Origin of the sequence: Streptomyces sp. NPDC093984, from assembly GCF_044764595.1 — a bacterium.
Taxonomy (GTDB): domain Bacteria; phylum Actinomycetota; class Actinomycetes; order Streptomycetales; family Streptomycetaceae; genus Streptomyces; species Streptomyces cynarae.
This window is the reverse complement of record NZ_JBIWIM010000007.1, coordinates 1-56,058: the sequence shown is the minus strand read 5'-3', so window position 1 is coordinate 56,058 and position 56,058 is coordinate 1. Positions and strand designations below refer to the sequence as shown.

Here is a 56,058-nt window from a genome sequence, read left to right as displayed (position 1 = left end):
GACTGCTCGTTGCCCACGCACTCCAGCACGCGGTCCGCGCCGATGCCGCCGGTCATCTCCTTGATGCGGGCCACGCCCTCCTCGCCGCGCTCCGCGACGATGTCGGTGGCGCCGAACTCGCGGGCCAGCCTCTGCCGGGACATGGCGATGATCCGCCCCGCCCCGAGTTCCTTGGCGGCGATGACCGCGCACAGGCCGACCGCGCCGTCGCCGACCACGGCGACCGTGTCGCCGGGGCCCACTTCGGCGGCCTTGGCCGCGTTGGACGCCGCCGCCACGGCCGGCCGGGTGTCCGGACACCAGAAAGGGCCTGATCTCCCTCTGCCACTCCACGACCCCAGCCTAGGCACCCCGATCCCCAGCGACCGCAGCAACCACCGCCTCGCAAGGATTGCCGGTACCCTCTGCGCAGCTCGAAGCAGTCTCCGCCGAGCCGGCTGCTGCCAAGTCCGCATGGAAATACCCGCCGACTCGCACCAGCCGCGGCTGCTGCTGTGCGATCACGACGAACGTCGCCGCCGTCGCCGACTGATCCCGTCGGTGGAGCCGACCACTGCCGGGGGCAGCCTGGAGGTGACGCTGCGGGTGGGCGGCGCGGACGTGGCGCATCGTGGTCCGCTCAGTGACTGCGACCGGTGCACGTATCTCAGCCGCCTGCTCGAGGTGCTCACACTGGCGGCCCGTGCTGCGGCCCACCCGGGTCGGGTGGCCGCGGTCGAGCCCTCTGGGACGGCGACACCGTCCACGACTGGTTCGTGATCCTGGTCGCAGTCATGGAGGACCCGTCCAGGGAAGGCCACTTGGCGACTGTGTACCACCGCCCTGGCGGGCCTCCACCGGGGACCGCTGCCGATGAGGCAGGACGGGCCCTGGCCCACTACCTGGGAGTGCCACGTCTCCGGAGGGCTTTCGGTAACGGCCAGTTCCTGGTCGTTACCGAGCCGGCCCCTCCTTCCCGGTCCGCTCTCCCGCCTGAACCGCCGTGACCAAGAGCTCTGCTGTGCGCCAGGCCGTTGTCTCCCAGCGCAGGCGGGCTACGTGGTGGGCCGCCTGGGTCCCGAGGCGTCGGCGCAGGTGGTGGTCGAGGAGAAGCCGCTCGATGACGGCGGCGAGTTGTCCGGGGCCGACCAGCAATCCGGTGACGTCATGCATCACCGCGTCACGGTGGCCCGGTATGTCGGTGACGACGGACGGCGTGCCGCAGGCGGCGGCCTCACTGATGGCCAGACCCCAGCCCTCAGCCGAGGAGGCGCTGACCAACAACCAGGCCGAGCGATAACGGCGGATGAGTTCGGCCTGTTCCACACGTCCGAGGAAGGTGACCGTGGCTGAGCGCCCGAAGCAGGACACGCTCAAGCGTTCAAGGCGGGCGCGTTCCGGACCGTCACCGACCACGTAGAGCCGCGCCGACGGGTGACGCTCCACCACCTGGTACATCGCCCGGATCACCAGGTCGATCCGTTTGGACTTCACCATCCGGGCCACCACCAGCACCGAGGGGAAGGGCGACCGGCCGTCGCCCTCGACGCCTGCTCCGGGCGGCGCACCGCTGAATGCGCGGTCGACGCCCGGAGGAATCACGCTGATCGACGACGGGGGCAGTCCCAGCCGCCTGACCAGGTCATCGCGCGTGGAGTTCCCTGGCGTACAGATGCGGGCGCGCCGGTACAGTCGTGGAGCCAGTCGTGATTCGACCAGCCAGCCGAAGCGGCCGACAAGCGGCCCGAAGTGCTCCTGCCACACGTGGCCATGCACGTGATGCACCCAGGTGACGGCCGGGCCGACGGCCCACAGCGGCGCCAACCAGGGAACGCCGTTCCACACCTCCACCACCCCCGTGCCCGGCCGCCGTAAGAGCATCGGCTCTGCGAGGAGAGCCGGGAACACCGTGAGTTTGCCGCCCCTGCGCACCACTTGATATCCGTCCCTGATCGCCCGGCTGGGAAGTCCCGGTGCTTTCGAGGTCCTCAGCAACACCTCGACGCCCGCGTCGGCCCAGACTTTCGCCATGGCACTGGTGTGGTATTCAGAACCACCTGCCGCACCGTCCTGTACGTCACGCCATGCCAGTATGAGAATTCTCCGGATGGCGGCTTTGGCGAGGTTTTTCCTGAGGGTTTCCGGTCCGGTGATCCGAGTCGTTTCATGCTGCCGCAAACTCCGTCTCCTGTCTGCCGCACAGAGCTGTGACGGCCGGGACGAGAGGGACCGGCCGAGCCGTCATTTCCGTCAAGTCCGCAAGTCTCAGGACATCTTGACAGACACTCGGTAGCATGTCACTCTCGGTTGCACTCTCCGGGTCGACGTCGCAATCGGGGTTGCCGAATGAAGTACCGGTGCACGTCGTCCATGACAGAGGAAAGTGTCAGGGAGATCGTTTCCCATGTTGCCGGCTGGCTCACACTGAAGCAGGCAGGAATTCTTTCTGAGCTGGCTTCGCGCATTCCCGACGGGGCGCACATCGTGGAATTCGGATCTTTCCTGGGGCGGTCTACGCTTTCGTTGCTCTCGGGCGCTGCTGAAGGCGTCGTTCTTTACGCCGTCGATCCCTTCGAGGGTGACGAAGTCGGCCCAAGGCCCGGAAGGTCCGCGGGTGCCGGTGCAGATTCCGAGGCGGTGCACCTGGAGTTCCATAGAAACCTCGCGCTCGCCAGTGCGCAAGAACGCGTGAGGCATCTGCGGATGCGGTCGGCGCAGACTCCGGACGAAGTCCTCGGTGGGGCGGGACTGGTCTTCGTCGACGGTTCGCACCGCTTCCGCGATGCGGCACAGGACCTGCGGCGTGTCTGCCGTCAGCTGCGGCCCGGAGGCTGGCTCGCGATCCACGACGCGTTCTACTCCGTCGAGGTCACGCTTGCGATCATGACCGTACTGCTTCCTCGCCGGGACTTCGCATACAAGGGGCGCAGCGGAAGCCTGGCCGTCTACCGACGCATCGCCACGGCCCCCGGCGGCAGTGGCGTGCCGCCGAGCCGTGGCAACCGGCTGCGTCAGGTCGCTGAGTTGATGACCCTCGGCGGTGTCTGTGTCCGGAAGATGGGGCTGCTGATGGCTGCGAAGGCCGGCTCGGTCACCGACATTGATGCACGGTGGCCGCACTGAGCCGAGCGGCGCGACGCCGACGCGGAGGGGGACGCCCGCAGAAGAGATCCGGGGGACAAGGTGCTGAGGAGAAGGCTGACAGGCGCTCTGGCCGAAATCGGTGACCTACGGCCGTTCTGGTGGCCGCCCGTGCGGCGGCAGCGTATCGCGTCCGTGGCCGTCGCCGCCCTTCTGGTCGGCGCTGCGGCCTTCGGGTACGAAGCGCTCGGGGACGGCGACGCAAACGGCGTCTGCACGCGGCAGCCTGTGGCCTGTGGGCTGGTCACCAACCTGATGTCCAGCATCATCGTCGCCTTCCTGGTGTCGCTGCTGTGGATCGGCACAATCTCCCGCTGGATCGTCCTTCGCCGTCATCTGCGCCGGATCCGCGAGAACCCCCGGCGGCTCATGGCAGACATCGGGCCGGGCACCGGAGCGGACGAGTTCGTCGAACCCCCGGGAATTCTCGCCATGCTGGAGACCGAGCTGCGGTTCGGCCCTGCCGGCGTGCCGCTGATCGTCACAGGGGCTGCCGGCTCGGGCAAGACGATGCTCCTCCACCGGCTCGCCATGCGGCTGGCGGAACAAGGGCTCGTACCCGTGATGCTGTCGATGCGGGGCCGACACCCTGACGACAGTGTCACAGCCCTGGCCAGGGCCGGCTTCCTGAACCAGATCGACCGCTTCGTCACCCGGGAGAGCGATGGCGAGAAGATCTGGCGCAAGGCGAGAGAGCAGCGACGCGTCATTGTCCTGGTCGACTCGCTGGACGAGATGGGAAGCGAAGTCGGCTTCGTCGACGTGCGGGAGCTGACCCGCGTCCTGTTGGACCGCATAGCGGACGAGGACGTCGGGCTGGTGCTTGCCGCGCGGCCGGAGTCGCTGCCGGCCGTCCTGCCCGGCTACCGGTTCCCCATTCCCGCGCTGCCGGTCGCCGACACGGTCGCCCGGCTCGCCGAGTGGGGCATCCCCTCGCCCCTCGGCAGCGAACTCACCACCCGGCTCGAGCTGAACCAGGTTCCCTTCTACGCCGTCCTGTGCCGCGAGCTCCCCCTTGCCGAACTGTCCGAGGTCGCCGGCCTCCCCGGCTCGGTTCTGGGGCGCCGCGTCTCCCTTCTGGACCGGGTGATTGCCCGGCGGACCAGCCAGGCGGCGGTGTCCGAGCGCCCTATGCGTGTGCTCAGTTCGATCGCCTGGACGCAGATCCGGCTCGGACACACCGTGTGCGGCGTGGAGGAGTACCTGTCCGCCAGTGATTCGCCCGGTATGGGCAGGCGGCCGCAGAACCGCAGCGAACTGCTGGCGGTACTGCGTGCCGCCCAGAGCATCGGCCTACTGCGTATGGGGTTGGACGGCGGGCAGGTCGCCTTCCGGCATCCGCTGGTCCTCAGCCACGTCGCCTCGCTGAGCGCGGCCGAGAGCCTGGGCAGCGGTCGCGGACGGCGTTTCCTGGCCACAGTGCTGGCCGGGACGGCCATGCGCGAACCCGTCCTGGCGCTGGAGATGGCGTTGTCACGTGAGCCCTCCCCGGCTTGCGCCCGCCGCCTGATGGACATTGCCGAGGAACTGCCGCCGGACGCGCCGGCCCTGAGGAACCTCTCCGTGGCCAACATGCTCGCTTCGGTCGCCGCCGCCCTGTCGGACGCGCGCCTGAAACGGAAGTGTCTGCGGCTGTACAGGCGGCTATGGGCAGGGGCCCGGCCCGTGGACCGCGGCGCGGCGGTGCCGTTCGTCGGCCTGCTCGACGTCCCGGACAGTGGCGCGTTCCTGTGGTCGATCTTGGATCGCGAAGACCAGTACGTGGCACGCTGGGCCTGCGCCCAGCTGCTGGCCGAGCCGGACATCGACCGCTACATGAGTGTGGCCCATTTCGTCGACGGCTTCACCAGCCGGATGCGGACGCCCGATGGCCCGACCGGTGGGAGCGACATCGTGGAACGCGCGTTCTGGTTCATCCCGGCGCTCGCCGACGGTCTGCCCTCGGGCGCCGCGAAGGACCGGGCGGCGGGCCATCTGCTGGAACTGCGGCGCTGCCTGGAGCAGATCACCGTGCGCGACGCGCCCGGCGCGCTCGGCGCCGAGTCGTCGCTGGCCCAGGGATACAAACTTGCCGCCTTCCGGTACCCCGCACTGCCTCCGGACGCGGGCGCCTGCGAACTGCTGCGCACCGGTAGGTTCTGGTACGCCCGCCTTGAGGCTGTCCAGGCAGTGGGCCGCCGCTTGCACCACAACCCCAGCGCCGTGGGGGCACTGGGTGCTCTGCGGGACGCCCGGCGGGACAGCCACCCCTTCGTCCGGGCCATGGCAGCGCTCGCCCTGCGCTGCGCGGACGAACCCTGGGCCCGACTGTTGTGGCATTCGGAGGAGAGCCTGAGCGGATCCGCCGTGTCGTCGCTGGCCCCGGAGGCGTTGCAACTGCTGGGCGAGGTCACCCTCTGGCTCAACCACAACGAGAAGGCCGAACAGAGCAAGCGTGATTCCAACAGTCTCCGAAGCAGTCTGCCACTGTGCATGTCGAGCCGGGCGTACCGTTCGCGTCTCACCGCCGAGGGGCCCTGCGGGGAGGAGTGCGGCTTCGGCTTGTGCCCCTACACCGCAGAGGCGACCGGCCGCCATTCGCGTGACGTGCTCAACGAGGCCATCTGCCGCTCGATTCGGCAGGCAGGGCTGCGGGCCGACACACCATCCTGGTACGACTCCTCGCGAAGGAAGGACTACACGGCCATATGGAGAACCCTGGAGACCTTCTACCAGAACCGGACGCGGTAGTCCCCCGGCCGGAGGGACGGCGTTTCAGGGGAACGCGGGTAGTCGTCACGGGAGCCGGTCACGGGATCGGCCTGGCCGTCGCCCGCTGCTTCCTGCGTGAGGGAGCCACCGTTTGCGCGGTCGACGTCTCGGAAGAGAGCCTGACCGCCCAGTTCGGCGGCACGGAACGGGCACAGCTTGTCTGTGCGGACGTCGGCTCCGACCCGCAGGGGCTGGCAGCGCGCCTGCTCGCAGGGGGTGCCGTCGACGTTCTGGTCAACAATGTCGCCGTCCGGTCCGGGAAGTCCTTCCTCGAGATCGAGCCCGAGGACCTGCGCAGGACGTACGCCACCAACATCGAGGGGCCATGGTTCCTGACACGGGACGTGGCCCGGCGGTGGCTGGCGACCGGTCGGCGCGGATCCATCGTCTTCGTGCTCTCACTGCACTCTGACGCGATCCGCATGAACCCCGACTACAGCACCTCAAAGGCCGCGCTGGCCATGCTCGTCAAGGAGCTGGCGGTGGAACTCGGCCCTCACGGCGTACGCGTGAACGCGGTCGCCCCCGGTGCCATCGATACCTGGTCGAACGGCAGCGAACGGTCCCGCGCACACGCCGAGCGCTCCAGCCGTCCCGTACCACTGGGCCGGCTCGGGGCCGCCGAGGACGTCGCGCACTGGGTGCTGGCCCTCAGCGACGAGCGGATGGCCGCGTACATGACCGGATCGGTGATCACGGTAGACGGTGGGCTCGGCCTGCACAATTGGCTGCTTGACCTGTACGCCGACGCGGCGGACGAGCGCGATGCCACGCGCTTTGACGCGGATGAGACGACTTCGGAGAAGCACAGCGACTGAAGCGACTCACAGAGCCGGTAGCACTGAGGCCGTAAGCTCCGACACGGCGGCCTGGCTGACATCCCTCTGTCCCGTTGGGCCAGGCAGCTGGGACCTGCTTCGTCGACGGGCCGGCATCCTGCCGGAGTGGCGCTGATCTCGGTCGTCCCCCGGCGAGTCGGCGGTGGCAGACGAGGGCTGCGGCGAAGGCGAGGAAGCGCTCGGACTTGTACTCATAGCGCCGGCGCAGGCGGCGGAAGGCTACCTGCTCACGGTGCGCTCGGTGGTCCACCGGTGTCGCCCCAGGCGGGTCGAGGACTCGATTCTCCTGCGTGCGATGCGCGGCGCGAAGCCGCGGGAATGAAGCCATCGACGAGCTGAGACCTACTGGTGCTTCGTGAGGGTGCACTTGGATACTGCTGCGCTGCTTCACGCAGCTGACCAGGGGGATCTTGCTCTGTCTTTCTTTCCCCCCGCTGATCAACGGCAGTCCCGTTCGACTCCCACCGAGCGCCGAGCGCAGTCCCTCGAGCCTGACTTCTCCGTTGGGAAGCCGCTGCGGCCTCGGTTGCTGAATGTCAGGCCGTGCCTGCCGGGCCATGCGGCATGATTGCGACCATGCGTAGAGGGGTGGGCGGGGGACTGCGCCGACTGTGGCCATGGCACGGGCGCGGACGCGATGAGTCGGCGCTCGCTGAGATCGAGGCCGAGATCACCGCTTTCGGTGAGGCTCTGGACGTCCATTCCTTCAGCCCCGGTCAGCCCGGCGCCACCGATGGGATGCGAGCCGAACTGGCGCGTGCCCTCGACGCATACGAGCAGGCGAAGCGGGACTTCATCGGTGACCGGACGCGGGCGGACGCACTCGATGTCCTGCGCGCACTGGACGAGGGCAGGCACGCGCTGGCCTGTCTGGACGCCCTGCTCGCCGGCCGACCGCTGCCGGAGCGCATGCCGCTGTGCTTTTTCGACGCCCGGCACGGCCGGGCCACCCGGCAGGTGAGCTGGGTGCCTCCTGGGGGTGTCGCCCGCAACATCGCCGTGTGCGCGGCGGACGCGGTCCGCCTGGCGGAGAGCGCGCGCCCGGTCACTCCGCGGCCGGGGCCGGGCAGCGGAGCCCGCGCACGGCCGGGCGAGGCCAAGCCTCGCACGACGACGCCGGTGCGCTCCCCCCAGCCGCAGGTCAGCGGGAAGGGAGGCAGCGGCGAGCACACGCATCAGCTGAGAATGCCGTCGTACCGCCCGGCAGTGATGGTCTTCTCGGCCACCGGGCAGGCCGCGTCCACCTGCGCTTCGAGGGCAGGAAGGGGCGTTCCTCGCGCCTGTACCGGCTGTCCGGTGACGGCACCCCCATCACCGCGCGGATACCGCTGCCGGAGGGGAACAAGGCGACCGCGTTCCGCGTGTTTGCCGCTGGCGATCGGGAGGCATGGACGGCGAGTGCGGCACCGCTGCGAGAGGTCCCGCGCTTCCATGACGAGATCAACGGGACCGGATCGGATGTCGTGCACTACCGAGGGGAACCGGGCCCGGGCGTCCTGCACTACGCAGGCCCGGGCCTGATCCAGTTGGAGGCGCTGGACGACCGCCTCGCCTACTGGGTGACGGTGGCCGAGAGCCGCGCCGGAGAGCATACGTTCCAGTGGCCGGGCCGCGGCTACTACCAGGTGCGCTCGTCCGGGGCGTGGAGCCTGTCCGCCACGTGACGGAAGGCGGGCAGCTGCGATTGGGTCGGGAGCCTCTTCGTAGGCGTCTACCCGTCCACGAGTGCCTTGTCGCCCCGGGCGACGGCCCGAGTTCACCGCCGATGACGTGTCCGTCGCGCAGTGCGCTGCCGGCGCCGACGCCCAAGGCCGGACTCGTGGCGTGGACGGCGTCGCCCATGACGGTCCATTGATCTTGTCGCCGAGCGGTACGTGACCTGGTGGCACCTGTGCGTCACCACCGCTCACCGGGTCGTCCGTAGGTTACGGGCGAACGGGATAAAATTACCCAAACCGGTGGCCGGGCTTCCGGGCCTGGGCTGCCGCTCGACCTGTGCGACCTTGGGAGCGGCACGGTGGCGAGGTCTCCTGGGGAACGCGGAGTCGCGCGCAGCGCTGGTGTGCGGAGCAGATTGCTGCCCGTGCTGCCTGCTCTGCTGCTGGTCATCGGCCTGTCCGTCGGCCTCTTCACACCGCGCGACGTCAGGCCGGACGCCTTCCTCGCCACGGCCATGATTTCTGCCGCCGCCCTGCTGCCTCTGTGGGGGACCGTGCTCATCGGAGTGGGTGCGTGCGCCATCTTTGTCGGCCTGATGGTGGACTTCGATTCGCTGCAGGATGCGACCGCCTACTCCGAGCTGGCCACCCTCGCGGCGATTGCGGTATTCGCCGTCTTCTTCAACCGCCTGCTCGGCCGACGCGCCCACCAGCTGGTTCAGGTCCGCTCGGTGGCCGAGACCGCCCAGCTGGCAGTGCTGCATCCGGTGCCGCGACACCTCGGTCCCGTCACGCTCGAGAGCCTGTACCTGGCGGCCGCGGCGGAAGCCCGGATCGGCGGCGACCTGTACGAGGCGATCCGCACCCCGTACGGCGTACGGCTGCTCATCGGCGACGTACGCGGCAAGGGCCTGCTCGCGATCCAGGCGGCCGCGACGCTGCTCAGCGCCTTCCGTGAGGCCGCCCACGACGCGCCCGACCTGCCCCACCTCGCGCGCCGCCTGGAGACGAGCATGAGCCGCCATGCTCGCCAGTACCCGGAGGTCCCGGGCTCGGAGAACGTCGAACGTTTCATCACCGCCCTCCTCGCCGAGATCCCGGACGATGAACCGGTCGTCCGGACCGTCACCTGCGGCCACCCGCCCCCGCTGTTGCTGCACCGCGGCGAGGTCAGGGAGCTGCAGCCCGCCGATCCCTCGCCGCCGCTCAACCTGGGCATGCTGGTGGGCGACGGGTACCACGTTGACCTCGCCCCCTTCCACCCGGGAGACCAGCTCCTGCTGTACACCGACGGGGTCACTGAGACCCGCGACCGCTCCGGCGCCTTCTATCCCCTCGTCGAACGCATCCGCTCATGGAGCAGCGAGGCGCCCCACCAGCTCCTCGACCATCTCCACCGCGACCTGATCGCCTACAGCGGCGGCGAGCTCGACGACGACATCGCTGCCCTCGTCGCCCGGCGGCGCCTGAGCAGCTGAGAGCCGAGGCTCCGACCTGCGCGAGTTTGCCGGAACTCGTTCCAAAAGATCTTTTACCTCCGATTCGATCGCATGGTGCGTCCTCTCCGAAGGGCGGGCGCCCCTGTCCGAAGGGGGCTGCGACAGCGCCCGGCAACACCCACCACCCTCCAGCCCCCGAGAGCCGGCGCAATCCAACGGAGTCCTGTTGCGTCTGCCTGTTGAGAACCGCGTGGCGGACGGGACCTGGAAAAGCATTGCCATACAAGGGGTATTGACGGGTCTCGCCGACACCTTAAGATCCCTGCTGCTCGAAGTAGCGATCAACGTACGGCATATCGAACGAGGACGGCTGACAGCTTCGGCGGGCTGCCCTGCTCCGGCCGGTACGCAACGCAACGGTCCGTCAAAAAGGAATGAGCCGCATGCCTTCAGAAGCCGGAATGCCCCGCAGAACCGTCCTCACCGTCCTGGGCGCCGCCTCCCTCGCCGGGACCTTCGCCGCCGCCGCTCCCGCCGGGGCCGCCGAACTCACCGGCACAACGGCAAGCGCCACTGCCGCGGACCTCCCCGCCGCAGCCGCCCACTGGACGTTCGACGAAGGCTCCGGTACCTCCGCCGCCGATTCCTCCGGCAACGGTCGCACTGCGACGCTCCAGGGCGCGGCAGGCTGGGGCACCGGCAAGGTCGGCACCCACAGCCTGAGCCTCACGGGAGGCGGCAACGCCACGGCGTCCGGACCGGCCCTCGACACCTCCAAGGGATTCTCGGTGGGCGCCTGGGTCAACCTCGCTCAACTCGGCGGCTACCAGACCGCCGTCAGCATCGACGGCAAGGTCGTGAGCGCCTTCTACCTGGGGCTGCGCGACGACACCGGCACCTTCGCCTTCGCCCGGCTCGACTCGGACGCCACGCAGAGTGCCGCGGTGGCGGCCGCCGCTTCAGCGCCCACCACCAACACCTGGACCCACCTGGTCGGCGTCAGCGACCCGACCGCCGGCGTCATTCGCCTCTACGTCAACGGCGTGCTGGAGGGGGAGACCGCCTACACCGCGGGCTGGGCGGGCAGCGGCGACACCGCGATCGGCCGTGCGCTCTACGGTGGTGGGCACGTCGACCAGTGGCACGGCCTGATCGACGACGTGTGGATGTTCCCGTCCGTCCTCACCTCCGACCAGGTGGCGGCGCTGGCCGGGGTCCCTGTGGAGACCACGACGCCGCTGCTGAGCGTGGACGTCGCCAACCCCGCGCACGCCGTGTCCCCCATCCTCCCCGGTTTGATGTTCGAGGACATCAACCACTCCGGCGAGGGCGGCATCTACGCCGAACTGGTCCAGAACCGCTCGATGATGGCCAGCGACACGTCGCCCGTCCACTGGTCGGCGGTCGGCGGAACGACCCTCGCACTCGACACCGCCACCCCGCTCAACGCCGCGCTCAACCGTTCCCTCAAGGTCGTGCTGCCGAGCAGCGCGGGGGCCGGAAACCGGGCCGGCGTCGCCAACGACGGCTTCTGGGGCATACCGGTACGGCCCGGAACCGCCTACACCGCCCGGCTGTTCGCCAAGGCGTCGCGACGCATCGGCCCGCTCACGGTCGCCATCGAGTCGGCGGACGGCGCGACGGTGTACGCGTCCGCCCACGTACCCCACATCGGCACCGCCTTCCCGGACCGCCCGATCGAGCTGACCCTGCGCACCGGTTCACGCACCCCCGTGGTCGGCGACGCAAGGCTGACCGTCACCACCGCCGACCCCGCCGCCGCGGGCGAGACCCTGTGGCTCCAGCACGTGTCCCTCTTCCCGCCCACCTACAACAACCGGCCCAACGGCCTGCGCACCGACCTGATGGACAAACTGCTCGCTCTGAAGCCGAAGTTCCTGCGCCTCCCCGGCGGAAACTTCCTCGAGGGCAACACCATTGCGACACGCTTCAACTGGAAGAACACCATCGGTCCGGTCTGGGAGCGCCCCGGCCACATGGACGACGCCTGGGGCTACTGGTCCACGGACGGCCTCGGACTCCTCGAATACCTGCAATGGACCGAGGACATGCACGCCCAGCCCGTCCTCGCCGTCTACGCCGGCTACTCGCTCAAGGGCGAACACGTCACCGGCGACGCGCTGGAGCCCTTCGTCCAGGACGCACTCGACGAGATCGAGTACGTCACCGGCCCTGCCACCAGCACCTGGGGCGCACGACGTGCCGCCGACGGACATCCGGAACCGTTCCCGCTGGAGTTCGTGGAGATCGGCAACGAGGACTGGTTCGACTCCTCCGGGTCGTACAACGAGCGGTTCGCGGCCTTCTACGACGCGATCAAGGCGAAGTACCCGCATCTCAAGCTGATCGCCACGACGTCCGTGACGAGCCGCACACCGGACCTGATCGACGAGCACTACTACCTCGCGCCATCCGCCGCCCAGGCCTCCACCCACAAGTACGACAACCGGGACCGCAGTTCGACGAAGGTGTTCGTCGGAGAGTGGGCCGCGCAGGAGGGCCGCCCCACACCCGACCTCAACGCGGCGCTCGGCGACGCCGCCTGGCTGGCCGGGCTGATCCGCAACTCGGACCAGGTCCTCATGGAGTGCTACGCGCCGCTCTTCTCGCACGTCAAGAACAACGTCTGGGCCACCAACCTGATCGCCTACGACAACCTCACCAGCTACGTGTCGCCCAGCTACTGGGCACAGCACATGCTGACGAGCAGGCTCGGCAACACGGTGCTGCCGGCCACCGCACGTGCGCTGCCCGGCCTCGCCACCGTGGCCACCCGCTCCGGGAACCGCCTCTACCTCGCGGTCGTCAACTCCGGAACGGAGAAGGTGAACGTGCCGGTCGAACTGAAAGGACTGGCCAAGGGGGTCAAGAGGCAGGCCACCGCGACGGTCCTGACCGGCCCCTCGCGCGCCACCACGAACACCCTTACGGAACCTGACACATTGGTGCCCAGGACGAGGACCGTCACCGGCGCGGCAGCGTCCTTCACCAGCACCGTGCCGCCGCTCTCGGTCACCGTACTGGAGCTCGTCCTGACCTGAGGCGATGGCCCAGGCGGCCGCCGGCGTGGCCGAGCGCACCCACAGCGGCTGAGGCGCACCTCGCAGTCGTGGAACGGCGGGCGGACCAGGTGGCCCTGTGCTTCTATGGCCACCTGTTCGCCACAGCCCGGGAGTGCGGGATGATCCGCGTGCCGTTGAGAAACACCTGGATGCGGGCACTCTCGGCGAGGATCCGGACCGCGTACGTCGTGCCGCGGCGGACCAGGTGCGGGACCCGGGCGAGGGCGGCGCCGTCGTCGAAGTAGCCGTTGGCCTTGGCCACCAGGCGGATCACCCGTAGGTCGGGGTCGATGTCGAGGCAGTAGGCGTCGGCGCCGTCGGCGGAGGCAGCTGATCATCCGGCTTGCGTCCAGGGCCACCTAGGTCGGTGCGGCGCGTTGCCGGGCGGGAGGGAGACCATCACGCGTGGGGCAGCGGGAAACCGATTTGGAGAGGTGCGCGATCCGTTCGCGGTGCGGGTGAGCGACGTCTTTCGTTCTGCAGAGGGGAGCGCGGCGCGGGCCGGTGGAGTCAGATGAGCCGGTCGTGGTGGTGGGCGGCGGCTTCACGCACCAGCTGGGCGAAGCGTTCACGGCTGCGCTTTTGTTGCTGTTCGGCGCGTTCGTCATCTCGTTCCCCAGAGCCGTCGGCGCCGGGTCCCTCGTCATCGCCGTAGTCGGTGTACTCGCTGTGGAGGAGCCAGCAGCCGTAGATGCCCGCGAGGAGGTCTTCGAGGAGATCGCGCGCGGGGCGCTTGGGGTCCAGGGGGGTGAGGCGCAGGGCGACGTCGGCCAGGTCGTACTCGTCTTCGCCGGTGTACTCGGCGACTGTTTCCTCCAGATCGTCGAGTTGCTCGCGCAGGGCAGCAGGGTCGGGGAACAGGCCGTCGGTGATGTGCATGGCATGGCGGACGAGGCTGGTGACGGCGTCGTGTGGGGTGGCGCCGTCGCCGAGGAGCTCGAGGACGAGGGTGGGGGTCTCGTGAGGGAGAGCCTCGATATCGTCGGCTTCGACGACGACCTCGGTGGGGTCCTGTCCAGAGGCCTCGGCGGCGACCTCTGCTGCTGCAGCCAGCCAGTGGGCCGCCGCGACAGCGGCCGCGGTCGGGTCGATGTCACGGAAGAGTTCGGCCGGGCCGAAGGGGTCTTGCTGGAAGAGGTGGTCAGCGGCCGCGACCTGGACGGGGGAGGCGTCCTCGCGGCTGAGGAGAACGGCCTGCTGGGCGCGGCCGCTGAGATCGCCGAGTTCTGCATTCTCCACTGCGGCGAGTTCGATGGCGGCTTCGGCGAGAACGGCCTTCGCGAGCTGCGGGTGGTCGAGGTTGTGCAGGGCGCGTCCTACACGGTGGGCGGACTCCAGGACGGGGCTGTACGAGACGATCAGCGTGCCGCCGCTGGGCAGATGTGGTCTGGTGATCGCGTCAACGACCTTGCTGAAGTGCTTGCGCTCCTCCTCGCGGCGCCAGCCTTCGGTATCGGGTTCCAGGGAGCCGACAGCGCTGGCAGGGTGTGTATAGGTGCGCCATGCGGCGTCGGAGAGCTGGGTGAGGGCGCGGGCCAAGGCCAGGAGCGTGGAAGTGCCGGCGTCGACCGGTAGAGCGGCGACGCGGATGGCGAGGTCACCTTCACCGGTTCCCCAGGTGGCCATCAGCTCGTGCCGGTCGAGGTCGACGCAGTAGCGGGTCATGAAGCTGTTCCTCCGCGGACACGCGATGAATGGTGCTCTGACGAGCCTATTCTGGCGGGCTGCCGCGCACGTGTTGGACGAATGACGGTGTCGCGAGGCCGTATGGGCTTCCAGCAGAAGGTAGTTCGGCGATTGGTGCTCACTGCGCATGAACCGGCTATCCGCGTGGCTGAGGAGGAGCTTTGGACAGTGTCCTATGTGGTGAGGCGGCATCCGGTCACGGACCTCCGTAGAAACCCGTTGGTGGACCACGGCGAGCACTGCTGCTCCTCCGGAGGCCGTGCCAGAGAACGGGGAGGCCGGCGAGCGCGGCGACACGAACGATCCCGAGGGTGGCACTGGGGTCTCAGCCCGCCCCTGCGAGTCAGTGCTGGGACACCGGCAGGCTGCCAGGCGTCGTTGAGCGGGCGCGGGTACGGCCCTGGCGTGCGCAGTCTTCCGTGATGATTGCCGACGCGGTCGCCGAGGGCCGCATCGCCCGTTGTCGCGTGAACGAACTTGTTCGTAGCGAACATGTTCGCTACATTCGACACGCAAGTACGGGTTCTCCACCGTCCCCACGCGCGTCCGGCTTGAGGAGCGACACCATGACCAGCCAGCACTTCCCCATCGCCGTCCTGGGCGCCGGACTCGGCGGCCTCACCCTCGCCCGTGTCCTCCACGTGCACGGCATCGAGGCCGCCCTCTTCGACCTGGAGCCCTCACCCGAGGCCCGCACGCAGGGCGGCATGCTCGACATCCACGACGACTCCGCCCAGGAGGCGCTGCGCATCGCCGGCCTGCACGAAGAGTTCTGCACCCTCATCCACTCCGGCGGCGAAGCCATGCGCCTGGTCGCCCCCGACGGCACCGTGCTCCTGGACGAGGCGGACGACGGAGCGCTCGACCGCCCCGAGGTCGACCGCGGCCAGCTGCGCGACCTGCTGCTGAACTCCCTCCCCGCCGGGACCGTCCGCTGGGGCTACAAGGCCACCGCCGTTCACCCCCTGGGCGACGGCCGACACGAGGTCACGTTCGCCGACGGCACCACCATCACCGCCGACCTGCTGGTCGGCGCCGACGGCGCCTGGTCGCGTACCCGCCCGCTGCTGTCCGACGCGACCCCCACCTACACCGGCATCTCCTTCGTCGAGGCCGACCTCCACGACGCCGCCATCCGCCACCCTGAGATCGCCGCCCTCATCGGCGGCGGCTTCTTCCTCTCTCTTGCCGATGGCAAGGGCTTCCTCGCCCACCTCGAGACCGACGGAAGCGTGCACGTCTACACCGCCTTCCGCGCGGCGGAGGACTGGCTGGACACTCTCGATCTGGAAAGCCTCGATGCCGGCAAGGAGGCCGTCCTGGCCCAATTCGACGGATGGGGCGAGCTGCTGCGTGCCCTCGTCGCCGACGCAGAGGGTCCGCTGGTCGGCCGCCGCATCCACGCCCTGCCGGTCGGCCACCGCTGGCAGCGCGTCCCCGGCGTCACCCTGCTCGGCGACGCCGCCCACCTGATGTCCCCGTTCGCGGGCGAGGGTGCCAACCTCGCCATGCTCGACGGTGCCGAACTGGGCCGGGCCCTGGCCGACCACCCCGGCGACACCGAGGCCGCGCTCGCCGCCTACGAGAGCGCGCTGTTCCCGCGTAGCGAATCCTCCGCCTTCGCCTCCGCCGAGAGCCTGGCCATGATGTTCGGGCCGGACCCGATGCGGGGCCTGCTGGAGCAGTTCACAGCCCGTCCCGCGAACTAGTTCGTGACGAACGCGGACGCTAGGGTGACCGGCATGAGCACGCCTGCCTCCCGCCCTCGCAGCCGCCGCGAGCGACCGGCCAAGCCGGCGCTGACCTACGAGGGCATCGTCGCCGCCGCAGTCCGGCTGATGGAGGCCGAGGGCCTGCAACGGGTCACCATGCGCCGCCTCGCCCAGGAACTCGACACCGGCCCCGCCTCGCTCTACGTCTACGTCGCCAACGCGGCTGAACTGCACGCCGCGATCCTGGAGCACTTCCTCGGCGCCGTGGACCTGTCCCCGGTGCAGGAGCCCGGGGACTGGCGTGAGCGTCTGCGCGCCGTTCTCGACTCCTACACCCGCGTGCTCTTCAGCCACCCCGCTCTCGCCCACTCCGCCCTGGTGGCCCGACCCTCGGGACCCAACTATCTGGCCTTGGTCGAGGCCGTCCTCACGCTGCTGCACGAGGGCGGCGCGCCGGACGCCCAGGCGGCCTGGGGGGTGGACGTCCTGCTGCTGGTGGCCACCGCCACCGCCGCCGAGCAGTCCGCCCGCGACAGCGCGTTGGAAGCAGAGCAGGAGCACACCGCGCTCGTCCAGGCCCTGGGTGCGGCCTCCCCGCTCGCTCATCCCCGGGTCGCCGCGCTCGGTGACGACCTCGTTTCCGGCGCTCCGGAAGAACGCCTTGCCTGGACCTTCCGCACGATCATCAATGGCATCCTCGACACTCCGCGTGAGAGCTGACGTGGACGGCGTGACAGGTCGGAGCTGGGCCCGATGGCCCATGGCTGCCGACGGCGGACGGCGGGGAGGCTTTGATTCGATCTTGCCTCCGGTCGGCGGCGGCGCGCAGATTGCTCCGTGCCGTCGCAGATCGGCGGTTCAGCATCTCCAACAGGACCTCGTTGCGGGACAGCACGATCTTCAGGACGGCGAGTTGCTCGTCGAGCGGAAGGCGACCAATCACCGCTCATACCTGTCAGGCGGCAATCCAACTAGGCCGGCAGACGCCTTCGAGACTCTGGTGACGCATCTGATTCTGAAACGATCAGTTACAAGGTGTCCCACCGGCGGGCCGCCTGCCGGAGTGCGTCGCGCAACACGGTGACGGCGGGGCTTCCCGGAGTACCCCGTCGTACGGCGAGGTAGAGGGTGTTCAACGGCGCGGCTTCCGGCTCGTGCAGCTGCACCACCTTGCCGGATTGCAGCGCGGGCGCGGTGATATAGCGCGGCAGCACGGAAATCCCGGCCCCTGCCACCACCGCCTCCAAAACCGCCCGCAGGTCAGAGACGATGAACACCACCGGATTCGGCGGACGCCGTCCGAACTCGCTGCGCCAGTAGCGACGCACGATCGGCAGATCTTCGGCGTAGGCCACGAGGGGAAGGTGCGCCAGAGCTGCCACCGGTTCGGTCGACAGCCGCTCGGTGTCGACGTTGTGTGCCATGGCGGGCGGCGCGACCAGGAGGAACTCCTCGTCCACGAAGGCCTCGGCGTGGATGGCCGGGTGGGTCGGCCGGACCGACGAGATCACCAGGTCCAACCGGTCGGCTGCCAGTGCCGCAAGCAGTTCGTCGGCGAGACCGAGCACGGCCTGCACCTGTACCCCCTGCTTGGCCAGCTCGGCCAGCACGGGCGCGGCTCGCAGCGTCACGAACTCGGCGGCGGCACCGATGCGCACGGTCCCGCCGAGCGTCGGTTCCTCCGGCGAGCCCAGTGCGCGGCGCAGTCCCTCCACGTGCCCGCTGACGCGTGACGCGAGCGCTGCTGCGCGCTGAGTGGGCGTCACGCCCTTGGAAGTGCGCACGAACAGGCGCTCGCCGACATGCTCCTCCAGGCGCGCGAGTTGGCCGCTCACCGCCGGCTGCGTGACCCCGAGGCGTTGCGAGGCCGCTGACAGAGACCCTGCCCGGTAGACCTCCAGGAACGTCAGCAGCAGATCGAGACTCGGCGTACCACCGCGCTTTTCATGAACCACCCACACAGCAAAGCACGAGGCCGGCGCTTCCCCTGCCGCCGCTGCTCAGGACGGTGTCGCACGGCAAGCAATCGTGGCGGGCAATCGTCGGCGACCGGCGTTGCACCCGCCCCGCGCCGGGCGCAGACAGGACCGCCTCCCCGTCGGCGCGGCATGCACGGAAGCGCGCAGGCCGCGCCCCGCCTCCGACGCCCGGGCAGCACGTTGCCGGTTCCGTGCCACCGGCCGCGCCGGGCCCCGGCACCCTGGCGGGGGAGTGGCTGGCTGCGGCCGGCCGCCTGGCAGCTTTCGTCCGGCGCCCCGAGGGCACGACGGCCTGACCGCCCCGTCGTCGCGCCTGCCGCGTGCACGGCCGGCGCCGCCCTCCCTTCCCGCCGCGGCGGCCGTTGGCGGCATGGCGGCTCTTCTTCCCCGGGCTGACCTCCGCAGCCTTCATTGCTCCGAGGGGACCAAACCCGCGCGGGCCTGTCAGCTCTCCCGGCGGCCGAGCCATAAGAATTCTTATGGATCAGCTTCTAGGGCAGAACTAAATCCCCTGGATGCTGGCGTTGTCTCGGGCACTGCAGCTCCACTGCACGGCCCCTCAAAGCTGCGGTCCGCTCTCACACTGGAGAAAGACACATGCCGAAAATCCTGATGATCATCTCGGGCGCGAACAGCCTGACCCTGGCGGACGGTTCCTCGCACCCCACCGGCTACTGGGCCGAGGAGGTCGCCGCTTCCCACGAGGCGCTCACCGGCGCCGGAGCCGAAGTGGTGATCGCGACGCCGGGCGGCGTCCAGCCGACCGTCGACGTGCTCAGCCTCGACGAGCGCGGAGGCGTCTCCGCGCCCGACGCGCAGCGCTTCCGCACCTACCTGGAAGGCATCCGCGACCAGCTCGACCACCCGCTGTCTCTGGGCCAGGCGCGCCTGGATGACTACGACGCGCTCTACATTCCCGGGGGACACGCGCCGATGGTGGACCTCGTCAGCGACAGCGACCTCGGCCGGCTCCTGAACGAGGCCGACGCCCAGGGCACGTTGGTGGCCGCCCTGTGCCACGGTGTGGCCGGTTTGCTGAGCGCCACCAAGCAGGACGGCTCGTTCGCGTTCGCCGGCCGCGCGCTGACGTCCTTCACCGACGAGGAGGAGCGCCAAGGCGGCCTGGGCGACAACACGCCCTACTTCCTGGAGAGCCGGCTGCGCGAGCGGGGCGCCGTCGTCGAGAACGGCGCACCGTGGAGCGACACGGTGGTCACCGACGGCAACCTCGTGACCGGACAGAACCCGCAGTCCAGCACGTCCACGGCCCAGGCGGTCCTGAAGGCCCTCGCTGACCGCTGACACCAGTCGCCGCCAGGAGTGTCACGCGGCCGCAGGCTCCCCCCACGCGTGGCCTCCAACCGCTTTCACCGCGTTGTTGCTTCGCTTGCCCGCGCTGCGCCCGGCCTTGTCGGGCCGGCCTGTCTGAAACGGAACCACGATGATCCCCAACGCCCTGAATCAGGGTCTGGACCACATCGCGATCCGCGCCTACGACCTCGATGCCTCGGTGGACTTCTACACCACCGGCCTCGGTTTCGAGTTCGTGCAGGAGTGGAGCGCGGGCGGCGTGCACCGTGCCGTCTTCCTCGACGCGGGCGATGACCGGCTGATAGAGCTGTTCGACGCCGTCTCGACTCCTCCGGGCGGTTCGCCGGAGCCCCTCGACCCGAACCACCGGCCCAGTGACGCCGCCCGCGGGCGGGTGGCCGCGCTGGTCCACCTCGCGGTCCGCACCGACGACGTGCCCGCCCTGTTCGAGCAGGCGCTGCGCGCCGGGGCTCGCCCGATGGGCGGCCCGATGACCGTCCGCACCCGCGGCAAGATCCCGATGACGTTCATGGCGGCCTTCGTCTACGGGCCCAACGATGAGGTCATCGAGCTCATCAACCGGCCCAACGCCGCGGTGGGCGGCGATGCGGTCTGAGCCGACCGGCCGGCACCCGGTTCCGGCCGTCGTCACCTCGACGGGTGAGGCCGTCCGCTTCTTCGGCGGCCTCACCTACGAACCGCTGGGCGACCTCCGTGCACCAGCCCAGCCGCACGAGCCGGCCGCCGACACGACGGCGGGCCTGCCATACGTCTCGCACACCTACCGCTCCGGCATCTACACCGAGCCGGGGGAGGAGGCCCACGAGGTCTCCGTCATCGACCCGTTCAGGCGCGAACTCCTCGACGTTCTTACGCTCGCGCCGCAAGAAGCACCCTGCGCTTGAGTTCACCCGTACCGAAATTCAAGGATGATCATGCAGATCGATTTCAAGGGCCGTACTGCCCTCGTGACCGGCTCGACGATGGGCATCGGCCTGGCCACCGCGGAGACCTTTGCCCGTGCCGGGGCCCGCACCGTGCTCAACGGCCGTGACGAGGGCCGGCTGAAGGCGGCGGCCGAAGGCATCCGCGAACGCGTGCCGAATGCCGATGTCGTCACCGTGGCCGCCGACGTCACCACCGCCGAAGGGGCCCAGGTCCTTTTGGAGGCGATCCCCGAGGTCGATGTTCTGGTCAACAACACCGGCATCTTCGCCTCCACCCCGGTCCTGGAGATCCAGGACGAGGAGTGGCGCCGCTTCTTCGAGGTCAACGTCCTCAGCGGCGTGCGGCTGGCCCGCCAGTACATACCCGGGATGATGGAGCGCGGTTTCGGCCGCGTCGTGTTCGTCTCCAGCGAGACGGCCATCGACACCCCGCTGGACATGGTCCACTACGGCGTGACCAAGACCGCCCTGCTGGCGGTGGCCAGCGGCCTGGCCAAGGCGGCGGCCGGCACCGGGGTCACCGTCAACTCCGTGCTTCCCGGCCCCACGCACACCGAAGGCATCGAACAGTACATCACCGCCCTCCTTCCCGAGGCGGAGAACTTCGACGCCGCGCAGCGCGAGTTCATCGCCCGTTTCCGACCCACCTCCCTGATCCAGCGGCTGATCCGGCCCTCCGAGGTCGCCGACCTCATCGTCTTCGCCAGCTCGGAGCAGGCCTCGGCCACCACCGGAGCCGCACTGAAGGTCGAAGGAGGCACCCTCAACTCCCTCACCCCGTGACGCACGACGGGAGACGCGGTAGGGCCGTGCGCTTGCACGCCACCGGGTCTCCCGCCCGCCCCGGGCAGCTGCGCGCCCGTTCCCGCCCATCAGCCCGCCGCGACAACGCCTACTCCCGCGACCGGCGCCGCCGCCCCCGCACCGCCGGACAGGGGCATGGGCCGGGCGGTGTGCCGCCCGGCCCATGCCTGTACACGGCTCATTCTCGCGGGCAGCGCGGTAGATTGGCGTGTGTTGGCGGTCGCGTCCGGCGTCCGCCGGTGCGGCTGACGGGGGGTATGCCGGTGACCGGTGACGGTCGGTCCGGAGACGAGGGGTCCGACGCGCGTGTGGGGCAGCTGTGTGCGCGGCTGGCGGACCGCGCGGGGCCACTGGTCACCGATCCGCAGCTCGCCGCGGTGTCCGAGCGAGTGCTCGACATGGTGCGCTCCGGCCAGGACGCGGCGGCTGAGCTGGACCTTCTGGACGATCTGCTCCTGCGCGCCGGTTACGTCGGCGGGCTGGGAGCCTACCGCAGCGACGGTGGCCCGGTGTTCTCCATGCTGCCGGGAGCCTCTGCGGGCGGGCATCCGGTGCTGGAGGCCCTGGTGTGCCCCGCCGACAGGTGCCCGCGCGTGGAACTGCCCCGCGGTGCCCGGGAGGACCCTCCTGTGTGCGCGGTGTGGGGGCGGGCCCTGCGACGCGACCGGATCGCGTGATCACCGGCGTGCTCGGGTCGCTCGGTGGGAAACTCGCCGAGCGCTGGGCCGCGACACTGGCGCTGCCGGGTCTGCTGTATGTGGCGGTCGCCATGCTCGCCTCCGCGCTGGGACAGCACCCCTGGTACCCCGTCCCGGAGGCACGCCGGCGGCTCGCGGCGATGGCGGCCGGCACCGGCGGACACAGCCCCGTAGCCGTTCTGCTGACGGTCTTCATGGTGCTGGCCTGCGCCGCGGGCGCCGCGGTCACGGCGCGCGGGTTCGGGGGCCTGGTGGAACGCCTGTGGCTGATGGAGGGCGACCCCGACACGATCGGGCCGGTCGCGTGGCTCGCCCGACGCCGACGGGCGAAGTACCGGTCTGCTGCGCGGGCGGCCGACAGCGCACATCTGGCGGCGGCGCGCGCCGCACGTTCGGACACGGCCGGGCGGCAGGCGCTGATCCGCCGGGCGGAACGTGCCTATGGCGTGCGCAACCGGATCTCTCTGCGCGAGCCATGTCATCCGACCTGGATCGGCGACCGTCTGGCTGCCGCCGAAGCCCGCGTTCATGAGACGTACGACCTCGACCTCGTGTCGGCCTGGCCCCGCCTGTGGCTGATCCTGCCGGACGGTGTCCGCTTGGACCTCCACCAGGCGCGGGCCGCCTTCTCCGCTGCGGCCCAGCTGATCGCGTGGGCCGCCGGTTACGCCGTACTGGCCGTGTGGTGGTGGCCCGCGGCGGTGCTCGGATGCGCGGTCGGCGCTGCGGGATGGTGGCGCGGCAGGGCGGCCGCGGAGGTACTCGCCCTGCTGGTCGAGTCCGTGGTGGACGTCCACGGAGCCGAACTGGCGCGGGCCCTGGGCTTGGAGTGCCCGCAGCGGCTGACCCGCGCGGTGGGAGAACAGGTCACGAAGTCGCTGCGGAAAGACACCTGAGGGGGAGCAACATGACGGACGGTGACCAGACCGACTGGACCGAGCAGCGCAATCACCTCGTGGCCCAGGTCAGTGAACGGGTGCGGCGGTGCCAGGCCGACCGTGACTCGGCTGCGGTCCTGGATCCGGAGGCATCGGAGGAAGTCGACCGTTTGGTCTGGCTCCTGCGCGGGCGTCAGGATCCAGAGGCCGCGTACTGGATGGGCATGCTGAGCTTCTGGCGTTTCGCCCACCTGCCGTTCGGTGTCGACGCCATGCGGGAGTTGCGCATCGCCGCCCTGCAACTGCTGCCGCTCACGGTGACTCACCCGGGTGTCGTGCCCGACGTCGTGCGTGAACACGTCGAACAAGTCGGCGCGAGCGCGGCCGAGTGGAACGACTTCGCCGTCGGGCTGCTGGAGCAGTACTTCGAGACCGGCGATCCCGTCTACCTGGACTGCGCCATCGACAACCTGTTCTTCACGGCCGTCGAGCGGAGCGGGATGCCGGACGAGGAAGAGTACCGGCGCAATCTTCTGATGGCGCTCCACACCCGTTACCGGCTCTCACCCGGTCCGGAAGACCTGCGTCTGCTGGTCGTGACGGGCCGCAAGGCGGTGGCTCTGACCCCCCGGGACCAACCGCTGCGCGGCACGGTACTGGCCATCACTGCCGACGCGCTGACGGACACCGCTGAACGGACGCATGACCTCGCCGTCCTCGACGAGGCCGTCGAGCTCTTCGACGAGGCTGTCGCCACCGTCTCCGCCTCGGACCCCAACCGCTGGGCCGCGCTGGCAGGTCTGAGCAAGGCCTGCCACCTGCGCTACGAGATCAGTGGACAGGCTGCGGCCCTGCGGCGGGCGGTCGAGGCCGGGCGCGCCGCCGTAGAGGCCGTACCCGACGACGGCTCGCGGCGCTGCGCCGCGCTCGGCACGCTGAGCCTGGCCCTTCTCGATCTCGCCAAGAACACCGGCCGCCAGGCGGACCTGGACGAGGCCGTCATGGTGCTGCGCCGGGCGCTGCGCGAGGCACCCGGGAACTCCGCCGAGCGGATCGGCCTGCTCACCAACCTCGCGGCCGCGCTCATGACCGACTTCGAACGCCGCGCCGACCCCGCGGCCTTGGAGGAGGTGATCGCCCTGCGCCGGCAGGCGGTGGCGAGCGCGCCGCCCGGTCAGGAGATCTATGCGCTCGTCCGGACCAATCTCGCCGTCGATCTGCTGGCCCAGGACCACTACCGGGGCCCCGCACCGGAACTGGTGGAGGAAGCCGTCGGCCTGGCCCGTGAGGCCGCCGGTCTCCTGGAGCGGGGAACCCCGCCATGGCTGGCCGCCCAGGGCGCCCTCGCACACATCCTGCGCGCGTGGTTCCGCTACACCCCCCGGCCGGAAGTCCTGGAGGAGTCACTGGCGCTGCACCGGGAGGTCCTTGCGGCGCTTCCCCCCGACAGCCCCAAACGCATCAGCGCGTTGATGCAGTTCGGCTACGCGCTCGCGGCCCGCTACCAGAGCACGGGCGACTCCGGGGCACTGATCGAGGCCATGAACGTCACCCGCGAGGCACTGGGCCTCACCCCGCCCGGTCACGCCGACCGGGCTCACCGCATGGCCACGCTCGCCGGGATCCTCGCAGACATCGCCCAGCGCGCCGACACGACGGAACCACTCGTCGAGGCGGTCGGCCTGTACCGCCAGGCCCTCGAAATCACCCCGGAACGGCACGCGGAACGGGCGAGCACGCTCGAGAGTCTGGCGGGCGCGCTGCGCATGCTCTTCCAGCGCACGGGCGACGCCGCCGCACTCGACGAGTCGATCGGCCTGTACCGGCAGGCCGTCGCCCTGGTCCAGGACACCGGTCACACTCAGGACGCCTACCTGGGGAGCTACCGCAACAACCTGGCCGTGGCTCTGAGGCTGCGCTCGGAACGGACGGGCGACCCGGCGGACTTCGACGAGGCGGTGGCCCTGCTGCGGCAGGCGGCGGCCGCGGTACCGGAAGGCCGGCGCGCGCGGGCCTCACGGCTGAGCAACCTGGCGTTCGCGCTCCGCAGAAAGGCCGATGCCCACGGAGACGACGCGGCTCGGGAGGAAGCGCGGGAGGCGTACCGGGAGGCCGCGCTGACCACTGCCGCGCCGCCCCTGGACCGTGTGGAGGACGCCCGGCACTGGGGGACGCTGCTGGCCGCCGACGGCCGGTGGGCCGAGGCGCACAACGCCTTCGCGCTCGCCGTGGGTCTGCTTCCGATGGTCGCCCCGCGTTCTCTGGCCCGGCAGGACCAGGAGTACGGGCTGTCCCGGCAGATGGGCCTGGCCGCCGACGCGGCGGCGTGCGCCCTGACGATGGGGGATCCGCTGGGCGCGTTGCGCATCCTCGAACAGGGACGCGGGGTGCTGTTCGCACAGACGATCGACAGCAGCGGCGATCTGGCGGCACTGCGCGAGCAGTACCCGGACCTCGCTGCGGAGTTCGCCCGGCTGACCGCGGAACTGCAGGACCGCGACGCCTACGAGGACACGGCCGCACGTTCGACCGGAGCGACCGCGGCCGCGCCGGCGTCCCGGGAGGTGACGGGTGCCTGGGACGACCTGCTCGGCCGCATCCGGACGCTGCCAGGCTTCGGGCACTTCCTCGGCTCACCGGACGCCGGGGCGCTGCTCCAGGCCGCCACCGAGGGGCCGATCGTGGTCGTCAACGTCAGCGCGTACCGCTCCGACGCCCTGCTCGTCACCCCGAACGGCGTCGATACGCTCCCCCTGCCCCACCTCACTCCGCAGGCGGTCGACGAGCAGGTAAAACGGCTCGATCAGGCAGTGGCCGACGGGACCGCCGCGGGAGCGGACGAGCGAGCCGCCCAGCGGACCGTCCACAACGTCCTGGGCTGGCTCTGGGACACCGTCACCGAACCGGTGCTGGACCGGCTGGAAGACCTCGGGCTCCTCGGCACGGGAATGGACGGCCCGGACGGCGGCGCGCCGCCCAGGGTCTGGTGGTCGCCGACCGGACAGCTCACGTTCCTCCCGCTGCACGCTGCCGGGCACCACGACGACGCCGGCGAGGACGGCGCCCGCCCCCGTACCGTCCTGGACCGGGTGGCGTCCTCCTACACGCCCACCATCCGCGCGCTGGTCCATGCCCGCGGCCGGACCGCGGCCCCGCCCGCTGAGGACGGTCTCCTTGTCGTCGCCATGCCCCGTACGCCCGGAGCGCGTCCACTGCCGGGTGCGCATCGCGAAGTCGAGTGCCTGCGCGCCCAGCGGCCGACCGTGCTCAGCGGAGCGGCGGCGACCTCGGCGGCCGTGCGTGCGGCGATGGCCCGGCACCGCAGTGTGCACTTCGCCTGCCACGCCGTCAGCGAAGCGGCCGACCCGTCGCTCAGCAGGCTGCTGCTCCACGACCACGCAGACAACCCGATGACCGTTCACGACATCTCCCGGATGGACCTGAGCGGCTCCCGCCTGGCCTTCCTGTCGGCGTGCGACACCGCGCGGAACGCCGTACGGCTGGCCGACGAGGCGATCCACATCACGAGCGCCTTCCAGCTGGCCGGCTTCCCGGAGGTGATCGGCACCCTGTGGCCGGTCAACGACGCCTTCGCGGCCCACCTCGCGGCCGGCTTCTACGGCTCGGCCGAACCGGCGAGCCCCGGTGCGGCGTACCCCTCCCACGCGGCGCTCGCGCTGCACCGGTCGCTCCGCGCCGCCCGCGACGCCTACCGGGCGGCTCCGTCCCTGTGGGCGGCCTACATGCACACCGGTGCCTGAAGCGGGTGGCCGAACCTCGCTCTGCCGATGACCGGTGGCTGGAAGCGCGTTCGCCCTGCTCGAAAGGACGTGTGCACTCACTCTTGGCGACGTCGCGACCCGTGCGACACGAGGTACGCCGCGCCCCCGTGGCGTACGCGGTGGAATTCGGCTTCGACGTCGCGCCGATCGAGGCGCACGCGCGCACGCAGACCGGCCGCAACCTGGACCCCGCGGATCTGACGGACAATCAGTGAGTGGTACTCGTGCCGCTGTTGCCGAAGGGCGGAAGCCCGGCCGGCAAGGACCTGCTGCAGCGAGCCTGCGTCGTCCGGGCTACCGCACGATCCGAAGTTCCCGCTCCGCAACGTCCGCGAATGGGCGGCGGCGGGTCAGCCGGGCGACCAGCACCACATACGAGAAGGGCTTGGGCAGGAAGTCGCCGGCCCCCGTGTCGAGGTGCGCGAGGCGACGTCCACCGTCGAGAGTGTGTGACGGGTAGACGTGGTGCTGTCGGTCATGAGCGCAGCCACAGCCGCATCGCGGCGATGGTGCCGTGGAAGATGTAGGCGCGCTTGTCGTCTCTCGTGGCCACGGCCCGGGAGTTCTTGAGGGCGTTGATCGTCCGTTCGAGTTCGTTCCTCCTCTTGTACATCGTCTTGTCGAAGCCGGTGGGCCGGCCACCCCTGCTGCCCCGGCTCTGGCGGTTGGCGCGCTGGTTCCTCGGTTCGGGGATGGTGTGCTTGATCTGGCGCCGTCGTAGGTAGCGGCGGTTTCGGCGCGAGGAGTACGCCTTGTCCCCGCCGAGATGATCGGGTCGGGTGCGGGGGCGCCCGCCGCCGAGGCGGCCGACCCGGATGCGTTCCATCACAGGTATGAGCTGCGGGGCGTCGCCCCACTGGCCTGGCGTGATCAGCAGGGCCAAGGGGCGTCGTCCGCCTTCACCTGCGAGGTGGATTTTGCAGGTAAGACCGCCCCGGGAGCGTCCGAGTCCCTCGTCGGGGCGGTGCTGGCGGGGCGTTGATCTTTTCCCGGGATCTGCGGGCGTCTCTTGCGGGCCCCGTCGGCGTGCTGGTGGGCCTGGCAGGAGGTGGAGTCCACGCTCACCATTGACCAGTCGATGCGGCCTTCCGCGTCGGCGTCGGTCAGGACGGCCGCTAAGAGTCTGTCCCATGTGCCGTCCGCCGACCAGCGTCTGTGCCGCTCGTACACGGTCTTCCACGTGCCAAAACGCGCAGGTAGATCCCCCCACGGGACCCCGTGCGATTCCGGTACAAGATCAGATCCCGTTGATGATCCTGCGACGGCTTGCCCAGCGACCGCCCCGCTTGCCGGACTTCGGCAGATGCGGCCTCAGCCGGGCCCACTCCGCGTTCGAGAGATCTCCTCGCCCCATGGACAGGCCAACGAGCCAGCCCCGTAGCAGTCACATGATCCGCCGGACAGACCTAGTAGTTCCAGTAGCCGGCCACCACGTGACCGGGATCGGAACGATCCGTACCGGGTCGGACGGTGCGGCCGTCGGCCCGGTCTGGTACGTCGCGGCTCGTCAGCGCTGGAGGTGGACGGTGAAGTGCCGCTCGGTCGCACCCGCCGGAACGGTGCGGATGAATCCGCGTGCCGTGCTGTAGTCGCCCGACCCTCCGGTGATGCCGACGTCGACGGAGGGCGGGGCGGGCAGGTGCAACAGCGATTGCGCGGTGAACTGTCCCTCGGGGAGCGCGAAGGTGCCCAGGCACTGGAGGGCGGCCGGGCTGACCCGGGTGAAGGTGCAGGCCGAGCTGTGATCGCCCACCTTCTCTCCATCGCGGTAGAGGTCCTCGTGCACGATCCGCTGGTCACCCACGCTGATGCCCGGCTCGCCCAGGTCGACTTCCCCGGCCGAGGTCTGTTTGCCGACCAGTTCGAAGATCTTCGCGGGCGGCTTCGCGGCGGGTGCGTCGGCCGACGCCGACTGTGCGAGCGCCGCACCGCCGACGACGGCCACGGCTGCTCCGGCGGCTGCGATCAGGTGGCGTGCTTTGCGTGTCCTGGTGAAGTTCGGCATCTCTGCTTCCTTTCGGTTCATCGGTGTTCTTGTCGTGGGGATGTACACGTGTGGCAGCGTGCCGGCCGTTCGGTCCGTTCCGGCCGACGGATCTGTCGGATGCGTCAGACGGCCGAGCCGCCGTGTCGGTCGACTCCGTCGATCCAGCCGTCGAGCGCATATCCGCGCTCCTCCCAGTAGCCGGGGACGACCTTGCTGGTCGCTGTGATGCCGAACAGCCACTTGGCCGACTTGCGGAAGTACATCGGCGCCACGAAGAGCCGGACGGGCCCCCGTGAGCGTGGGTGGTGTGCTTGTCCTGGATGCCCAGTGTCACCAGGCCGTCGGCGCGGCGCACCTGCTCGAGAGTGAGGCTCTCGGTGTAGGCGCTGTCGAAGCAGGTGAGGCGGAGTGCGGTGCCGTAGGACTGCACTCCGGCGGCTTCCAGGAGATGGGACAGCCGCACTCCGGCGAAAGGCGTGTCGTCGATGCGACGGCCTTTCCCGGAGCGCGGTCGGGCTCGGGGTGCAGCCACGGTGGGGAGGACCTGCCGTCCGTGGGGCCGGTCGGAGGTGACCTGTCTCCTGGTTCAGACTGCGGTGGCGTTGATGGTCACGGGGATGTTGCCGCGGGTGGCCTTGGAGTAGGGGCAGAGCTGATGTGCGGCGTTGGCGAGCTCGACAGCCGTGGGCTCGTCGACGCCCCCCAGTTCGAGATTGAGCACCGCGGCGAGGGAGAACCCGCCGTCCTCGTGCAGCAAGGTGATCTCGGTGTTGATCGCGGTGCTGGTCAACCTGACCTTGCGCTCTGCGGCGGCGCGACGCACGGCGCCCAGGAAACACGCTCCCCACCCCGCGGCGAAGAGCTGCTCGGGATTGGTTGCGGTGCCGGCGCCACCGAGTTCCTTGGGGACGGCGAGGCTGGTCTCCAGCAGACCGTCCTCGGACTGGACCCGGCCGCCGTTACGGCCTTCGCCGACCACGCTGACCGTCGCGGTGTAGCTGTTCATGTCGCAGTTCCTCTTCGGGGTCGATTCAGGGTTCTCGAAAGTCGAGTCGAACGCCCTCTTGTCGGAGACATGAGCGTCACCTTCTCGAGGGGTGACTCGATAGTGACAGCCCCGGTCGTCACCAGTCAAGGAGGTGACTGCATGGAGGAAGCGTGCGAGTCGCGACCGGCCCGGCGGCGGGCAGCAGCCCGGCACCGTCACGGCACAGCCGGCGCATGGCCCACGGTGAGCAGAAGCGCGGCTGTTCCGGCGGCAGGGTGTGTTCAACTGAACTCCCGGCGGTCTTTCTCCATCCCAGCCAGGGCGCGCGGCGCCCGGGAGCGAACGGACAGGAATGGGAACGCACGGCAACGAGGGAGAACGCGTCACGTCACCGTGCCGACGCGGTCCCGGTAGGTCTCGAGAATGCGCAGCCAGACCTCACTGATCGTCGGGAACGCGGGGACGGCGTGCCACAGCCGGTCCACGCGTACCTCACTGGTGATCAGGACGGTCGCCGAGTACAGGAGTTCCTGGGTCCCGGGACCGACGAACGTCACGCCGGCGACAGTGCCGCGATCGGCGTCGATCAGCACGCGCGCCTTGCCGCGGTAGCCATCGGCATACCGGGCCGCGCCGGCGACGCGGCCGATGTCGTAGTCCACCACATCGACCCGGCGCCCAGTGCGCTCCGCGTCCCGGGTCGTGAGTCCCACGCTGGCCACCTCGGGCTGGGTGATGACCACTTGAGGGACTGCGGCGCTGTCGGCCGTCGAGGCATGCGCACCACCGGCCGTCGTCGAGTGGTTCGCCCGGATCGGGGGCGTGCCGGGCGGAGGTCGCGTCACGGTTCGTCCAGGGACGGGCCTTTGGTGACCACCGTTCCACGGTCAGCCGCGTCGGCAACGCCGCCCGGCAGGGAGGCGAGGCCCCGGACTCGTCGGCGCACGGCAGGACGGTACCGACCAGGGCCGCCGTGGCGCGGACCCGCCATGTCTGGACGACCTCGGTGGGCGTCGCCGACTCGCCCGCGGTGACCGAGAGGAAGGGGCCCGCTCTGCCCCACCTCGTCCAGCGACCGGGGGAGAGTGGTACGACGGCCCGAGTCGCTGTGGTGTTCACGTGCCCCAATGGCGTCCGGCCTCGAGGCCTGGACGATCAGCATGCGGTTACCGGCCTCCGTGACCGGGACCGCCTCCGAAGGCGAGGCGACCGTCCGGAGAACGAGCGTGCCGGCGGTGCGCAGCACCGTGATGACAGCCGGGTCCGGGACGGCGAAGGTGAGGCCGACCACCGGAACCGGCAGCGGATGGGACAGCGACGACTTGATCGCGTCGAACCAGTGGCAGGTTCGCCCCGAACGGAACGCCTGTGCAGTGCACCTGCTCGATGTCCTCGGCCAGTGAGTCGACGTCCTTGTATAACCACCGCAAGGCAGCCCAGGCCGCCCGTCCATGCCGCGGCGACGACCCGGGCGGCGGTGCTCGGGCCCAAGGATCAGTGCCCTGCTGTCTGGCCACCGTCGACGGGCAGGATCACACCGGTGACGAACGGAGCGTTCTCCAGGTAGATCACCGCATCGGCGATGTCACTGACCTCCCCCAGACGGCCCATCGGGTGCAACGCGGCGAGCGCTTCGTGGTTCTCCTCAGGGTGCATGGGAGTCTTGATCGTGCCCAGCGCCACCGCGTTGGCGCGAATGCCGCGGGAGGCGTACTCGATGGCCAGCGCCTTGGTGGCAGCCTGCAGCCCGCCCTTGGTCAGGGACGCGAGGACGGACGGCACTGCCGAGTTGGGATGTTCGACCAGACTGGTCGTGATCTGGACGATGTGCCCGCCCCCCTGCTTCAGCATCTGCGCGACCGCGAGCTGGCTGATGCGGAAAAAGCCGTTGACGTTCACTCCCAGCACCGCGTCGTAGTCGTCCTCGGTGAAGTCGGTGAACGGCTTGGAAATGAAGATCCCCGCGTTGTTGACGAGCGTGTCGATACGGCCGAACCGGTCCACGCATGCAGCAATTACGCGCTCGGCGGTGGCACGGTCGGAGATGTCCCCCTGGATGGTGAGGACATCGGCGTCCTGCGACGGGGCGATGCTGCGGGAAGTGGCGACGACGGCATATCCCAGCTTTCGGTAGGCGGTGACGAGTCCGGCTCCGATGCCCTGCGACGCGCCGGTGATGACGGCGACCTTGTGTCCCTGGTTGCTCATGATGACTTTTCCGATCGTGTGAGACGGATCCAGCCGAACTAGCCGACCCTCGAATACATGCAATGTAGACGACCGGTCTATTCGAGTCAATCGTCCAGCGTCGGCGCGGCCCGAGTCGTGCGATGCGCCGCGAAGACCTGGTCGGATGAGTGGCGCCTGGTCAAGGCGCCTGAGCTCGCCCCCTGGGAGGCCATCCAGTCGAACCCGGCGTGGGTTGCCAACCATGCCGCGATCGCCGACATTCGTGCTTCACGTCGTCGGCCACCGCTCACGCGGGCCAGGGCACGACACTTCAGGCGTTCTATCCCTCTGTCCACCACTTCGCAGGCATCGTGGTCGCCCCCGGTTTCACCGACCCGGTCAAGTTCGCGGACGGCAACCCCTACGGCACGTCTCATGTGGACGGGCAGGGCACCCTGCCGGCGCGTGCTGCCGAGCAGAGCGTGGTGGCAGTCTGAAGTCGCGCCCGCGGGGTGATGGCGATCGGCGACTCCTGGACCGAGTTCGCCGTGCATCTGGGCGTTCGTATCACTGACCCCTCGGCCTCCATCGAAGGCCGAGGGTCGGTCATGCGCGGGTGGGATGACCTGTCGGGTGTCGTCAGGCAAACCTGACGTCTTCGATGTCGATGGTGACGAGTTCGATGTCGCGCAAGACCGCCCCGTCTTCCCTGAGCCGGTAGACGCGGCGTCTGGTCGGATTCAGGATGCCCCCGAAGGCCGCGTGGTCGAAGGCGTAGTGTGCGGCCGGTCCGGCGGGCGATAGCGGTCCAGGCCGCCGTGCGCGTTGATGACATGGGTCGTGAGATCGCTCATGACAAGGTCCTTTCTGCTCGTTGCCCCAGTGCCGGGGGATGGCCGGACTAGGGGTCGCCGCTTCCCGATTTCTATAATGACCGGTCGTCTTAAAGCCGGCAAGCTCGTCGCCTGCGTGACAGTCCACATCCCGCTGCTTCCCGGTAACGGACTGCCGCTTTCGCTTCGGCGCAGAGGCGCTGAGTAGGGGTTCGTTTTGCTAGGATCCAAAGTGACCAATCGTCTTATGCTGTAAGCTGACCATCCACTCTTCTACGGAGGAAGGATCCCGGTGCCCAAGGCCAGCCTGCGTGAGAATCTCATCGCTGCGGCGGTTCAGCAGTTCCATGCCCACGGTTACGCGGCGACGGGCGTGAAGGACATCACCGACGCCGCCGGCGCTCCGAAGGGGTCCTTCTACAACCACTTCCCGAGTAAGGAAGCCCTGGCGGTCGTGGCCCTGGAGCGTTATGGGGAAACCATGCGGCTGGAGCACCTCCGCGACTCCTCGGTCGCGCCGCTCACCCGGCTGCGGGAGCACTTCGAGTCCCTGCGTGACGCCAACGTCCGGACGGAATTCAACCGGGGCTGCCTCGTGGGCGACCTTACCGTCGAGGTCGCAGATCACAGCGACTCCGTACGGGCGACAGTGCGCGACAGCTTCCAGGCTTGGAGTGACGCGCTCGCCCTCGCCATCGCCGACGCCCAGGAGGCAGGGGATGTCGCGAAGACCCTCGACGCCTCCACCCTGGCGCGCTTCGTGCTGAGCGCTTGGGAAGGCGCATTGATCTCCGCTCGAGCAGATCGCTCGGCTCGAGCGTTCGAAGCCTTTTTCACTGTCGTCTTCGGTGTGCTGTTGCGGTGAGCTGGGGGCCGGGAACGGCGCCGGTTCACTTGCGGTGCGGCAATCATCCCCGGAGGGCGGCCGTCGGTGAGCTTCGTTGCGGCAGGACAGACCCGATCGCCCGGCTACGGATCTGTTCCAGTGCTGCGGCATCGCGCAATCGTCGGTGATCTTCCGTAGGGGGCCGGCCGGACAGCTGGTCGCGCGCTATGCCCTCCAAACGGGATCCCGCATTGCAGCTGATACTTCATGCCGGGATACCTTGTCGACGGGTGCCGTGTGCCTGCTTGGGCGTCCCGGCAGGCCGCTGTGGCGCACTGCCACAGTGCCTCTCTGTCCTCGTCGATCGGCAGCGCCCCGTGAATCGCCTCCTGCACGCGGAAACGCTCCTCGTTCCCAAGCCGCGTGCCCACGGGCGAGTGCGTCGAGGACGGCCTCGGGCGTCCGTACACACGTTGCCTGCATGACTGAAGTGCAAGAGGGAGCCAGCCGCCGTCGATCCCCATCACCCTGGCATTTATGAGTACGTGCTCGTATCATGGCCTCGGGAACCACGGAGGAGACCATGACCACTACGCCGCCGAACTTCGCCGAGCGGTGCAACAACCTGGCACTGCGCAAGGCGGCCCGGTACCTGGGCGCGACCTACGACAAGGCGCTGGCCCCGGTCGGACTTCGTGCGACGCAGTTCAGCATCCTGCAGAAGCTCAGCGCGCACGGAGAAATGACGATCACCGCCCTCGCCGACATGATCGCCATGGACCGTACGACGCTGGCCTCGAACCTCAAACCGCTGGCACGGGAAGGTCTGGTGACCGTCGAGCCGTCGCCGACCGACCGCCGGGCGCGCATCGCCGCGATCACGCCGGAAGGCCGAACGCGGATGAGTCAGGCGGTCCTCCTGTGGAAGGACGTCCAGGCCCAGTTCGAGCAAGCCTTTGGCCCCGAGGACGCTGCCCGCCTGCGCACATCCCTCGCAGTCGTACTCGACACCGGCTTCACGCCCTGGGCCGAGTAGGCATCACCGCTGGGCTCGGATCCGGCCCCTGGTGGACGGGCCGACCGAGGTCGACGAACACCACGCATCCGGGGCTGTCAGCCCCGCACGATGGGCAGGTCCAGCGAGACTGTCTTGCCCCGGCCGTTGGGGGAGCTGTTCCATGTCGCCCCAGGGCCTCCACGATGAGCAGGCCACGGCCGTGCTCGGCGTCCGCCTTCTCTTCCTCGGACAGAGCCAACGGCGACGGAACGGGCGGGTTGCTGTCGGAGTCTCGCACCTCCAGCCGCAAGTGATCATCGAAGGCTCGCAGGCGGATGTCGACATCACTGCCCGCGTGGATGAGGGCGTTCGTCACAATCTCGATCGCGACGAGCTGGAAAGTGTCCGACATCTCTGCCAGCGACCACGCACGCAACCGGTCGTCCGCGACGTCGCGGGCCGTCTTGACTCCGTGAAGGTCACGACGCTGAATGTGCAGATTCCCTCTTCGCGGTGCACCGTCGCCGTCCGCACCTTCATAGCGCGCCAGGAGCAGCACCGCGTCGTCGCCTCGCTCATGGGGGCCCGACTCGTCGGCGATGAGGCGATCGGCCAGGTGCTCCAGATCGCCGCCATGACCGTTCCCGGCAGAGAGCAGCGCCCTGTCGGACAGAATGGAGCGCAGCTCCCATTTGCGGGACGGCAAGTGCGATCCGCGCGGCTCGTGTCCGGGGCCGGGCCGGCTTCAGGGGCCCGGTGGGACTGAGCTGCGGTTCCAGGCAAGGCGGGTGCACCTGCCGGGCTCGGGGCTGATACTCGGTCGGCTGCCCCACCATTCCCGTGAGCGGCACAAGCGTTTCCCGTAAGCAGCACGGGCCGGCACTCGCCGCAGCAACCCCCGCCGATCAGGTGAGGTGTACCGGCACCCACAGTCGGTTCGGGACGGGGCCCTGAGCAAGGTCGGGCGAAGAGACGTCGCTTCGTCAGGTGGCCGTGCCGGGGCCGCGCCGACGTGCCCGGTAAGCGCGCAGATTCGCGGCGTTGCCGCAGACCTTCACGTTGTGCCAGACCCCGCTGTTGTTCCGGGAGCGATCGTAGAACGCCACCGCACACCGTGGGTTGCGGCAGGCCTTGATCCGGCACCACGAGCCGTCCAGTTGAGCCTTGAACACCTCTACGGTGGCCAGTGAGGCCACTTTCCTCCAGCCGGAACCGCGGGGGACAGCCTGTATACGGCCGGAGTCGTCCCACTGCATGCTCACGGGCACCGCAGGCAGTGTCGCGGCACCGGCACCACCGTTCTCCTGCTCGCCCGCACTGGTGGCTGCGGCGGCGTGACGCAGGTCCTCCCGGAAGTCGCGCAGCCGGTCGAGGTCGTCCTGTTCCAGGGTGACGGCAAGGGGAGCCGCCGCGGTCGCATGCGCCCAGTCGGACAGTGCGCCGTCCAGCCACTCCTGGGCGGTGGACAGGTCGGCGAGGAGATCCTCACGGCGCGGCTTGCCCGCGGCGATCGTGTCCATGAACTCCTGCACGAACGCCAGCCCGTCGGGTGCCGGGTCCACTCCGTACCGGGCAAGGGCTGCCCACGTCACGCTCTCCCTCCCTCCGACAGGAAATAAGCTTCCGCGCTTCGCATCTTACCCCGAGCGCGGTACAGGGTACATAATTGCCCGCGGTGGGGGGAGTGCCGGCAGGACCGACTCGCACCGCCGCAGGTCGCCCCCGCGGTACGGCGAAGCCCGTTGCCGGGGCATCACCGGTTCGGATTGGCGCTGTCCGCCTGCCGCCCCTGTCGCGGCCCCGGAGCTATGAGCATGGGTGAACACGCGCCGGTAGGTTCGACCGCGTCGGGCGGGCGCGAACGTGAGGGAGCAACCGATCACAGTGGCCACCGAGCGAGCCGTACTGGCGGGCGGGTGTCATCGGGGCATGCAGGACCTGCATACGCAAGCAGCCGGGGGTCGTCTCCACGCGTGTCGGATACAGCGGCGGTGACACGCCGAACGCAACCTATCGCAACCACTTAGCGCCTACGGCGCCGGGCGGAGCACCAGTCGGCGACCGTCCACCGGCACGGCGGCCATGGTCAGACAGTGACGGCCGCCGCGATCTTGAAGCCCTGGCACCGCTCATGTCTCACCTCACGGATGCGCACGACATCCACGGCGCCCGCTCGGGTCACGTCGGCTTTGGTCACCGGCCAGGCAGACGTTGCGTGATCTCCTGGAGCACCCAGCCGTTGCCGTCCGGATCGCTGAACGTGACGTAAGAGGCGTAGGAGGTGCGGTCGGGGTGTGGGCCGGAGAGCCGCTCCTGGCCCTCGAGGTTGTGCTGGACGTCTCCGCCCTCGTGGCCATGGTGCAGGAGTCCACCCGCGTCGTGGAACACTTCGCTGACGTCGATGCCGCGGCCGGCGAGCTCGTCGCGTGCCTCTTCGATGTCGGAGACGATGAGGTACAGGCCCTGCAGTGAACCCGGCTCGGCGGACGTGAGTCCCTTGCCGAAGATGATCGAGCACCCCGAGCCGGGCGGCGTGAAGTGCACGGCCCGGAATTGTTCACTGGGAGCCTTGTCCAGATCCAGACGGAACCCCGCCTTCTCGTAGAAGGCCTTCGCGCGGTCCACGTCGGCGACTGGCAGGACGAGCAGTTCGAGTTTCATATCCATTCTTTCATTCAGCTTCACCAATTGGGGTTCCGCAACGCGACGGCTGCCGGTGTGGGCCGGTGCCCAGGGGTGTTCCCCGCTGGGCAATGTCGGTCAAGAGGTCCGCGCGGCGACCGGTCGTGGGGGATGGGGGAGTGGGCTGCGGTGGGAGTCCGGTGGTGGGCGTCTGCGGTGAGCGGATTGGCTCCGGCTCAAGGGCCCCGCTTGCCGTCGGCCAGATACGAGCATATGCTCCTATTGGCGAGGGTGCCCAGCGGCACGCTGGGTCCAGTCGGCCGAAAGGGCCGTGCTTACCCGCCACCTCATGCCCGCACCCGGACGGGGGCGGCACCATCAGCTTGCGTTTGGTGACGCATTGCCATCAGGAGCACATCATGACCGTAGTGAAGGCCGCAGCAGTTCAGATCAGCCCCGTGCTCTACAGCCGTGCCGGCACGGTTGAGCGGGTCGTGGACAAGATCCGTGAACTGGGAGGGAAGGGAGTGCAGTTCGCCGTCTTCCCCGAGACCGTCGTCCCGTACTACCCGTACTTCTCTTTCGTGCAGCCGCCGTACGCCATGGCCAGGGAGCACCTGCGGCTGCTCGAGGAGGCGGTGGTCGTACCGTCCGCCGAGACGAACGCGATCGCCGAGGCCGCCCGGGCGGCTCACATGGTGGTCTCGATCGGGGTGAATGAGCGTGACGGCGGCACCCTCTACAACACGCAGCTGTTGTTCGATGCGGACGGTACGCTGATCCAGCGCCGTCGCAAGATCACCCCGACCTACCACGAGCGCATGATCTGGGGCCAGGGCGACGGTTCGGGCCTGCGCGCGGTGGACAGCGCGGTCGGCCGCATCGGCCAACTCGCATGCTGGGAGCACTACCTGCCGCTGGCGCGCTACTCGCTGATCGCCGAAGGCGAGCAGATCCACGCCGCGATGTATCCGGGCGCTTTCGGCGGGCCGCTGTTCGCCGGGCAGATCGAGGTCAACATCCGCCAGCACGCGCTGGAGTCGGCCTGTTTCGTGGTGAACGCCACCGCCTGGCTCGACGACGACCAGCGGGCGCAGATCGCCCAGGACACCGGCGGCCCCGTCGGCGCGGTTTCCGGGGGCTTCTTCACGGCCATCGTCGATCCCGAGGGCCGCGTGATCGGCGAGCCGCTCACCTCCGGCGAAGGTGAAGTCATCGCCGACCTGGACTTCGAGCTGATCGACCGGCGCAAGCGCCTCATGGACGCGCGCGGCCACTACAGTCGCCCGGAACTGCTCAGCCTGCAGATCGACCGCACACCGACGGCCCACCTCCACGAGCGCGACAGCCACGCACAGTTCGCCCCGCACCGGACGATCGAGGAAGGCCTCTCCACGGAGACCCACTGAGCCGCTGGTGGCAGGCTGCCGGCCGACGACACACGCAACCGGACCGAAGCCGTGCGCGCACAGCCTTGCCACCGGACAGCCGCTCCCCGGTGCGGATGCGGCAGGAGCGGCACCGTGCACGATGGCCGGAGGGCGTACGCAGCAACATCTGGGCTGACCCCAAGAGCGGACGCGGAAGGGGACCGACGTGGACGAGCTGCTCACCAAGGCCATTGAAGCGCATGGCGGGATCACCCGCTGGCAGGAGCTGACCCAGGTGTCGTCCGAGTGGTCGCCACCGTGCTCCGTGACCCGGCGTCGCACATCGGCAGGGTCTATGAGCTGACCGGACCGCGCTCGGTCGACATGACGGAGATGGCCGAGGAGTTCTCACGTGCGCTGGGAAGGCCGGTGTCCTATGTGGACGTGCCGCTGGACCGGTGGCATGCCGAGGCACTCGCCAAGGTGGGCCGGCCCCCGCACATCGAGCAGCACGTCCTCACCATGACCTGGCCGCACCGACAGAACCGCTACCGCACGACCGACGACGTCGAGCGGGTGACGGGTGTTCCTGCCCAGACGATTGAGGCGTTCGTGGCCGCCCGCAGGGACTTCTACCTGGGGTGATGCTTCCCCAAGGTCCGGTCAGCTTGGTTGCCGGCGAGAGCGACGGGGCCGGCACTCCCCGCCGTCAAGCCAGGTCCGCCGGCCATGAGCCGCGCACCCGCAAACACGGTCCCGCCGACGCTTGGCTGATCGTCTACAACGCACGCTCCACATCACATACTTGCGAAGGAATGACAGAAGATGACCACAGCACTGGGAACCGCCCTCATCACAGGTGCTTCCTCCGGAATCGGTGCGGTGTACGCCGACCGGCTGGCCCGCCGCGGCCATGATCTGATCCTGGTGGCGCGCAACCGCGAAAGGCTCCAGACCGTGGCTGAGCGGCTCACCACGCAGACCGGTCGCTCGGTGGAGACCTTGGTCGCGGACCTCGGGCGAGCCGAGGACCTGCGTCGCGTCGAGCAGATACTCCGTTCGAAGTCGGACATCTCGGTTCTGGTCAACAATGCCGGGGTCGGTTCGGTGACACCGTTGGTGGACTCCGACGTGGACGCGATGGAGGCCATGATCCACCTGAACGCGACCGCGCTGACCCGGCTCACCTACGCCTACGCGCCCGGTGCGGTGCTCCGCAAGGGCACCGTGATCAATATCGCGTCGATCGTCGCCGTCGTCCCCGAGCTGCTCAACGGCGTCTACGGCGCATCGAAGGCGTTCGTTCTTGCCTTCAGCCAGTCGCTCCACCGTGAGCTGGGCGAGAAGGGGCTCCGTGTGCAGGTCGTGCTGCCCGGAGCCACGGCGACGGACTTCTGGGAAATAGCCGGCGCTCCGGTGGAGAGCCTTCCCCAGGAGTGGGTCATGACTGCCGAGGACATGGTCGACGCCGCACTGGCGGGACTCGACCAGGGCGAAGTGGTGACCCTTCCGGCACTGCCCGACGTCACGCTGTGGGACACCTACCAGAGCGCGCGTCAGACGCTGAGCGGCAACCTGTCCAGCTCCCGGCCCGCCGAGCGTTACGTGCGCGCCTTTTCCTCCCAGCCCACCGGGCACACTTCGAACGAGGCCGGAGCTGGCCGTGCTGGAGACGTGACGCGGTCCTGACCGCGCCTCGGCGTGTACGCCCCCTACGCCGAGCACGTCGGCCACCCGAAGGAACGCCGGCGATCGGCAAGTCTGCGTAGCGGGGGGCGGGCACCTGTGGTTGTCGAGTGCAGGTAGGTCTTCAACCACACGGCAGCCGTGTGGTGTGAGCGGGAATCAGGGTGCCGTCCACGAACAGCATCGTGTCCCTCGGGTGCCCAGGGCCTGTTGCAAGTCCCGCGCGGAGGCGGGACTTGCAACAGGCCCTGGGCCGAAGCGTGGGCGCTGACCGGGGGTGGTCGACCGTACGCCCCGTCGGTGCGGCATGATCGCGCACCGTCCGGCCATCGGGTCCCGGCACTCGCACACTGCCCCGGCCCGCCAGCCACTCGCTCGGGATCGAAGGGCAGCTCGGCCGCAGGGCAGGCTGTCCGCCTCGACCGGTGCCCTCAACGCCCGCGGTCGCCGAGGCAGTGAGGACACATCCGTCGCTGCCGCTCCTGGGCACGGGATACGCCATTGGCTGCCCGTGCCCACCATGTTTACTGCTGCGTTCACTGCTGCACCACCGCAGCCACCCGGTCGGCCCGTCAGGCAGCCGCCGCGCAGTGCCGCCCGTACACGCAACGGCACCCCCGGTGTCGGAGAACGTTCTCATCGCCGACGCCTGGTACCGCGCGCCCCCCGCATTGCCCCATCGCCCTACCGGTAGCTTGCTCGGCAGGGCACGGTAAATCGAAGGCAATCGGATCCCGAATGCGACGGTGGCACCACCCTGCTGGGGCGGTGCCACCGTCGCAATCGGATCCCGAATGCGACGGTGGCACCACCCTGCTGGGGCGGTGCCACCGCGCAGCCGTCCTGGGCCGCATGAACCGGTGGTTGCTACTTCGTCGTGCCCCAAAGCTGGCTGGCGGGCACGTGGGACGGGTTGCCCATCAGCCTGGCGACCCGGATCTGCGTGGGCACCGTTCGGTGACCGTCACGCCAGTGGCCGCCGTGCTCGTACGAGCCATGGCGGAAGGTCATCGCATAGGGGTGGGTGTAGTTCGTGGTCGAGCCGCTGACCAGCGGGAAGTGTCCCTGGGAGGCGGTCGAGGGTGAATCCTTGGTGTCGATGATCCAGACGGTCTGGGCGGACACGCCGCACTTCTGCAGGGTGAGGCCCTCGTTCTGGTAGGCGATCTCAGACAGGCCCGCGCACAGGCCTGTGCGCTTGCCGTGCGGCGCGTACTCGACTTCCACCGCACGCAGGCGGCCGTAGTGCTTGTTCACCTCCGCGGACACGAGGCCGTCCTTGTAGAAGTCGGACACCAGGCCCGCCCGATGACCGACGATGTCCCCGGCCGGGTCGGTCGTGCTGACGGGGTACATCGCGGTGGGCTGGCCGACGCCGGCCACCCCCCGATACACGGTCTCGACCAGGTTGGGATGCTCTGCTGTGCCGTACTTGGCGCTGTAGATCTTGATGCAGCTGTCGCCGCACTCTGCGGTGGCCGCGTTGGCGGAAAGCGTTTCTGCTGCAGTGAGGCCGCCGACCATGGTCACGACGGCGGCTGCGGCGAACACTCTTTTCTTGACAGGCATGAGCATAAGGACTCCCGTGAGAGGAGAGCAGCTGCGCTCTGTTGCTGCTCTGGGGGGACAGGGTTCGAGTACCGCTTCCGCGGGGCAGGCACCAGCTCAGCCGCTGCCTGCCCCGCTTTTGCCGGGGACATCGGATTGGCCTCTGCCGAGGACATCGGATTGCCGCACGTGCGCGGTCGTCTCGCTTCTCGGCGGACGGCCGCATCACGGAGCTGTGGGCGCGGAGGAAGACTCCTCCCGGCAAAGAGGAGGCTCCTCGCCGACGGCCAGATAAGAGCATATGCTCCTATCTGCCCCGGAGGCAAGGTCGGATTGCGCGGGCTCCCGCGCTGTGTGCGCTCCTCGGCCAGGCAGACGCCGCTCAGCGTGATCGACTTCGGGGAGTGGGCCAGTTCCCCCGCCCGCTGCCCGCGCTGGGAGGCGACCAGGACCGCGTCACGCAGATTTCTGAGTACGCGGCGGATGACGACGGGATTGGTGTTGACGCTCTCGGCGATCTCGTCGCTGACGACGATGCCGTCAGGACGCCTGGGGCAGGCCAGTATCCGGGTCAATGCGTGCGGGGCCACGGTCATGCGGCGTTGGCAGTCATGAATCCCACCTCTGCAGTCCCACCTCTGCTCCGGTCGGCGTTTCGCCATCGCAACAGATACTGATACGACAGAGGCTATTGCGTCAAGCCTCTGTCGTTGAGGTACGACAGGGCCGAGGTCGGAGGGGTGTACTCAGCCAGTGCGCATGTAGCAGTGCCAAGCTCGCAGAACGCAGCACGCGGTGCCCTGCCACGCCAGACCGCACGCTGATGCGGGGCGGCTGATGCGGGACGACAGTCCAGCCCAGGGGCTAGCAACTACCCCAGGATTGCCGTGTGACAGGCTCCGCTCAGACACCGCCGTCTGCCGCATGCTCGGCCGCGTAGCAGACTCCGCATGTCAGCCGCCTGGCTTCGGGTGCGGGGGCAGAAGAGCCGGGCATGCCAGGAAGCTCTTGTTCGGCGCCCGGTTCGGGAGTTCGCCCCACGCCCGGTCAGGTGGCAGGCGCGTAGAACACATATGTCGCCGAGTAGGGCACGCCGAGCTGAGACCCCGAGGTACAGCTCCCCGTGGGCTGGACACCGCCGCGGGTCTGCAGTCGCTGGACGTAGGAGACGGAGCCGAACATGCCGTCACCGCGCGTGGCGGTGGCCTTCAGTAGCAGTTCGGGTACGGCGTTCTCGTGAGGGACGCTGGCGCCGGGCACCGCGGCCGCGTTGACTGCACTGCCGTCCACCGTGGAGATCCACACCGGGCCCCGCGAGTGCAGAGCGACCGTGTGCCGTCCGCCGTCGTGCCGCTTCCAGAGCGTGGCTGCCGGCTCGAGAAACGCCCACGCGCCGTTGGTGCAGGTGTAGGTCTGCACACCAGCGGCTTCGAGCGATGCAATCCTCCTGTTGCCGTCTGGGACGCGCAGTTGTGGGGGGATCGGTGCGGGTGCCGACCGCCGAGCGGCGTTGCTGCTGCCGTCGAAGGCATGGCCGACGGTGGCCGCGCTGAGAACCGCTGCGGCGGCTGTCATGACACATCCGGCTGTCAGAGCGGCGCGTTTGCTCAGGTGCATGAAGAGGACTCCGTGTCTGGAAGGAAGGGGGAGGAACGCGGTCCTGGCTGAGACGCGAGGCGTCACCCGAGTTCCCTGCACGGGACAGTACGTGCCGAGGGCGTGGGGCAACTCAACTGCCGGGCCTCGGTAACCAGTTCGTAAGAAGCGTGTGCGCGGTTCCTTTCGGCCCGCCGGATCCGCGGAACGAGAGCGGACGGCTGGCCCGCGACGCCTCACTTCGTGCCGACCGTCCGCAGGGCCGCGAGGACGAGGGTGCGGGTCACGGTGACGACCTCGCGGACTCGGACCTGCTCGCGAGGGCCATGGGCCAGCCGTACGTCCCCTGGACCGAAGTGCAGCGTCGGTATACCCGCGGCGGAGTACAGCCGTAGGTCACTGCCGTACGGCGCACCGCGTTCCCGCAACGGGGGTCCGCCCACGGCGTCGTTGTACGCGTTGTGCACCATGTGCAGCAGCGGGCTCCGGCGTGGCGGGTGCTGCCGTGGGTGGCCTGTCCGCTCACCTCGATGCGGAAGGCCAGCGCGCCCGCGTTGGCGGTCACCAGGGTGCCGCTGGTCGGCTCGGTGATGATGCAGGCGTCGCCGGTGTGGCCGCGGTGCAGCGTGTCGAACGCACCCAGGCCACCGTCCTCCTTGCTCACCACGAAGTGCGCTGCCACACGCCCACGCAGCCTGGCGCCGCAGGAGCGCATGGCGGCCAGGGCGGCCAGGTTGGCGACCACCCCGGCCTTCATGTCGCAAGCGCCCCGGCCATACACGACACCGCCGACGGCCCGAGGTGCGAACGGATTGCTCTCCCACTGAAGCTCCGCCATCTTGAAGTGGCTGGTCAGCGGGGTGGCGTGACCCCGTTTCGGGGTGCTCGTGCCGGTCGTGGGCGGCAGTCTGTGGTGTAGATCGTCTGGCGAGGCGGTTTTGCCGATGAGTTCACCGTCCTCGAACGGTCTACCCAGCGACACGACCGTTCTCGACAGGAGTGCCATGTCCACCATCCAGCCAGTGATCTTGACTGCCGACCACGACCTCCTGCTCGGCTTCTATACGAAATTGTTCGGCGCGGAGGAGATCTTCCGGGTACCGGAGGAAGGCCCGGTCTTCTACCTCGGCTTGCGTATCGGCGACACCGACCTCGGGCTGGTGGCCAAGGCGAACCCGGGGGGCCGGGAGGCGTCGCGGATCCTGCTCAGCATCGGTGTCGAAGACGTCGATAAGACGCTCGGCCGGGTAACGGCGCTGGGCGGCTCGGTCCGCGGCGGCCCCAACGACATGCCGTGGGGACAACGCGTCGCCCACATCCAGGACCCCGACGGCAACCCGGTGAACCTCACCCAGCCGATCCCGGTTCAGTGACGCTGTTCCGGGTGCTTGTGCTGGTCGTGGGCTGCCTGCGGTAGACATCATTTGCCGGTAGTGGCCTCGATGTTCGCCAGGGCGAGCAGCGCGCGAAGCAGGTGGGCGGCGCGGACGATGCAACGGCGGGTGCGGCCGTCCTCGGGCGCGGTGGGAACTCAACGGACCCCGCGACGAAAGGAGCGTTCGGGAGGTGGAGAATCTCCGCGGGGCGGACCCGTGCCACGTATAGTCGGCGTGTTGTTGATGGATGCCGATGGCACGCAGGCTGCTGTGCTTGGGCATGCCGGACGCGAGGGTGATCCAGCCGCCCTGCCGTAGTTGGTCGTTGATGTCGAGCTGCTCGTAACCCGGGCGATCCCAGCTGGGTCGGCGATCATCCACATCTGCATGAAGTGCGCGGGGTCGCGGTGTTCCGGGGTGCCGGTGAGCGTCCAGGAGTCGTTGCGATCACTGTGCAGGATCCCGGTGCCAGCACTCATTCGTTGGGCCGGGCCCGGGTAGATGATGCCGTTGTGGCCGGTGGAGTCCTGGTGCACGAGGGCGCCCTCCAGGGCCCAGGCTGCACGTCGACGGCGGCGGCCGGCTCGCCTGAAAGGAGCACGACTGTTGGACGTTCAGCTCAATGACTCAGTCGTGGTCGTGACCGGCGCGTGCGCCGGGACTTTGGTGGGTGAGTGGGTGAGTGGGTGAGTGGGTGAGTGGGTGAGTGGGTGCCAACGTTCGGTCTCGGGCTCGATCTCTCCCGCTACGAGCGGCAGGACGGCACCATCACGGCGGAAGCATCCACGAGCTGGGGGAACGGCAGAAGACCGGCTGAACACGCCTGCGCCCGCCTCTCTGGTGCGTGGGCGGGCGCTTCGCCTGCGTCAGCTGCGCTGCCGGCGGTCGTCGGCCACAAGGGCCACGGTGCCGGCGGCGAGCACGCTTCAGGCGGCCCACAACCACCAGTAGGTGCCGACGCCGATGGTAATGGCGATGGCCGCGACCAGGCTGGACAGGGTGCTGACGGTGAGCGCTCTGAGGGATGTCGGCATCCCGCCTCCTTCGACAACGCCAACCGCGATGGGGGCGCGCGGCGAACTGAAGCCAGTGTGGCACTACTTGGCGGCGGTGCGTTCGAGATGGGCGCTGGCGAGGCGCAGTTGCTCGACCGAATCCTGCGCATTCCCCAGCAGCAGTAGGTGCAGTGGTGGCAGAGCAGGTCCGGCAGCTTCCCGGTGACGTGGTCGTGGTCGACGTGCATGCTCGGTCGCTCGCCGGTGTCTGGCGGCAGAGCCCTCATCCTCCCCCCTGCTCCGCTTCCTTGTCCTTGTATTGCTCGAGCGTGGTGCCGTCCAGGCAGCGAGGGCTCTTGTCGAAGACTTGGGGGTTGTCTCACGTGGCAAGTTTCGCGAGCTTCTTGTAGCAGGTCAGGGCGGCGGCCATGGCCAGGCCTCGGCTCTGCCAGTCGTTGCGGACCACGTACGGGATCTTGAGACCACGAGCAGCCCATGGCAGGCTCATGCCGCATGATCGATGAATTCGCGAAAGACAACCTGCACGAGAGACTGCGGCGGGACCGCAAGGCGCTGCTCTGGAAACTCGACGGCTTGTCCGAATACGACGCCCGCCGACCTTTGACAGCGACCGGGACCAACCTCCTCGGCCTGGTCAAACACGTGGCCACCGTCGAGGCCAGGTACTTCGGCGAGGTCTTCGACCGCCCTTCCCCGGAACCGCTGCCCCGGTGGCAGGACTACAACGGCAGCGATCTGTGGGCGACCGAGGACGAGACTCGCGATCAGATCATCGGGTTCTACCGGCGCACGTGGGAACACTCGGACGCGACGATCAACGAGCTTCCCCTCGACGCCCCCGGCCACGTGCCGTGGTGGCCGGAGCCTTATCCCAACACCAACCTGTTCGCCATCATGGTCCATGTCCTCGGCGAGTCGATCCGGCATGCCGGGCACGCCGATATCCTGCGCGAGGGCCTCGACGGCCGGACCGGGTTGCGCGCCGAACTCGAGAAGCAGATCGACGAGGAAGCCCGTGCAGCCTACTGCGCGAAGATCGAGCAGGCCGCGAGGTCGGCCGCGCCAATCAAGGCGTAGAGGTTGTCTCACGTGACTTGATGTTCGTGCGGCATGATGCCGGTCGTGGGTGCTGATCTATCGAAGCGTCTGGTTCCTGATGAACTCTGGAAGCCGGCCGCCCCGTTGCTGCCGTCGTTCGCTGCTCGTCCGCAAGGTGGTGGGACCCGCTCCGTGTGACGAGCGGGCCGTGTTCACGGCAGTGGTGTACGCGCTGACCAGCGGCTGTGCCTGGCGGCATCTGCCGCCGACGTTCGGCACGTCGCCCGCCACCGCGCATCGCCGCTTCACGGTATGGACCGAGGCCGGCCTGTGGCGTCAGCTGCACCGGGCGATGCTGGACGAACTCGGGGCCCGGGGCGAGGTGGACTGGACCTCGGCGATCGTCGACGCGGCCTCCGTTCGCGCCAAAAGGGGGGATCGCTGACCGGGCCGAACCCGGTCGATCGCGGCAAGAAGGGCAGCAAGCTGCACGTGCTGTCCGATGCCCAGGGCATCCCGCTCGCCGTCGCCGTGTCCGGCGCGAACATGCACGACAGCCTCGCCCTCAAGCCGCTCATCCGCGGCATACCCGCCGTCCGGCCCCGCCGGGGACCACGGCGGCGCCGACCCGTCACCCCTGGACTGCACACCGGGTCAAACGACCAACTGATCCACGGGACACTGCCTAGTGGTCGTGGGCGGTCAGTGCGCGCATGACCGGCCGGCCGCGTATGTGGCTCCACTCGTCAGGCCGGCCCCCTTGGAATCGATCATCCAGGGAACCGGGAGGCGGTCTACCGGCGGACCGCCGAGATCAGTCCCCCGGGCCGCTCCTCGCGCTGGGGCGGGGTGCTGATCGGGCGGCCGTAGGCGGCGGCGCGTTCGCGCAGGGTGTGGCAGCTGGCATCCCAGCCGTGCCCGGCCAGCCAGCCCACCGGGTCGTCGGGCATCTCCGAGACCCACATGGACGCCGCCGATCCCGGCACGGCGTCCGCGCCGAAGCGCTCGATCACGCCGCGCGAGCCCAACGTCAGCCCCATCCGACTGCCTGCCGCCGACTGCGCGCTGATCCGGGCCAGCAGCAGCTCCACCGCGTCCTCGGGCAGATAGATCAGCAGTCCTTCGGCGATCCACACGGTCGGCAGCGCCGGGTCGTGCCCTGCGGCGGCCAGCGCGCCTGGCCAGTCCTCACGCAGATCCACCGCGACGGTGATCCGCTCGCAGCGTGGGACGGCACGCTCCTGGCGCAGCACCGAAGCCTTGAAGTCCAGTGGCGCGGCGGTGTCGACCTCGAACAGCCGGGTGCCCTCGGGCCAGTTGATCCGGAAGGCCCGGCTGTCCATGCCGGCGCCGAGGAGCACGACCTGCCGGATCCCGGACGCGGAGGCCTGCTGCAACAGGTCGTCGAGGAACTTCGTCCTGATGACGATGGAGAACGCCACGGCCAGCCGGCGGCGACGCGCGGCCTCGTCATCGGGCAGCGGCGGCGAGGAGGGCCCCAGGCCGCCGGCGGTGGCGAAGGCCTGTGCAAGCGGGTCGCGGAACAGCGCGTTCTCCCGCTCGGTCTCCAGCGCCCGCACCCTGGCCACCCCCACCGCCGTGGCCCACACTCCCGACGGCTGCACCCGCTCCTGCTCATCAGTCACCGCGCCAGCCTAGATGATCGATTCCAAGGGGGCCGGATGAATGAAAGCCAGGTTCATGCGCGGCCAGCCGGTCACGCTCGCACTGACCGCCTACGACCACTAAACCCCTTGGAATCGATCATCTAGATCCGCTCACACCATCGATCATGTCGGCTCAACGAGTCGTCCACCAGCTCGTCACCGGTCCCAGATCAGAGACAGGTACGGAGAGGGATCTCGTACTCCTCGAGGTACCGCCTCAGGCGGTACTCCCCGTGTTCGCGCCAGGTAGCCAGGCGGGCGGCCCGCACGCTGATCTGCTGTCTGCGCCGGGAACGGCCGACAAGCTCAAACCCGTCGATTCCATGTGCGTCTCGTGCAGGCGGCGAGGCGGCGAGGCGGCGAGGCGGCGTTGCGGGCGGGGCTGTCCTGTGCCAGGCGAACCTTGATCTTTGTCATCGGAGGCTGACGATCGGTGAGTTCACGCCATCGAAGTGTGAGCGGCACCGAGTGCTGGGCCTCAGCGACGGCCGGTCACTGTCCGGCTATCGTGGCTCCGCGTGACCCATACCGAGATCGAGATCACCGCAGAGCTGGTCCGGGATCTGCTGCACGACCAGCACCCGGACCTGGCCGGCCTTCCCGTGAAGCTCGGCGCGCGTGGCTGGGACAACCAGCTGTGGCGGCTCGGCGACGACCTCGCCGTCCGGCTGCCCTGGGCGACGCTGTCCGCGGACGCGCTGCTGCGCAAAGAACACGCCTGGCTTCCCGCGCTGGCCCCGCGTCTTCCCTTGCCGGTCCCCGTCCCGCAGCGCCTTGGCGAGCCCTCGAAGCGGTTTCCGCGGCCGTGGATTGTCACCACCTGGGTGCCGGGAACGCCCGCCGACCGTGCCCCCGCTACACGCGCTGCTCAGGCGGCCGACACCTTGGCCGCATTCCTGACCGCCCTTCACCGACCCGCCCCCCAAGGGGCGCCGGCCGGCCGGGACCGTGGCGGTCCGCTGGCCGACCGCGCCGAGGGGTTCGCCCAGCAACTGGCCTCGGCCACCGAACTGGGCCTGATCCCCGACCCGGACGCCGTCCGCGCGGTCTGGGAAGACGCCGTCTCCGCGCCCGACTGGACGGGTCCGGCACTGTGGCTTCACGGCGATCTGCATCCGGCCAACGTCCTCACCGCGGACGGCACCTTCTGCGGTGTGATCGACTTCGGCGACCTCTTTGCGGGCGATCCGGCCTGCGACCTCGCCGCCGCGTGGATACTGCTGCCGGACGACGCCGTCGACCGCTTCCACGATGCCTATCAGCCGGCCCCGGACCCGGCGACCCTTCGCCGCGCCCGCGGCTGGGCGGTGTTGAAAGCCCTCGCCTGCATCTTCATCGGCGAGGCAGGCGTCCACGGCCGTCCGGGCGGCAAGCGCACCTGGGGCCCACCCGCCCACGCCGCGCTGCGACGCCTCACCGCGACGATCCACCGCCCCAGTTCCCCAGCACCGAAGAAGTGACCTCCAGCCACTCAAACTCCGAAGACACTGCTCAACCTTCGCTGATCCAGGACAGGGGCGACCCTGCCCGGCCGCGGCGGCTGGGTGTATTGACCCGCAGGGTTGTTTACAGGACGAAGCCCGGGACGCCTGGTCCGGGTCGCTGTGACCAGCATCGCCATCGTCGGAGCCGGCCCCCAGCTGGGCCTGGCCATCGCCCGTACCTTCGGCTCCCAGGGCTTCGACGTCGCCCTCATATCCCGGAACCGCGGCAAGCTCGACGGCCTCGTCGAGCAACTCACCGCGGCAGGCATCACCGCCGCCGCGTTCCCCGCGGACGTATTCGACCGTGACGCCCTCACCCAGGCACTCAAGGACGCCGCCGCGCAGTTCGGCGGTATCGACGTCCTCGAGTACTCCCCGGTGGGAGTGTTCGGCTCTCCGGCCCTGACCGCCCCTACCGAGACGGAGCCGTCCCACGTGCAGCAGCAGATCGAGTTCCAGCTGTACGGGGCGATCGCCGCCACGAAGGCGGTGCTGCCCGCCATGCGCGAGGCGGGAGCGGGCACCCTGCTCTACACCACCGGTGCCGGATCCATCGACCCCGTGCCGTAGATCGCCAACGTCAACGCCGCCGCAGCGGCCCTGCGCAACTGGGTCATCAACCTGCACAAGGAGCTGGAGGGCACCGGCGTCCAGGCCGCGCACGTCGGCATCAACGTGTCCATCGGCGTGCCGGCGGTCCCCGGATTCCCGACAGCCCAGCCCGAGCAGATCTCCCCCGTCTACTGGGACCTGCACACCACCAAGCGTGACCAGGCCGAACTCGTCTTCAACCTCTGACCCGCCTGCGCTCGCCCAGCCCCTGATGCGCCTAAGTCAATTGCCTCTGCGAACGCCTTCCGTACCACCGCCGGGAGCCGGCCGGAGTTGGGCCGTTCGCCGTACTCCCGCCGTCACGGATGCGGCAGCGTGAGGAGACCGCACTGCCCGGGGAGTGGTCGAGGGGGAGCAGTTGCTGCCGCGATGTGGCCGGGCCTCTCGTGGGCGCTCCGCTCAGCGCCGCGCCGTCGTGGTGACCCGTCCGGCGAACCCGCCGCGGGGTCAGCTACGAGGCTTTGCTCTGACCTGCTCGACGATCTCCCGGCACGACGGGCACAGAGGGTTCTCTCGGGTAGGCGCTGTGGCGCGGGGCGCTAGAAGCACTTTGCTGCAGCTCAGCAGCAGTGCCGTCGACACTACGAGCTGCAACACGTGTGGCACCATCGCTGAATCGAGCGAGAATCGACCCTCGACCGGAGAGCGACGGGCCATCGCGATGGCCTTCGCGTACTCGGGCCAGACCCTCGGTCGGGCCGTGTGCGAACGTGGAGTTACTCGGCGACGCGGGCTCGAGCCGGAGGCGGTGGGTGTGGAAGTTCGCCGCGGTCTTCCCGGCATTGGTGGGGGAGGCCGACCCGGCGGGCCGGGCCGGGGGCACCGTCCCGCCGGGCGGCTACCTCGGCCCGCCAGGACTCGCTCGCCATCGGCGGAGGCCGGGGGTGCTGGCAGGCGTAGCGTACCAGCGGACCGGCAAGATCCAGTCGAGGCTCCCGTTCCTCATTTCAGTCCTGAAGCAGGGCGAGCTGGTGCTCGACGGCCTCGGTGATGCGCTTCTCGTCGTCCGTGGCGAGGAGATCGAGCAGGGCGCCTCGCAGTACGGCCAGGGCCAGGGTGCGGCGGGCGGCACCGGCCTCGCTGTCACGTTCGGACGGCGGCTGGCAGCCGGCCAAGGCGCCGAGCCAATCCTCCACCGTCGCACGGGCGAACCCGGTCCAGGCCCCGTCGGGCTCGACGAGGGAGCGCGCGTACGCCTCGGCCCACAGCCGCAGCAGCGGCCGGTGCTCCTTCGCGGCGAGCCACGCCCAGACCTGTTCGACGGCTGGGACCAGCCCGGTGGGGCGATCGGGCTGCCTGGCCCGGTCCAGGAACGCCAGCTCGTCGGCGCGGGCACGCGCCAGCAGCGCCCGCACCAGGCCGTCCTTGCTTCCGAAGAGGAAGATCAGGACCCGCGGGCTGGAGCCGATGGCCTCGGCCAGCGGGCGCAGTGACATGTCGGTCAAGCCATGGGCGAGGGCGTACTCGTACGCCGCTTCCAGCAGCTCGGTCTGCCGGGCGGAGGCGGTTGGCGTTTCGTGAGGCATGTGGCTAGCCTAACGTAACTGAAACAACTGTTTCAGTAGAGAGAGCGATCACGGGGCCAGGAGAGCAGCTCATGTCGCAGCAAGATCAGAAGCAAGTCGTGGTGCGTCGCGCCGACCGTCCTGGCGACCTGGGATGGGTGGTGATGGCCCACGGCGAGAGCTACCACCAGCAGTTCGGCTGGGACACCGACTTCGAGGTCCTGGTCGCCAAGATCGTCGCCGACTATGGCGCCGAGCGCGACCAGGACCGCCAGGCGGCATGGATCGCCGAGGTCGACGGCCGACGCGTGGGCTGCATCTTCCTCGTTGCCGGGGACCAGCCGATGGTGGCCAAGCTGCGGATCCTGCTTGTGACTCCGGAGGGTAGGGGGCTTCGTCTGGGGACGCGCCTGGTCGCGGAGTGCCTGGCCTTCGCGCGTGAGGCCGGCTACGAGCAGGTGACGCTGTGGACCAACGACGTGCTGGTGTCGGCGCGCAAGATCTATCAGAGCTTCGGCTTCACCCTCGCCGACGAGGAGCGCCACCACAGCTACGGCCACGATCTCGTCGGCCAGAACTGGACCCTCGACCTGCACACCGGCGTGGCGGACAGCGACAGCTGACCGACGTGGCGCGGTGACGGCGGGACGTGTCGAGCAATGCGTGGTCCGGGGTCCGCCTTATCGCTGCCGCCCGGAACCGCCTGGCCGCACCTTTCCCGCATCCGGCATCAGCACACCCGCAAACAGGAAGTGCAGGCCACGGAGGCGGGACCATGTTCACTCCTCACGGTGAACGGCCCGACGCCGGGGACAACCGGATGACCACGCTGGCGGCGGCCGGCGATGTGCTTGTACCGCGAGCGCTGACCGCCGTACTCGCCCTGCGGGCCTCACTTGGGTCAGCCCCGCTCGGCCTTCGGTGAGAACGCTCAGGGTTCGGCGACGGAACAACTGCCCTGTGCCACCGAACCTTGAGCGCGTGCCATCGAAGTTTGGGTGGCACGGGGGGTACTTGGTCGTCAAAGGTCGTGGCCGGAGGGCTTGCGAGTGCACCGGACACCTCGCCGGCCTTCAGCTGAGCTGCTCGGCCAGTCCGACGATGATGCCCTCGGGGCCGCGTACGTAGCAGAGCAGATAGCTGTCCTCGAACCGGGCGATCTCGCCGACGAGTTCGGCGCCGTGAGGGAGCAGGCGGGCAACGGTGTCCTCGATGTCGTCGACGGCGAACATGACGCGGTGCGTGCCCAGAACGTTGTGCGGCCGGTTGCGCGGCCCGTCGCTGATCACCGCGGGGTTGCGGTACTTCGCCAGCTCGAGCCGGCTGTGACCGTCCGGGGTCCGGAGCATCGCGATGTCACAGCGGACGCCGTCGAGTCCGGTGCACTGGTCGGCGAAGAGGCCCTCGACCTCTGCCCTGCCCTCGAGTTCCATACCGAGTTCCACGAAGAACGCGATGGCGGCATCCATGTCCTCGACGACGATGCCGACGTTGTCCATCCGCTGAATCGCCATGCTGGTTTCTCCATCTTCCTCGTGCGGCCGGTGGTGGCCGCTGATGTCCCTGGGGCGGAGCCGGTGGCACGCTCTCGACATCCTCCGCCACGGATCTCAGCGAGCGGAGGTCAGCGATCAATCGGAGACGACGATGGCGTCGGGGGTGTTGGGTTGGGGCGGACTCCCGTAAGGGCCACTCTCGGTAGTCGGCGTGCCAACAGGAGCATGCTCGGGATCGTCAAAAGCGCTGCGAGAGCCAGCACCAGCCACGGGACCACAGGGCCCGCGCTGAGTAGGATCGAGAATATGGTTGGCGCCGCCATGGCAGCAACTGTGAACGTGGAAGGGAAGATGGCCAGGTAGCGCCCGCGCACGTCGACCGGGGCCGCGTCCGCAGCCCTCGCGTTGGATACCGGCGAGTGGATCATCTGGGCGGCGGAGTAACACAGCACCGCCAGGACCAGGCAGAGGATCCGCCAGGTTCCGGGCAGAAAGACCGCACTCATCGTGGCCAGAGACCAGCAGGTCCAGAGCAGCCCGGCCAGGCAGAGCGACACGTGTCGGGGCAGCCCACGTTGCAGGCGCACCATCGACGGCATGAGCAGCGCCTGCACGACGGTGTTCATCGCCAACAGCGGCCCAACGATCCAGGTGAGATGCGGCAGTGCCCGGGTGACGAACGGCGCGAACCCGATGCTGAGCGTCACGTTACACAGGGCGAACACCGTGTTGAGGGCGATGAGCATCAGGAATGGCCGGTCTGCCCACAGGACGCGGTACCCACGGGCCTGGCCGGTACTGGCAAGACGCGGCGTGATGACGCGTGGGACGAACTTGGCCAGCAGGACACCGGCGACGATCAGCAGGACGACGTTGCCCGCGATCACCAACTGGTAGAGCCGGGCCGAGTTCACCGCCAGCGCGAGACCGGCTACTGACGCCCCGACCCCGTATCCGACGGCCCGCAGCGCCCACGCCGCGCCCAACCACCGTCTCCGGGCACGCGGATCGGGGTCGTTGTCGAACAGTCCACTGATGAGACCGAAGATCGAAGACCAGAACGCACCATGCCCGAGAGATGCGACAGCGGCGGCGACGAACCTGGTGAACCTGGTGCCCTCGACCGTGCACCGCGTCCTTGCCCGCTACGGACTGGGCCGCCTCGCCCACCTCGACCGGGCCACGGGCCGCGTCATACGCCGCTACGAACGCGACAAGCCCGGCGAGCTGGTCCATGTCGACATCAAGAAGCTCGGCAACATCCCCGACGGTGGCGGCCACAAGGTCCTCGGTGGGCCCGCAGGCCGCAAGAACCGCACCAACGCCGGCTCCAGCTATCTCCACACCGCCGACGACGACCACTCCCGCCTGGCCTACAGCGGAATCCACACCGACGAGAAGAAGGAGACCGCCACCGCCTTCTGGTCCTGGGCACAAGCGTTCTTCGTTCGGGCCGGGATCACCGTCGAGCGGGTGCTGACCGACAACGGCTCCTGCTACCGCTCACGCGACTGGCGCCAGGCGTTGCCAGCGGCCGGGATCACCCACAAGCGGACCCGGCCCTACCGGCCGCAGACCAACGGCAAGGTCGAACGCTTCAACCGCACCCTGCTGGACGAGTGGGCCTACGCCCGCCCCTACCGGTCCGAGACCGAACGGCGCCAGGCGTTCGGCGAGTGGCTGCACACATGATCACGTGATGCCGTGCGGGGTGGCGGCGCACGGGCGGCCACCCCGCGCGGCACGGGCTGTCCGGCCTACGCCTGGCCCGTGCCCCAGCCAAGGTCCACCGGCGTGCTGGTGCCGAGGCCGCTGGTCCTTCCGGGGTAGAGGTGGGCGGTGCCGTCGTTCCACACGGCCGTCAGGTCGGGCAGGCCGTCACCGGTCAGGTCGCCGACCCCGGCCATGGCCTGGACTATGCCCCAGCCGCTCGACAGCTTCTGTCGGACGCCGAGGCCGCTCGCCGCTCCCGGGTACAGGTACAGGTCGCCCGCGGCGTCCACGGCGAGGACGTCCGGTCGGCCGTCGCCGGTGAGGTCCCCGGCGGTGCCGGTGAGCAGCCGCATGCTGTTCCAGTTGGTGCCGATCTGTGCACGGGTGCCGAGGCCGCTGGTCTTTCCGGGGTAGAGGTGGGCGGTGCCGTCGTTCCACACGGCCATCAGGTCGGGCAGGCCGTCACCGGTCAGGTCGCCGACCCCGGTCATCGCCTGGACCACGCCCCAGCCCGAGGACAGCTTCTGACGCGCGCCCAGACCACCCGTCGCTCCCGGGTACAGGTAGAGGTCGCCGGCCGTGTCCACGGCGAGTACGTCCGGTCGGCCGTCGCCGGTGAGGTCGCCGACGCCGGCGAGGAGCCGGATGGTGTCCCAGCCTGAGCCGATCGAGGCGCGGGTGCCGGGCCCCTGCGGGGTGCCGGGGTAGAGGACGAGCTCGCCCGAGGCGCCGCCGTTCTCGGGGACCGCCTGGGGGCGTACGGCGAGCAGCTCGGGCAGGGTGTCGCCGGTGAGGTCGCCGAAGGTGCCGGTCAGGGAGCGCACCGGCACCGCGGGCTTGGG

Annotated in this window: 51 protein-coding genes and 9 pseudogenes (1 of these 60 only partly in view); 33 read left to right on the top strand and 27 right to left on the bottom strand. The window is 69.4% G+C overall.

All coding sequences use genetic code 11. The features are described from left to right. Positions 1 to 260 (bottom strand): annotated as a pseudogene (locus ACIRC0_RS24545) (zinc-binding dehydrogenase) (its annotated part extends 363 nt beyond the left edge of the window); the annotation flags it as partial. A 193-nt stretch (positions 261 to 453) separates the two neighbouring features. On the opposite strand from ACIRC0_RS24545, the gene ACIRC0_RS24540 reads away from it, so the two are divergent. Continuing rightward, entirely contained in the window at positions 454 to 759 is a 306-nt protein-coding gene (locus ACIRC0_RS24540; RefSeq protein ID WP_403619250.1) for a hypothetical protein, read from the top strand. A 174-nt stretch (positions 760 to 933) separates the two neighbouring features. Here ACIRC0_RS24540 and ACIRC0_RS24535 read toward each other — a convergent pair whose 3' ends face one another. Continuing rightward, positions 934 to 2,157: a glycosyltransferase family 4 protein gene (locus ACIRC0_RS24535; RefSeq protein WP_403619247.1), complete on the bottom strand. Its 1,224-nt coding sequence runs from the start codon at positions 2,155 to 2,157 to the stop codon at positions 934 to 936. 192 nt (positions 2,158 to 2,349) lie between these two features. Here ACIRC0_RS24535 and ACIRC0_RS24530 point away from each other — a divergent pair, with 192 nt between their 5' ends. From ACIRC0_RS24530 to ACIRC0_RS24520, 3 genes are all read left to right on the top strand, one after another. Next, positions 2,350 to 3,102 carry a class I SAM-dependent methyltransferase gene (locus tag ACIRC0_RS24530; RefSeq protein ID WP_403619244.1) on the top strand — a complete coding sequence of 251 codons (753 nt, stop codon included), beginning with the start codon at positions 2,350 to 2,352 and terminating at the stop codon, positions 3,100 to 3,102. 129 nt (positions 3,103 to 3,231) lie between these two features. Next, positions 3,232 to 5,850, top strand: coding sequence for an NACHT domain-containing protein (locus ACIRC0_RS24525; RefSeq protein ID WP_403619241.1), 2,619 nt, complete (start codon positions 3,232 to 3,234; stop codon positions 5,848 to 5,850). Beyond that, the gene (locus tag ACIRC0_RS24520) at positions 5,808 to 6,689 is read left to right on the top strand and encodes an SDR family NAD(P)-dependent oxidoreductase (protein ID WP_403619238.1); all 882 of its coding nucleotides are present in this window, start codon (positions 5,808 to 5,810) and stop codon (positions 6,687 to 6,689) included. The genes ACIRC0_RS24525 and ACIRC0_RS24520 overlap by 43 nt, the downstream gene beginning before the upstream one ends. A 154-nt stretch (positions 6,690 to 6,843) precedes the next feature. Here the strand turns inward: ACIRC0_RS24520 and ACIRC0_RS24515 are convergent. Beyond that, positions 6,844 to 7,043, bottom strand: a pseudogene (locus ACIRC0_RS24515) (IS5/IS1182 family transposase); the annotation flags it as partial. Between the two features lie 1,130 nt (positions 7,044 to 8,173). Between ACIRC0_RS24515 and ACIRC0_RS24510 the strand changes: the two are divergent. From ACIRC0_RS24510 to ACIRC0_RS24500, 3 genes are all read left to right on the top strand, one after another. After that, positions 8,174 to 8,374: a hypothetical protein gene (locus tag ACIRC0_RS24510; protein ID WP_403619235.1), complete on the top strand. Its 201-nt coding sequence runs from the start codon at positions 8,174 to 8,176 to the stop codon at positions 8,372 to 8,374. Between the two features lie 419 nt (positions 8,375 to 8,793). Next, on the top strand, positions 8,794 to 9,846 hold the full coding sequence (locus ACIRC0_RS24505; RefSeq protein WP_403619232.1) for a PP2C family protein-serine/threonine phosphatase: 1,053 nt from the start codon (positions 8,794 to 8,796) through the stop codon (positions 9,844 to 9,846). 404 nt (positions 9,847 to 10,250) lie between these two features. After that, positions 10,251 to 12,869 (top strand): LamG-like jellyroll fold domain-containing protein, encoded by a 2,619-nt coding sequence (locus ACIRC0_RS24500; RefSeq protein ID WP_403619229.1) that lies wholly within the window; start codon positions 10,251 to 10,253, stop codon positions 12,867 to 12,869. Positions 12,870 to 12,972: 103 nt separating this feature from the next. Here the strand turns inward: ACIRC0_RS24500 and ACIRC0_RS24495 are convergent, their stop codons facing one another. Both ACIRC0_RS24495 and ACIRC0_RS24490 read right to left on the bottom strand, forming a co-directional pair. Continuing rightward, positions 12,973 to 13,152 carry a hypothetical protein gene (locus tag ACIRC0_RS24495; RefSeq protein WP_403619226.1) on the bottom strand — a complete coding sequence of 60 codons (180 nt, stop codon included), beginning with the start codon at positions 13,150 to 13,152 and terminating at the stop codon, positions 12,973 to 12,975. 248 nt (positions 13,153 to 13,400) lie between these two features. Then, a complete protein-coding gene (locus tag ACIRC0_RS24490) occupies positions 13,401 to 14,555 on the bottom strand; it encodes a hypothetical protein (RefSeq protein ID WP_403619223.1) in 1,155 nt (384 codons plus the stop codon). A 587-nt stretch (positions 14,556 to 15,142) separates the two neighbouring features. Between ACIRC0_RS24490 and ACIRC0_RS24485 the strand changes: the two genes are divergently transcribed. Both ACIRC0_RS24485 and ACIRC0_RS24480 read left to right on the top strand, forming a co-directional pair. After that, positions 15,143 to 16,285: an FAD-dependent oxidoreductase gene (locus tag ACIRC0_RS24485; RefSeq protein WP_403619220.1), complete on the top strand. Its 1,143-nt coding sequence runs from the start codon at positions 15,143 to 15,145 to the stop codon at positions 16,283 to 16,285. A 33-nt stretch (positions 16,286 to 16,318) separates the two neighbouring features. Further along, positions 16,319 to 17,008 (top strand): TetR/AcrR family transcriptional regulator, encoded by a 690-nt coding sequence (locus ACIRC0_RS24480; RefSeq protein ID WP_403619217.1) that lies wholly within the window; start codon positions 16,319 to 16,321, stop codon positions 17,006 to 17,008. Positions 17,009 to 17,316: 308 nt separating this feature from the next. On the opposite strand, the gene ACIRC0_RS24475 is transcribed toward ACIRC0_RS24480, so the two are convergent. Further along, on the bottom strand, positions 17,317 to 18,243 hold the full coding sequence (locus tag ACIRC0_RS24475) for a LysR family transcriptional regulator (RefSeq protein WP_403619214.1): 927 nt from the start codon (positions 18,241 to 18,243) through the stop codon (positions 17,317 to 17,319). A 621-nt stretch (positions 18,244 to 18,864) separates the two neighbouring features. Here ACIRC0_RS24475 and ACIRC0_RS24470 point away from each other — a divergent pair. From ACIRC0_RS24470 to ACIRC0_RS24435, 8 genes are all read left to right on the top strand, one after another. Continuing rightward, on the top strand, positions 18,865 to 19,569 hold the full coding sequence (locus ACIRC0_RS24470) for a type 1 glutamine amidotransferase domain-containing protein (RefSeq protein WP_403619211.1): 705 nt from the start codon (positions 18,865 to 18,867) through the stop codon (positions 19,567 to 19,569). Positions 19,570 to 19,708: 139 nt separating this feature from the next. After that, positions 19,709 to 20,194: a VOC family protein gene (locus ACIRC0_RS24465; RefSeq protein WP_403619208.1), complete on the top strand. Its 486-nt coding sequence runs from the start codon at positions 19,709 to 19,711 to the stop codon at positions 20,192 to 20,194. Further along, positions 20,184 to 20,483, top strand: coding sequence for a hypothetical protein (locus ACIRC0_RS24460; protein ID WP_403619205.1), 300 nt, complete (start codon positions 20,184 to 20,186; stop codon positions 20,481 to 20,483). Before ACIRC0_RS24465 ends, ACIRC0_RS24460 begins: the two co-directional genes overlap by 11 nt. A gap of 30 nt (positions 20,484 to 20,513) precedes the next feature. Next, complete coding sequence (locus ACIRC0_RS24455) at positions 20,514 to 21,308, top strand: SDR family NAD(P)-dependent oxidoreductase (RefSeq protein WP_403619202.1); 795 nt, start codon at positions 20,514 to 20,516, stop codon at positions 21,306 to 21,308. A 329-nt stretch (positions 21,309 to 21,637) separates the two neighbouring features. Then, a complete protein-coding gene (locus ACIRC0_RS24450; protein ID WP_403619199.1) occupies positions 21,638 to 22,006 on the top strand; it encodes a hypothetical protein in 369 nt (122 codons plus the stop codon). Then, complete coding sequence (locus ACIRC0_RS24445) at positions 22,003 to 22,923, top strand: hypothetical protein (RefSeq protein ID WP_403619196.1); 921 nt, start codon at positions 22,003 to 22,005, stop codon at positions 22,921 to 22,923. Before ACIRC0_RS24450 ends, ACIRC0_RS24445 begins: the two co-directional genes overlap by 4 nt. Positions 22,924 to 22,934: 11 nt before the next feature. Continuing rightward, positions 22,935 to 26,666: a CHAT domain-containing protein gene (locus ACIRC0_RS24440; protein WP_403619193.1), complete on the top strand. Its 3,732-nt coding sequence runs from the start codon at positions 22,935 to 22,937 to the stop codon at positions 26,664 to 26,666. A gap of 101 nt (positions 26,667 to 26,767) precedes the next feature. Next, positions 26,768 to 26,902 (top strand): hypothetical protein, encoded by a 135-nt coding sequence (locus ACIRC0_RS24435; RefSeq protein WP_403619190.1) that lies wholly within the window; start codon positions 26,768 to 26,770, stop codon positions 26,900 to 26,902. A 124-nt stretch (positions 26,903 to 27,026) separates the two neighbouring features. Here the strand turns inward: ACIRC0_RS24435 and ACIRC0_RS24430 are convergent. The 7 genes and pseudogenes from ACIRC0_RS24430 to ACIRC0_RS24400 all read right to left on the bottom strand — a co-directional run. Further along, positions 27,027 to 27,104 (bottom strand): annotated as a pseudogene (locus ACIRC0_RS24430) (response regulator transcription factor); the annotation flags it as partial. Between the two features lie 58 nt (positions 27,105 to 27,162). Beyond that, a pseudogene (locus ACIRC0_RS24425) lies at positions 27,163 to 28,041 on the bottom strand (IS5 family transposase). A gap of 153 nt (positions 28,042 to 28,194) precedes the next feature. Next, entirely contained in the window at positions 28,195 to 28,692 is a 498-nt protein-coding gene (locus ACIRC0_RS24420) for a hypothetical protein (RefSeq protein ID WP_403619187.1), read from the bottom strand. A 104-nt stretch (positions 28,693 to 28,796) separates the two neighbouring features. Continuing rightward, positions 28,797 to 29,170: pseudogene (locus ACIRC0_RS24415) on the bottom strand (molybdopterin-dependent oxidoreductase); the annotation flags it as partial. A gap of 90 nt (positions 29,171 to 29,260) precedes the next feature. Next, positions 29,261 to 29,680 (bottom strand): Ohr family peroxiredoxin, encoded by a 420-nt coding sequence (locus ACIRC0_RS24410; protein WP_403619184.1) that lies wholly within the window; start codon positions 29,678 to 29,680, stop codon positions 29,261 to 29,263. Between the two features lie 365 nt (positions 29,681 to 30,045). Next, positions 30,046 to 30,472 (bottom strand): annotated as a pseudogene (locus ACIRC0_RS24405) (pyridine nucleotide-disulfide oxidoreductase); the annotation flags it as partial. 684 nt (positions 30,473 to 31,156) lie between these two features. Then, positions 31,157 to 31,870 carry an SDR family NAD(P)-dependent oxidoreductase gene (locus tag ACIRC0_RS24400; protein ID WP_403619181.1) on the bottom strand — a complete coding sequence of 238 codons (714 nt, stop codon included), beginning with the start codon at positions 31,868 to 31,870 and terminating at the stop codon, positions 31,157 to 31,159. Between the two features lie 332 nt (positions 31,871 to 32,202). Between ACIRC0_RS24400 and ACIRC0_RS24395 the strand changes: the two genes are divergently transcribed. The 3 genes from ACIRC0_RS24395 (at position 32,203) to ACIRC0_RS24385 (ending at position 34,526) form a co-directional block, all read left to right on the top strand. Then, positions 32,203 to 32,328, top strand: coding sequence for a hypothetical protein (locus ACIRC0_RS24395; RefSeq protein WP_403619178.1), 126 nt, complete (start codon positions 32,203 to 32,205; stop codon positions 32,326 to 32,328). A 628-nt stretch (positions 32,329 to 32,956) separates the two neighbouring features. Beyond that, positions 32,957 to 33,529, top strand: coding sequence for a TetR family transcriptional regulator C-terminal domain-containing protein (locus ACIRC0_RS24390; RefSeq protein ID WP_403619175.1), 573 nt, complete (start codon positions 32,957 to 32,959; stop codon positions 33,527 to 33,529). Positions 33,530 to 34,073: 544 nt separating this feature from the next. Further along, a complete protein-coding gene (locus ACIRC0_RS24385) occupies positions 34,074 to 34,526 on the top strand; it encodes a MarR family winged helix-turn-helix transcriptional regulator (protein ID WP_403619172.1) in 453 nt (150 codons plus the stop codon). Here the strand turns inward: ACIRC0_RS24385 and ACIRC0_RS24380 are convergent. Together ACIRC0_RS24380 and ACIRC0_RS24375 are read right to left on the bottom strand one after the other, a co-directional pair. After that, positions 34,507 to 35,193 carry an ATP-binding protein gene (locus tag ACIRC0_RS24380; RefSeq protein ID WP_403619169.1) on the bottom strand — a complete coding sequence of 229 codons (687 nt, stop codon included), beginning with the start codon at positions 35,191 to 35,193 and terminating at the stop codon, positions 34,507 to 34,509. The two genes, ACIRC0_RS24385 and ACIRC0_RS24380, sit on opposite strands and share 20 nt — an antisense overlap. Before the next feature lie 277 nt (positions 35,194 to 35,470). Beyond that, positions 35,471 to 36,079: a CGNR zinc finger domain-containing protein gene (locus ACIRC0_RS24375; protein WP_403619166.1), complete on the bottom strand. Its 609-nt coding sequence runs from the start codon at positions 36,077 to 36,079 to the stop codon at positions 35,471 to 35,473. A gap of 286 nt (positions 36,080 to 36,365) precedes the next feature. Here ACIRC0_RS24375 and ACIRC0_RS24370 point away from each other — a divergent pair. Then, a pseudogene (locus tag ACIRC0_RS24370) lies at positions 36,366 to 36,510 on the top strand (peptide-methionine (S)-S-oxide reductase); the annotation flags it as partial. 170 nt (positions 36,511 to 36,680) lie between these two features. On the opposite strand, the gene ACIRC0_RS24365 reads toward ACIRC0_RS24370, so the two are convergent. Then, the gene (locus tag ACIRC0_RS24365; RefSeq protein WP_403619163.1) at positions 36,681 to 37,154 is read right to left on the bottom strand and encodes a VOC family protein; all 474 of its coding nucleotides are present in this window, start codon (positions 37,152 to 37,154) and stop codon (positions 36,681 to 36,683) included. A 374-nt stretch (positions 37,155 to 37,528) separates the two neighbouring features. Here ACIRC0_RS24365 and ACIRC0_RS24360 point away from each other — a divergent pair, with 374 nt between their 5' ends. From ACIRC0_RS24360 to ACIRC0_RS24350, 3 genes are all read left to right on the top strand, one after another. After that, positions 37,529 to 38,518 carry a nitrilase-related carbon-nitrogen hydrolase gene (locus ACIRC0_RS24360; protein ID WP_403619160.1) on the top strand — a complete coding sequence of 330 codons (990 nt, stop codon included), beginning with the start codon at positions 37,529 to 37,531 and terminating at the stop codon, positions 38,516 to 38,518. Positions 38,519 to 38,785: 267 nt separating this feature from the next. Beyond that, complete coding sequence (locus ACIRC0_RS24355) at positions 38,786 to 39,124, top strand: hypothetical protein (RefSeq protein WP_403619157.1); 339 nt, start codon at positions 38,786 to 38,788, stop codon at positions 39,122 to 39,124. Positions 39,125 to 39,304: 180 nt separating this feature from the next. Beyond that, positions 39,305 to 40,168 carry an SDR family NAD(P)-dependent oxidoreductase gene (locus ACIRC0_RS24350; RefSeq protein ID WP_403619154.1) on the top strand — a complete coding sequence of 288 codons (864 nt, stop codon included), beginning with the start codon at positions 39,305 to 39,307 and terminating at the stop codon, positions 40,166 to 40,168. A gap of 864 nt (positions 40,169 to 41,032) precedes the next feature. Here the strand turns inward: ACIRC0_RS24350 and ACIRC0_RS24345 are convergent. The 4 genes and pseudogenes from ACIRC0_RS24345 to ACIRC0_RS24330 form a co-directional block, all read right to left on the bottom strand. Further along, on the bottom strand, positions 41,033 to 41,734 hold the full coding sequence (locus tag ACIRC0_RS24345) for a hypothetical protein (RefSeq protein WP_403619151.1): 702 nt from the start codon (positions 41,732 to 41,734) through the stop codon (positions 41,033 to 41,035). Beyond that, positions 41,692 to 42,309, bottom strand: coding sequence for an Rrf2 family transcriptional regulator (locus ACIRC0_RS24340; RefSeq protein ID WP_403619148.1), 618 nt, complete (start codon positions 42,307 to 42,309; stop codon positions 41,692 to 41,694). Before ACIRC0_RS24340 ends, ACIRC0_RS24345 begins: the two co-directional genes overlap by 43 nt. Before the next feature lie 451 nt (positions 42,310 to 42,760). Further along, positions 42,761 to 43,288 carry a DUF3455 domain-containing protein gene (locus ACIRC0_RS24335; RefSeq protein WP_403619145.1) on the bottom strand — a complete coding sequence of 176 codons (528 nt, stop codon included), beginning with the start codon at positions 43,286 to 43,288 and terminating at the stop codon, positions 42,761 to 42,763. 257 nt (positions 43,289 to 43,545) lie between these two features. Beyond that, positions 43,546 to 44,132 (bottom strand): annotated as a pseudogene (locus ACIRC0_RS24330) (M20/M25/M40 family metallo-hydrolase); the annotation flags it as partial. Positions 44,133 to 44,313: 181 nt separating this feature from the next. Here ACIRC0_RS24330 and ACIRC0_RS24325 point away from each other — a divergent pair. Continuing rightward, positions 44,314 to 44,682, top strand: coding sequence for a VOC family protein (locus ACIRC0_RS24325; protein ID WP_403619142.1), 369 nt, complete (start codon positions 44,314 to 44,316; stop codon positions 44,680 to 44,682). Between the two features lie 158 nt (positions 44,683 to 44,840). Here the strand turns inward: ACIRC0_RS24325 and ACIRC0_RS24320 are convergent, their stop codons facing one another. Beyond that, positions 44,841 to 45,221: a pirin family protein gene (locus ACIRC0_RS24320; protein WP_403619139.1), complete on the bottom strand. Its 381-nt coding sequence runs from the start codon at positions 45,219 to 45,221 to the stop codon at positions 44,841 to 44,843. Positions 45,222 to 46,059: 838 nt separating this feature from the next. After that, entirely contained in the window at positions 46,060 to 46,188 is a 129-nt protein-coding gene (locus ACIRC0_RS24315) for a hypothetical protein (protein WP_257548903.1), read from the bottom strand. A gap of 5 nt (positions 46,189 to 46,193) precedes the next feature. Between ACIRC0_RS24315 and ACIRC0_RS24310 the strand changes: the two genes are divergently transcribed. The 3 genes from ACIRC0_RS24310 to ACIRC0_RS24300 all read left to right on the top strand — a co-directional run bounded on the left by ACIRC0_RS24310 (position 46,194) and on the right by ACIRC0_RS24300 (position 47,456). Next, complete coding sequence (locus tag ACIRC0_RS24310; RefSeq protein WP_403619136.1) at positions 46,194 to 46,778, top strand: DinB family protein; 585 nt, start codon at positions 46,194 to 46,196, stop codon at positions 46,776 to 46,778. Positions 46,779 to 46,857: 79 nt separating this feature from the next. Then, entirely contained in the window at positions 46,858 to 47,184 is a 327-nt protein-coding gene (locus tag ACIRC0_RS24305; RefSeq protein ID WP_403619133.1) for a transposase, read from the top strand. Next, positions 47,070 to 47,456 carry a transposase gene (locus ACIRC0_RS24300; RefSeq protein ID WP_403619130.1) on the top strand — a complete coding sequence of 129 codons (387 nt, stop codon included), beginning with the start codon at positions 47,070 to 47,072 and terminating at the stop codon, positions 47,454 to 47,456. Before ACIRC0_RS24305 ends, ACIRC0_RS24300 begins: the two co-directional genes overlap by 115 nt. Before the next feature lie 77 nt (positions 47,457 to 47,533). Here ACIRC0_RS24300 and ACIRC0_RS24295 read toward each other — a convergent pair whose 3' ends face one another. After that, a complete protein-coding gene (locus ACIRC0_RS24295) occupies positions 47,534 to 48,349 on the bottom strand; it encodes a class I SAM-dependent methyltransferase (protein WP_403620276.1) in 816 nt (271 codons plus the stop codon). Between the two features lie 575 nt (positions 48,350 to 48,924). Between ACIRC0_RS24295 and ACIRC0_RS24290 the strand changes: the two genes are divergently transcribed. From ACIRC0_RS24290 to ACIRC0_RS24280, 3 genes are all read left to right on the top strand, one after another. Next, on the top strand, positions 48,925 to 49,866 hold the full coding sequence (locus tag ACIRC0_RS24290) for an aminoglycoside phosphotransferase family protein (protein WP_403619127.1): 942 nt from the start codon (positions 48,925 to 48,927) through the stop codon (positions 49,864 to 49,866). A gap of 144 nt (positions 49,867 to 50,010) precedes the next feature. Continuing rightward, on the top strand, positions 50,011 to 50,460 hold the full coding sequence (locus ACIRC0_RS24285; RefSeq protein WP_403619124.1) for an SDR family NAD(P)-dependent oxidoreductase: 450 nt from the start codon (positions 50,011 to 50,013) through the stop codon (positions 50,458 to 50,460). A gap of 105 nt (positions 50,461 to 50,565) precedes the next feature. Then, positions 50,566 to 50,688, top strand: coding sequence for a hypothetical protein (locus ACIRC0_RS24280; RefSeq protein ID WP_403619121.1), 123 nt, complete (start codon positions 50,566 to 50,568; stop codon positions 50,686 to 50,688). Positions 50,689 to 51,449: 761 nt separating this feature from the next. On the opposite strand, the gene ACIRC0_RS24275 is transcribed toward ACIRC0_RS24280, so the two are convergent. After that, complete coding sequence (locus tag ACIRC0_RS24275) at positions 51,450 to 52,028, bottom strand: TetR/AcrR family transcriptional regulator (RefSeq protein WP_403619118.1); 579 nt, start codon at positions 52,026 to 52,028, stop codon at positions 51,450 to 51,452. Positions 52,029 to 52,099: 71 nt separating this feature from the next. Between ACIRC0_RS24275 and ACIRC0_RS24270 the strand changes: the two genes are divergently transcribed. Continuing rightward, positions 52,100 to 52,630 (top strand): GNAT family N-acetyltransferase, encoded by a 531-nt coding sequence (locus ACIRC0_RS24270; RefSeq protein WP_403619115.1) that lies wholly within the window; start codon positions 52,100 to 52,102, stop codon positions 52,628 to 52,630. 450 nt (positions 52,631 to 53,080) lie between these two features. Here the strand turns inward: ACIRC0_RS24270 and ACIRC0_RS24265 are convergent, their stop codons facing one another. Both ACIRC0_RS24265 and ACIRC0_RS24260 read right to left on the bottom strand, forming a co-directional pair. Further along, positions 53,081 to 53,521, bottom strand: coding sequence for a VOC family protein (locus tag ACIRC0_RS24265; protein WP_403619113.1), 441 nt, complete (start codon positions 53,519 to 53,521; stop codon positions 53,081 to 53,083). Between the two features lie 110 nt (positions 53,522 to 53,631). Further along, positions 53,632 to 54,489 carry a hypothetical protein gene (locus ACIRC0_RS24260; RefSeq protein WP_403619111.1) on the bottom strand — a complete coding sequence of 286 codons (858 nt, stop codon included), beginning with the start codon at positions 54,487 to 54,489 and terminating at the stop codon, positions 53,632 to 53,634. A gap of 118 nt (positions 54,490 to 54,607) precedes the next feature. Here ACIRC0_RS24260 and ACIRC0_RS24255 point away from each other — a divergent pair. Further along, positions 54,608 to 55,189, top strand: a pseudogene (locus tag ACIRC0_RS24255) (IS481 family transposase); the annotation flags it as partial. A gap of 71 nt (positions 55,190 to 55,260) precedes the next feature. Here ACIRC0_RS24255 and ACIRC0_RS24250 read toward each other — a convergent pair. Continuing rightward, the coding region (locus ACIRC0_RS24250) for an FG-GAP repeat domain-containing protein (RefSeq protein WP_403619108.1) at positions 55,261 to 56,058 on the bottom strand (798 nt) is incomplete at its 5' end.

Coding starts and splice junctions, on each gene's coding strand:
- ACIRC0_RS24540 (WP_403619250.1), top strand. CDS start 454: ATGGAAATACCCGCCGACTCGCACCAGCCGCGGCTGCTGCTGTGCGAT.
- ACIRC0_RS24530 (WP_403619244.1), top strand. CDS start 2,350: ATGACAGAGGAAAGTGTCAGGGAGATCGTTTCCCATGTTGCCGGCTGG.
- ACIRC0_RS24520 (WP_403619238.1), top strand. CDS start 5,808: ATGGAGAACCCTGGAGACCTTCTACCAGAACCGGACGCGGTAGTCCCC.
- ACIRC0_RS24500 (WP_403619229.1), top strand. CDS start 10,251: ATGCCTTCAGAAGCCGGAATGCCCCGCAGAACCGTCCTCACCGTCCTG.
- ACIRC0_RS24490 (WP_403619223.1), bottom strand. CDS start 14,555: ATGACCCGCTACTGCGTCGACCTCGACCGGCACGAGCTGATGGCCACC.
- ACIRC0_RS24485 (WP_403619220.1), top strand. CDS start 15,143: ATGACCAGCCAGCACTTCCCCATCGCCGTCCTGGGCGCCGGACTCGGC.
- ACIRC0_RS24480 (WP_403619217.1), top strand. CDS start 16,319: ATGAGCACGCCTGCCTCCCGCCCTCGCAGCCGCCGCGAGCGACCGGCC.
- ACIRC0_RS24470 (WP_403619211.1), top strand. CDS start 18,865: ATGCCGAAAATCCTGATGATCATCTCGGGCGCGAACAGCCTGACCCTG.
- ACIRC0_RS24465 (WP_403619208.1), top strand. CDS start 19,709: ATGATCCCCAACGCCCTGAATCAGGGTCTGGACCACATCGCGATCCGC.
- ACIRC0_RS24460 (WP_403619205.1), top strand. CDS start 20,184: ATGCGGTCTGAGCCGACCGGCCGGCACCCGGTTCCGGCCGTCGTCACC.
- ACIRC0_RS24455 (WP_403619202.1), top strand. CDS start 20,514: ATGCAGATCGATTTCAAGGGCCGTACTGCCCTCGTGACCGGCTCGACG.
- ACIRC0_RS24440 (WP_403619193.1), top strand. CDS start 22,935: ATGACGGACGGTGACCAGACCGACTGGACCGAGCAGCGCAATCACCTC.
- ACIRC0_RS24420 (WP_403619187.1), bottom strand. CDS start 28,692: ATGCCGAACTTCACCAGGACACGCAAAGCACGCCACCTGATCGCAGCC.
- ACIRC0_RS24410 (WP_403619184.1), bottom strand. CDS start 29,680: ATGAACAGCTACACCGCGACGGTCAGCGTGGTCGGCGAAGGCCGTAAC.
- ACIRC0_RS24400 (WP_403619181.1), bottom strand. CDS start 31,870: ATGAGCAACCAGGGACACAAGGTCGCCGTCATCACCGGCGCGTCGCAG.
- ACIRC0_RS24385 (WP_403619172.1), top strand. CDS start 34,074: ATGACCACTACGCCGCCGAACTTCGCCGAGCGGTGCAACAACCTGGCA.
- ACIRC0_RS24365 (WP_403619163.1), bottom strand. CDS start 37,154: ATGGATATGAAACTCGAACTGCTCGTCCTGCCAGTCGCCGACGTGGAC.
- ACIRC0_RS24360 (WP_403619160.1), top strand. CDS start 37,529: ATGACCGTAGTGAAGGCCGCAGCAGTTCAGATCAGCCCCGTGCTCTAC.
- ACIRC0_RS24350 (WP_403619154.1), top strand. CDS start 39,305: ATGACCACAGCACTGGGAACCGCCCTCATCACAGGTGCTTCCTCCGGA.
- ACIRC0_RS24345 (WP_403619151.1), bottom strand. CDS start 41,734: ATGCCTGTCAAGAAAAGAGTGTTCGCCGCAGCCGCCGTCGTGACCATG.
- ACIRC0_RS24340 (WP_403619148.1), bottom strand. CDS start 42,309: ATGACCGTGGCCCCGCACGCATTGACCCGGATACTGGCCTGCCCCAGG.
- ACIRC0_RS24335 (WP_403619145.1), bottom strand. CDS start 43,288: ATGACAGCCGCCGCAGCGGTTCTCAGCGCGGCCACCGTCGGCCATGCC.
- ACIRC0_RS24325 (WP_403619142.1), top strand. CDS start 44,314: ATGTCCACCATCCAGCCAGTGATCTTGACTGCCGACCACGACCTCCTG.
- ACIRC0_RS24315 (WP_257548903.1), bottom strand. CDS start 46,188: ATGAGCCTGCCATGGGCTGCTCGTGGTCTCAAGATCCCGTACGTGGTC.
- ACIRC0_RS24310 (WP_403619136.1), top strand. CDS start 46,194: ATGATCGATGAATTCGCGAAAGACAACCTGCACGAGAGACTGCGGCGG.
- ACIRC0_RS24305 (WP_403619133.1), top strand. CDS start 46,858: ATGAACTCTGGAAGCCGGCCGCCCCGTTGCTGCCGTCGTTCGCTGCTC.
- ACIRC0_RS24275 (WP_403619118.1), bottom strand. CDS start 52,028: ATGCCTCACGAAACGCCAACCGCCTCCGCCCGGCAGACCGAGCTGCTG.
- ACIRC0_RS24270 (WP_403619115.1), top strand. CDS start 52,100: ATGTCGCAGCAAGATCAGAAGCAAGTCGTGGTGCGTCGCGCCGACCGT.
- ACIRC0_RS24265 (WP_403619113.1), bottom strand. CDS start 53,521: ATGGCGATTCAGCGGATGGACAACGTCGGCATCGTCGTCGAGGACATG.